This is a genomic window from Haloarcula sp. CBA1129, from assembly GCF_008729015.1.
Classification (GTDB): Archaea; Halobacteriota; Halobacteria; order Halobacteriales; family Haloarculaceae; genus Haloarcula.
The window spans coordinates 115343-173013 of the sequence record NZ_RKSM01000003.1 but is presented as its reverse complement, the minus strand read 5'-3'; the positions used below and the strand labels follow the sequence as shown (position 1 = coordinate 173013).

Genomic DNA, 57671 nt, shown 5'->3' with positions numbered 1-57671 from the left:
AGATCAGCGCGGACGAACCGGCCGAGACGCTGTTTACGACCATCGACGAACTGAACGCGGATCCGGCCGTCCACGGAATCCTCGTGCAGATGCCGGTCCCCGACCACGTGACCAAGCGCGACGTATTGGAGCGCATCGACCCGATGAAAGACGTCGACGGGTTCCATCCCGAGAACGTCGGTCGACTCGTCGCGGGGAACGCGCGATACAAGCCCTGCACGCCTCACGGAATCCAGAAGATCCTCGCCGAGACTGGTATCGAGACGGAGGGGAAAGACGCCGTCGTCGTCGGCCGGTCGGACATCGTCGGCAAACCGATGGCGAATCTACTCATCCAGTACGGGCCGGGCGGGAACGCGACGACGACCGTGTGTCACTCCCGAACTGAGGATCTCGCCGCAAAGACCCGCGACGCGGACATCGTGATCGCCGCCGCTGGGGTTCCAGAAGTGATAGACGGATCGATGCTTTCAGAGGGTACGACAGTCATCGATGTCGGTATCAACCGGGTCGACGCTGACACGGACAAAGGGTACAAACTCGTCGGGGACGTGGACTTCGAGAGTGCGAAGACGAAGGCGGACGCCATCACGCCGGTTCCGGGCGGCGTCGGCCCGCTCACCATCGCGATGCTGATGTACAACACTGTGAGAGCGGCCAGCCTGCAGTCCGGCGTCGGTATTACACTTCCGTAGGCTGGGGCTGCTGCCCGTTCGCAGGGCTACCTGCGCGCGTTGCTAGACGGCTTCGACTTCACCACATTCCGGGCAAGTAATCAGGAGCTCACCCGCTGAGCCCTGTCCCCCTTCTATGACGTTGTGTCCGCTGGCACACTGTTCGTGCATGTACACCTCGTGGCTGTCGTGCTCACGCAGCCAGATGTGACCCTCTTCAGGTGCGGAGACAATGCCGTGACAGAAGTAGCACTCGCCGTTCATACAGACTCGGTGACAGGCCAGTGTCAAATAGCTACCTTTCAGTGTGCGGTTCTGCCCGTTTCCGAGGCAGCAGTGCCAACAAGAACACAACACATAGCCGAAAATACAGTTGTTGTTTCAAGACTAAGGTCGTTCAGACCAACCATCCGATATGGACTACTGTTACACGGGCGACACACACGAGAACCTGTTCGAGGCGTACCGGGCCGACGAAGACCCGTTCCCGACCCAGACACAAATGGAGTTTCCGCGCCGGGAACACCGACGACCGGAAGTCGACATCCTCAAACGACTGTTCTTTCCGACCTGCTGGAACGCCGCCGAACTCGTTAGAGACGAACTCGCCGTTCTGGACCGTCTCGACACCCTTGGTGGCCTCTTTTTTGCTGGTATTAGACCGTACTCCGGATCGGATCCCGCCGAAACAGTCGACGCTGTCATCGACCAACTCCCAACGATCCGTACACGGCTCAAAAAGGACGTCGAGGCCGCGTTCAAGGGTGACCCGGCAGCAAAGACATATATGGAGATAATCCGGTCCTATCCGGGATTCATGGCGATACTCGTACAACGGGTCGCACACACACTTTATGATGCCGGGGCCTCCGAGTACGCCCGCGAACTCACCGAGTACGCCAAGACTGAGACTGGTATCGACATCCACCCCGGCGCTGAAATCGGCGACTACTTTTTCATCGATCACGGAACCGGTGTCGTCATCGGCGAAACTGCGACTGTCGGGGAGTGGGTTCGGCTCTATCAGGACGTGACGCTTGGCGCACTCCACTTCGAGGCCGACGAGAGCGACGAGCACAGATTGAAAAAGGGGTACAAACGCCACCCGGATATCGGCGACCACGTCGTCATCGGTGCGGGCACGAAAGTTCTGGGCGCTATCAGTGTCGGCGATCACGTCAGCATCGGTGCGAACTCTTGGGTCACCGACGACGTTCCGGACGATACGAAAGTGTACGTCACAGACCACCCGACACAGGAACGGAAACGAACTAAATAAACGGGAACTGGTACCGCTCGGCTTCTGAAACGCGATAGCTACTACTACCGCGCCGGGCGAGCGTCTCTGGCTGGTGTACCGAGACTGGTGGACGCCCACACTGTTATGAGAAGTACAGTCGCGAGCTGTGTTGCCTTTTTTATAGAGGGTGTCATAGAACTCTTCTCACACCGTGATGAGCGTACTTCCCGGATTGTCTCCGCGTTCGTAGTTGGTGATTGCGACGACGAGACGAAGACACAGGGCGAGAAACACCTGTGCTCGGGCGTGGACGCGGCCTCGGGCGTGCGTTCGCCCGAGGCCGCAGTCCTTGACTGATTCGTTGGTTCGTTCGACTCCAGTGCGGCGGTTGTACGTCTCGTCTAAGGTTGATTGCTTCAGCTGAACGTCCTTGCTGTGTTCCTCAATACGGTCTTCGACCCTGTACTCGATGTCTTTCGGATCGTCGGTGTTTCGCGCGTTGTACGGAGCGACTGGCACGACCCCTGCGGCCAGCAGGTGGTCGTGCCAGTCGAGCGTGTCGTAGGCGCTATCGCCAATCATCCATCTCGGCTTGGTGACGGCGAGCGCGTCACGCGTGACGCGCATCGCCGTCTCCTCTGGCGCTTGTTTGCTCTCGGTGAACTCGGCTGCAATTGGGATCTTTTGCCCGGTCGAGACGATCGTACAGCCGTAGCCGTAGTAGTACTCGTCGTCGGTGGGATCGTAGCACTTCGAAGCGTCTTGATCGGCAGGCATCGCTCTCACGTCGGTCGAATCAATGCAGTAGGTCAAGTCGAGCAGGCCGCGCCAGACGGCCTGCTCGACGAGGTGGTCGAAGACCTTGCCAACGACGTGTTCGAGATCGGTGAGAAAGCGATCGACCGCGTCTCTTGACGGCGGTCGATCGAAGCCACAGCTCAGCCAAACTACCGTGTTCTGAAGCTCCCGCTCAACCGGACGAATGCCGTAGATGTCCTTGTAGTAGCAATGGAGGAAGCCACGCATCAGCTCTGGTGGCTCGTGCTCTCGTGTTCGCCCCGTCTCCGCCGGGGCGAACACGTCGAACTCTGCGAGAAACTCGAAGGAGAGATGCTCAAGCAACGCTAACGTCTCCGTCTCCGCGACATTGAAGAACGACTCTACCGAAGGATCATCTTGCAGGGTCGCTGAGTCCATACCACCTCAGCATTCACCCTGCTCTTTGGTGTGGTAACCGTTCTATGACACCCTGGGTTAAAATAACAACTGTACCAGCATTAGTCTCTACAACTCACACACTTGATTTCCCGGCGTTGATACCCCTAGTCGTCACCGGGAACGAACTCGGCGGCTCCGCTCAGGTGCCGCGACCAGACTCCCTCATCGAGATCGAGTCCGTCGTTCCATTTCCCGACAACGGTCGAAACTGCGAGGTCGCCGGTGACGTTGTTCATCGTCGCAATCCGTCCGAGGATCGGGTCGACGCCGGCGACGAACCCTACGACCTCCAGCGGGAGGCCGACCTGCGTGAGAATTACAGTGAGCATGACGATACCCGCCCCCGGAACGCCGGCGGTGCCGATACTGATGAGGACAGCCACGATCAAGACGAAGACCTGTTCAGTAAGCACCAGTGGCTGTCCGACGACGTTCGCGGCGAACATCACGGTTACTGCCTGTCGGATGGCGGCCCCATCCATGTTCGCCGTTGCACCGACCGGGAGCGTAAACGAATACACCCGCTCGGCGATTCGCAGGTCTTCGTCCGCGTTGCGCATCGTGACAGGCAGCGTCCCGCTTGATGACCGAGTCGCGAACGCGGTCACCATCGCGTCTTTCGCCCCGCTGAGGAACGCAATCGGTGACACGTCGACAACCAAGCCCATCAAGAGAACGAGATAGGTGAAACCGATGTGAATGATGATTGCGATGGTGACTGCCAACACGAGCTCGCCCAGTGAGGAGAACAGCCCGATACCCTCAGTTCCGATACCGGAGGCCATCAACGCGAATACACCGAGCACACCGAACTCGAGGACGCCTCGAACGATGACAAACATCGCTTCAGCACCAACTTCGAAGGCCTCGAACACCGAATCGACGCTATCCGCGAGCGCGTCTTGCTGGGCGCGGACGTACGTCAGCGCGATGCCGAACACGATGACGAAGAAGACTGTCGCCAGCAGGTTCCCCTCTGCAAGTGCCGCGACGGGATTGTTCGGCACGATACCGAGAACCACGTCCAGCAACGACGGCGGCGCTTTCGATTGTGCCTCACCGCCGCTGAATTCGAGCCCGCGGCCGGGTTGGAGTACGTTTGCAACTGCGAGGCCGATGATGCCTGCGAGAGTCGTTGTCAGAGCGTAGAGTCCGACTGTCGCACCGCCGATTTTCCCTAGTTTCGCGGGCGAGAGCTGCCGAATACCGGTAAGCAGCGTGAAGACAATGATCGGGATGACCAGCATATTGAGCAGTCGAAGGAAGAGGTCGCCCAACGGTTTGACCACGGCCATCTGCTCCCCGAACGCGATACCGGCACCTGCTCCCAGTACGAAGGCGACAAAGATACGCCAAATGAGTGGGATGGATCGATACCGACTCCATAGCGTGCGAATGGGTTGTATCATACTACACAGCAACGGGTAGTCTTATAAAAACCCGTCAGCACCACCAGTATGTGCACGCGGCTATGATGGGCCTGTCGCTTACAAGATTTCGTTTACAGACGGGTTTGTCGGTAAACCGCAACCCATGCCGCTGATTCTCCGAAAAGATAGCGGAATGACGGCTAGAATTCGCTTGTTTCCAGAAGGGCGACGCCGCTATCACTCCTGTCTGTCGGCCATTCTTACCGTTTCTAGCTTGACTGCTCGCTTTCTTGGACTGGACAGGGCGGCCCGAGTTCAGTGACGGCCTGTTGCCTGTTTTCGGTCAGTCGGCTGGTGGACTGGGTTTCGGCTCGGCGACTCGACGCAGTTCTGCTCGTAACGTCCGCCATTTTGCCGCGAGGAAGCCCATCAGGATGCATCCGAATCCACCGATGGTAGCGAGCGTGACCGGTTGCCCGAGGACGAGCCAGCCGGCGAGTGCGGCGAACAGAGGGATGACGTACTCGATGAAGCTCATCTCGATAGGGCCCAACTGGTCGAGTAACCGGAAGTACAGCAGGAAGCCACCGATACCGGCAACGACGGCCAGATACAACAGCGCCGCAAACGCGGACGGCGTCCACGATGCGTCTGCAAACGACTGTCCGGGGAGCACGAGCACGGTGATGTGGAGGACAACCGCCCCAATAGCCATCAGCCACGCCTGTGTGGCCAGAAATGACATCGACGGGCTGGTGTCGTGCGTGACGACGGCCGGGATGGCAAACGCCAGCGCCGACGCGAACACGAGCGCGATTCCGATGGTGCTGCCGAGGAGATCCGCCGGGTCAGGGTTAGCAATCACGACGACGCCGGTGAACCCGAGTACTACGCCAACACCAGTGTTTGCAGTGAACGTGTCATCGCTGGATGCGAGTTTCGTGAGTGCGGGCGTCACGACTGGAACGAGACCGAGTAGCACGGCGGCGACGGCCCCGGTGACGTACTGTTGCCCGGTGAACAGGAATACGTGATGTATGCCGATCATAAGCGTCCCGCCAGCGAGGACGTACACGTAATCGTCGTGGGTCTGTGGCCGTTCTAAGGAACCTGTGACAGCTAACGCGGTAAACAGGAGAACGGAAGCGATGTCGAAGCGTGCGGCGGCGAACGGTACCGGCGGCAGGTCGGCGAGGCCGACATCTGTCGCCATGAATGCAGTACCCCAGATTGCAGCCAGAAGGAGAAAACAACCGGTCGTTCGATAGCGACTCATTCAGTTATTGATCACCACCCGACGGTAAAAGAGCCGTCGAAGCCCGTTGCAAATTGCTGGATGGTGCCACTGCACTGGCACATACCTGATGCAGTGCTGACGGGTATGCTGGATCTATCTGCGTGATTCCCAACCGGGACCAGTGCACCAGTACGTGATTTCGACAGCAGTCCAACTCACACCGGAAGCAAGGCTCGTCAAGAAGAGCACGTAAATATAATATGCAGTTTATGGAACGAAATTCGGCGTTTCTGGACCCATATACCACAAGAGATACTAAGAAAATGCGTAATTTGGGTATAGATATCTTCCTCGGGTGGTGCAAGACTAAATTGCCGGGAGGAGCGTTTGGACCTCCGCTATATCTTCACACTCTATGACTGTATCTGCTGCGTCGATTGCTGCTTCGGGAATCCGCTCGTCCGGGTCGAACAACACCGCGGTATCTGCCTCGATGAAGGCCTCGGTGTCAGTGTGCGAATCGCCAATATAGGTGATTGACGTAGGGCCCTGCTCGACTCGGATTTTTCGAAGTACTTTCCCCTTTTCATCCGGGCCAACATGGACATCGATGCCCGAAACCCGGTCATCCTCGAACTGAATCCAGTTTCCGTGAACAAACGCTGGATCGTATGGGTCGAATTGTGTGGCGAGGTTCGCAACGCCGGCACTGAGGATGCCGAATCGGATATCAGCTTGCTGGAGGTGTTCGAGGAGCTCGACCGCTCCCGCTTTCGGCTTGACAGCCCGGGTCGCACGAGTGATATCTGACCGGGTAACATCGTTCGCACGCCACACGTCGACCGCTCCTCGACACCACTCTGCAAACGTGATTTGACCCGCCTCGAACCGATCCATCAGCGTCTCGGCTTCCGGTGTCGTTCCGTAGAGGGTGTGCAACAGCTCGAACCCACCGCGCTGTCGAGTGAGCGTCCCGTCGAGGTCGAACACTACTAGATGCGACATACTATCGTTCCGCAATGACTTCTATCTCGACATCGATATCGACTGGCAATTTAACGACCTCTACAGCACTGCGTGCGGGATAGGGGGGTGACATGAGTTCACCGTACACCTCGTTCACCTCGTCGTAGTACCGCATATCCTTCACGAATACCGTCGCTTTCACGACATCGTCGAGCGAAGCGCCACCGGCCTCCAGAACGGCCGCGACGTTCCGGAGCGTGCGTCGAGTCTGTTCAGCGGGCGTCCCTTGGATTACCTCGCCGGAGTCCGGGTCGACTGGCCCCTGTCCGGAAACGTAAATCCGGTCGCCGCTTGCGATTCCCTGTGAGTACGGGCCGATACTATCCGGTGCGTCGTCAGTCGTTAGCTCTTTCATGGGTTGTGAGTCAATTGGTAGTCGGCTGGTCGTCCGCGTCGTAGACTTCGTTGATGAACGATGTCGGCAGGCTCGTCGTCAGCCCCCCATCGAGCACCAGATTCTCACCGGTAACGAAACTCGACAGCTCGGAGGCAAGGAACAGGGTCGTATCGGCGACTTCTCTCGGCGTGCCGAACCGACCGAGCGGGTACTGGTCGAGCCAGCGCTCTCGTGCGCTTGTCTCACCGGTCCGTTCTTCCGTGTTTTCCATCTCTGCCCGCCTGTTCGCCGTTTCGATGGTCGCCGCTGAAATAACGTTCGAGCGGATGCCGTGCTGCCCGTAGTGGGCGGCGATGTTCCGAGAGAGTGCCAGTAGTCCGCTTTTGGCCTCGGAGTAGCCGGAGAGCCCGATGCCGAACAGGCCGTTGACCGAGCCCATATGGATCATCGACCCGCCGCCAGCGGCGACCATCGCCGGCAGCACCTCTTTGCTCAGGAGGAACTGGCTTTTCAGGTTCAGGTCAAGCATCGACTCGAAGGTCTCCTCGTCACAGCGGTGTAACAGATTGGCGGACTCGTCCGCGCCACCAGCGTTGTTCACGAGCACCCGAATATCCCCGAATTCCTCGATGGTTGTGTCGACGAGGTCCTGCACTGCGTCCCGATCTGTCACGTCACATTCGACCGGGACAACACGACCGTCATGTGTGTCGGTCAGCTCCGTCGCAACTGCTTCAACGTCCTCGTAGGTGCGCGAGCAGACGACGACATCACCACCCGATTCGGCGAATCGGGCCGCGATCTCTCGCCCGATACCCCGCGACGCTCCAGTCACAATGGCTGGCCGGTCCGCTAATGATAGCTCTACCATGACACGAGCACCCACGTTAGCTGCCCTCTTGAAAGTTGCTCTTGTCCCCTCATGTGATTCGATACTCCTCGATAGCGGCCATGTCCACAGTGACACCGAGGCCGGGACCCTCCGGGGCCGGAAGGCAGCCGTCGCTGACCTCGAACGGCGTCTCGATGATGTCTGCCTCCCAGCCGTAATACGTCGAATCCGGGGGCAACGAAAAGCCCGGGATGCCGGTGAACGCATGAAGAATCGCAGCAGTCCGAACCCCAAGGTCGAACGCACAGTGGTGCGTGAAGGGAACCCCGGCGTCTTCGAGGATGGCGGCCTGCTGTCGAATACCACTGATGCCGCCGGCTGGAGTCAGATCGATAACGCCGACATCCATCGCGCCAGCTTCCACAAGCGATTGCAGATTATGCGAGATGTACGTATCCTCGTTCGGTGCGATTGGTTGGCGGAGTCGTTGCCGGAGTCGGGCTAGCGATCTGTGTGAATCGACTCGGATCGGTTGTTCCATGTACTGCAGGTAGATATTCTCGTCTTCGAGCATCGCGCCGACCCGAACTGCTTGGTCCAGCGTCCAGCCCTGATTCGGGTCGAGTCGGAACTCTAGCTGCCCGTCGACTTCGTCGTGCATGGCTTTGATCCGCTCGACATCCTGTCGCCAGTCCCGACCGGCCTTCGTCTTGAGGACAGTGAAGCCAGCTTCGAGCGCTTCTCGGGCCTTGAGACGGGACTCTTCGGGCGAGAGGATGCCAAGGCAGAACGCAACGGGGACAGCAGCAGGTGCAGCACTGTTGCCGTCGACGTTTTGCCGGTGTTGCTGAGTGCCCTGTGTCGGTGCCGTCCACCCGCCGAGAAGCTCGTACACCGGCTTGTCGAGGGCTTTGCCGACGATGTCCCAGCAGGCTGTTTCGACCGCCGCAAAGAACATATCGACGTTCGTGTACTCGACGAACACCTGTCGGCGGAGCCGCTCGATTTCGAACGGCGACTGGCCTTCAATCATCGGTCCAACGCCGTCTTCGATAATCGACTCAGTGGCCGCCGGTGACAGGAAGACACGCATCTCGCCCCAGCCGCTAATCCCCTCATCTGTGTCGACACGGACGAGGACGCGCTCCATCGAATGTAGCTTCCCGTGATTGGTCACGTACGGCCCGATTCCGAGATGCGCATCTAGGTCGGCCAACGGTACGTCTACAGTCACCGCTGACACGCCGGTTATCTCCATGCAAACCTGTCGTTCGTGAACCGATATCAAACTACCGCTTCCCCCTCTCAGCTCACCGAATCGATGGCGGTTCCGACCCACTCTAGTGACTGCTTCGGTAACAGTCCGTAGTTGTAAAACGAGAGCCGCGGCACGCCCTTCGAATCGAGGGTCCGCACGATATCGACCACGGTAGCTTCGTCGTTGATGGCTGGATGTCCCGGCAGGAGACCAACGTGCAGTGGCACGTCGTCGACCACCGTCTCGACGGCATTGTACGCTTCGATGACCGCTTCGCTCGTTGATTCGTAGGCCGGAAGGCAGTAGTAATCGACGTGGTCCGAGAGCGCTTGCAGGTCGGCCCCGACGATCCACTCGCGGCCGGGTTCCGGCGCGCCGACGTAGTAGCCAAGCGGCGTCGTTCCAGCGGCGTCAGCCAGTGTGGCGTACAGTGACGCCAGCGTCTGCTCTCGGACATCGACGTATGCGGCGACGGTCTCGTGCTCCCCGAGCCAGCCCTCCGGCGAACGGTCGTGTGCCACATCGCCGGCAACAATCTCGTCTAGCGTGTCAGCGACAGTCGAGCGCGCCCGTTCAGTGTCGACACCTGCGGCCGTCGCATTCTTACGACAGTGTGGACAGAAACACAACCCAAGCAAGAACTCGCCGAGTGTGCCTAACTGCGCGTGAATCTTCTGGTGGTGCCATCCAAAGCCCGTTCCGTAGAAGTAATCGAACGTCTCCAGTTCGATACGAGCGAACTCGTCGCGGGACGCCAGATCCGAAACGAGTGCCGAGAGATACGTCTGGACCGCTGGCTGGGACGGACACAGGCCGAAGATCAGGTCGTCACCGTGTGCCGATTCCAGCGTGTACTCGGGATTGGCCATCCCGAGCCGTGAGTTGTGGCAGCCGACTGTCCATGAATTGAGTGTCAGTTCCGATAGGCCGTCGGCGGCGTCTGCGATCCAGTCGCCGTCCATCCGCTCGTACGGCACTGGTTCGAGGTCGCCATACTCCGGGCCGGGCTGGAAATACGAACTCGCACGGGCAAACAGCGTCCGTCGCTCCGGATTGTGTGGCGTGAATGCCTGTACTGTATGATAGTTCGTTGCGAGGTTTAGCTCGTCAATACCGATGTCACGCAGTCGCGTTTCCACCTCTGTCGGACCTTCGTCCAGAAGGTCCCACGGGTACGCCCACATCGCAAATTCCATACGCGATCAACTATCGCGGCGGTAATAAAAGTAGAGGCGGTTACTCCTTGACCGCGCCGGCCGTCATCCCTGCGACGATATACTCCTCGAGGAAGGCGAACAGAATCAGGAGCGGGATAATCCCGATCACAGACACGGTGAGCATCATCCGCCAGTCGGTCTGCAACGCGCCGACCATCGAGAAGACTCCACGCGGGATATTGTACTTCGCACTGTCCGTGAGGAAGGTGAGCACGAACAGCAACCGATTCCACGCGTAGAGGAAGGTGTAGGTGATACTGGCGACCAGCGCCGGCTTCGTCAGCGGGAGCACGATCTTCGTCAGGATCTGCAGTTGGCTCGCGCCGTCGATACGCGCCGATTCTTCGAGCGCGACGGGTATTGTCTTGAAATACCCGTACAGCATCCAGACGTTGAACGGCAGCGTGAACGCCGCTGCCGGGACGATCACAGCGAGATAGGTGTTGAACAGCCCCATCTGGGTGATAACGTCGAAGAGGCCGACGATTAGCACGACCGGCGCGAACATCTGGACGACCAGCACGGAGAGGAGGAAGGTTCGTTTCCCCACGAAGTCGTTCCGGGCACACGAGTACGCGGCCGGTATCGCCAACAGAAGCGTCAGGACGACCGTCCCAACCGAGATGATGAAGCTGTTTCCGACCCAGAGCAACACGTCGGTCTGTGTCCAGACCTGCAGATACGCCTGAATGCTGGGGTCGCTGGGAACCAGTGTCGCCGGTGCAGCGAAAATCTCCGATTCCGGTTTGAGCGTGCTCGAGAACATCGCATAGAACGGCAACATCATGAGCCCGAGCAGCGCTATCAGCACGCCGTAGAGGCGGACTTTGCGGAGATTGCTCCGGTCGTGGCCTGCCATCGTCATAGCTCGTCACCCCCGCGCGTGTAGATGCGCAGGTAGATGATAGCGAAGACGAACAGGAACAGGAACCCGATGACGCTGTAGGCGGCTCCGCGTCCGAGGTTCCCGTTCTGGAGCCCTACCTGATAGATGTGGATGACGAGCGTCGCCGTCGAGCTGATCGGCCCGCCGCCGGTCATCGTCCAGATAACGTCGAAACTGACGAACGTCCATATCGTCGACAGTAGCGTGGCAATCAGGACGACGCTCTTCAGTTGCGGGAGCGTGATGTACCGGAACTGATGCCACTTCTCGGCACCGTCGATGGCGGCTGCCTCGTACAGCTCCTGCGGTATCGACTGCAGGCCGGCAAGGAAAATAATCGCCATGAACGGCGTTCCGATCCAGATATCGGCGACAACGACACCGAGCCATGCGATACTCGGGTTCCCGAGGATACCGACTCCCTGTTCGATGATGCCGAGTTTCAGCAAGATCGCGTTGAGGTAGCCAAACTGTGGGTGCTCTATCCAGCGGAACACGACCGCAGAGATAGCGTAGGGAATCCCCCACGGGATGAGAAACGCTGTCCGGAAGAACTTCCGACCGCGGATATCTCCCTTGAGGTGAACGGCTATCAGCAGTCCAAGCAGCGTCTTGCCCGCAACACCGGCGACGACCCAGCGACCGGTCTGCCAGAGCAGGCGGTAGAAGATGTCGCTGTCGAATATTTCGACGTAGTGTTGGAGTCCGACGAACGTCTCGATGTTTGAGTCGGCAGGTGACTGGTAGAGTGACAGCCGAAACGTCTCGATAATCGGATACCCGACGACGGCCAGCAGGAACACGGCTGCAGGTGCAATGAGGAGGTACGCCCGGCTGTTGCGCTGGACGTACGCCACCCCTCGTTCAAGATGTGAGTTATCGGACGCCTCGGTGTATTCCTCTGCTAAACTCATCCCTTGCTGTCACTCCATGGCATCTTCGAGATCACTCTGGGCATCATTGAGCGCTTTCTGCGGTGACTTCCGGTCTGCCAGTGCTTCCTGAATGGCTTGGACCATCCGGTCGTTGAACTCACTGAAGTTACTGAGCTTCGGCCGGGCACGAGCGTACTGCCCCGCCTCGACGAACGGTCCCCAGTTCTCCGAGTCAGAAAAGTACGAGCGCTCACCGACGGCTTCGACGACGGGGAGGAACCCTTTCTGCTTCGAGTACTGGAACCGCCGTTCCTCGTCGAAGTAGAACCGAATCAGGTCCCGTGCGAGGTCCTTGTGCTCGCTCTGGCTCAGGATGGCGAGTGTGTCGATAGTAAAGAGGCTGTACCGTCCCTCTGGTCCACGCGGTACCTGAACGATACCGTAGTCGAAGTCGACCTCATCGTTTTCTTTTGCGGCGGTGATATTGAGCCCCGTGTACACGTGCCCGATGACCATCCCGAGGTCACCGTTCTCGAACAGCTGTCGGATGTCCTGCCGAGTCGAGGAGAGCGGTGAGGACTGCGTGACATTGTGTTCGAGGTGGAGGTCGGTGTACAGCGAGAGGGCGTCAACAGCGCCACTGGAGTTCACGACTGGCATTCCTTCGTCATCGACAAGGTCTGCGCCATGTGACCAGTGGTAGTGGTAGTACTGCGACCCGGTCTCGATTGCGTCGGCCCCTGCAAGCCCCAGCGCTGGGACGCTCGCATCACTGTCGCGGATCTGCGTTGCGGCATCCAGCATATCCTGCCACGAATCGAGTGATGGGTCTTCGGGGTCGAGCCCCGCCGTCTCGAAGACGTCCTTGTTGTAGTACAGGCACTTGTTTGAGGCGGCCCACGGGACGCCGTAGTGCGAGCCGTTGTACACTGTTCCTTCGGCGACGCCGTCGTAGAACTGCTCGCCGAACTCACCGTCCATCATGTCGTCGAGGGGTTCGAGTGCGTCTTTGCCAACGAGCTGGGGAATCCAGCGGGCCGGCCACCGACTGACATCAGGTGCTTCACCGCCGTCGACACGGTTGTTTACGGTTTGCCGCGCGTTGTCCCACGTAACGCTGGTGAACTCCACGTCGACGTCGTGTTCGTCCTCGAAGGCCGCGTTGTTCTCCTCGAAGAACTGCTTGATATTGTCCCCAACGCCCATCGTGAGGAACTGCACGCTCTGCGTACCGCTGTCGCCGCTCCCACCGCCGCTTTCACTGTCGCCGTCACCACCGCTCTCACCGCCGCCGCTACACCCGGCGATGGCGATGGCGCCGCCTGCGCCGAGTGCTTGGAGAAGCCGTCGGCGGTCGATACTGTCCTCGCCAGACCTGTCGTTGTTATCGGGCTGCATCATTAATGTCACCTATTTCCATGTACATAGTTCTTTGTGTTGCGTGGCTCATTGGTCAGGCATTGGTCTCGTGAATCGCAACCATGAGGGCCGCGAGTTCGTCGCCGATGACCGATCGGATTCGTTCGCCTGTCTCCGCAGTCGCCTGCTTTGGCGAACCGATGGCACCGGACGAGGAATATTCGTCGAACGATCGATAGACCGCGACGTTGCCCCCGTCGAGCAAGTCCTGCCCGCCCCATCTGTAGTGTTCGTCCATTGGTTCGCCGTCGCGGACCGCCGGGTCACCCACGAGGTCTGGTCGGAGCGCAAGCATGAGGGATGTCTCGAACTCTCCGCCGTGGGCCATTCCCCCTGTATCGGTCGTTCGGAGTTCCTCGATTTGATCCGACGCCAGACGGAAGTACGTCGTTCCGAGTACTTCCGCCTCAGTGTCGACGCCAACGGTACTCACGACGGCGTCGATGAGCGCGCTGTTCCCGCCGTGACCATTGACGAACAGCACTGCATCGAAGCCGTTCTGGATGCCGGCGTGTGCGATATCCTCAAGTGTTGCTCGCAAGTGCGCGAACTCGAGTGACAGGGTCCCACCGAACGACAGATGGTGGGGTGAGAACCCGCTCCAGACCGGCGGTGTCATGACGACAGGAACGTCCTCCAGCCGCTCGATAGCAGTGTCGACCATCGCCTCGACTAGGAGTGTGTCGGTGACGACCGGGAGGTGGTTACCGTGCTGCTCGACGCTGCCAACCGGAATAACGAGGACAGAGCCCGACTCGTCGCCGATGTCTCGGATCTGACCCGAAGTCATCCCGGCCCACTCGCTCTCTTTCTGGCCGATAGTTTCGTACAACATGTTACGCTGATTCCGTCCGCTGTAGCTGGTTCAGCTCCACTCGTTCGCCATCAGGACCGAACAGATGCATGTCCTCCGTATGAAACCCTAGCGCGATTTCGTCGCCTCGCTCGGGGCGGTATTCGCTGTCGACCCGGGCGACGACCTCTTTCGACCCGCCAGCAGCCTCTAGATAGAGGAAGTTGTCAGACCCCATGGGCTCTACGACGTCTACAACCGTCTCGATGTACGCACCGGCGCTTTCGGCGACGAAATCCTCCGGTCGGACGCCCAGCGTGTACTCCCCATCCGGAATGTCGACGTCGAGTGTAAACTCGATATCTGCTGAGTGCAACGTCGTGCGCCCGCCCTTATTTGTCACACTCACTTCGAAGAAGTTCATCGATGGTGACCCGATAAACCCCGCGACAAATTTGTTGTTGGGCGTATCGTAGCAGTGTTCCGGTGGTGCAACCTGCTGAAGTTCACCTTGGTTGAGAATTACGATTCGGTCCGCCATCGTCATCGCTTCCGTCTGGTCGTGCGTTACGTAAATGGTCGTCACGTCTAATTCTTCTTGAATCCGCTGGATCTCCGTGCGCATCTGGGTCCGAAGCTTGGCGTCGAGATTCGACAGCGGTTCGTCCATGAGAAACACTTCCGGGTCGCGGACAATCGCCCGACCAAGTGCAACACGCTGTTGCTGACCACCCGAGAGCTGTTTCGGTAGGTCGTCCATGAGGTCCGAAATCTCCAGCAACTCGGCGGCCTCAGTCACGCGCTGCTCGATCTGGTCATCGTACTCGCCCGACAGCCGAAGCCCGAAGGACATGTTATCGCGCACGGTCATGTGCGGGTACAGGGCGTAAGACTGGAACACCATCGCAATGTTCCGGTCCTGTGGTCGGACGTCGTTGACTACGTCCCCGCCGATAGCAATCTCACCGTCGGTAACCGTTTCGAGCCCGGCAATCATCCGCAGTGTGGTCGACTTGCCACAGCCGGACGGACCGACAACGACGACAAACTCCCCGTCTTCGACGGCCAGAGAAAGGTCCTCGACCGCAAGGACGTCGTCGTCGTATACCTTGCTGACGTTTGATAGTGTAACTTCGCTCATACCGAGTAGAAGAAGCATCGCAATCATCAGTAATAAATGTTCGTAGTACTGGCACGGTCAGGCAAACCAATCACGTCAAAATCCGCGGAGCGCATGCGGAGCAACGTTCGGAATGACTGCGTAGCCGGCGGTTCTGTACCGGGATCAAAATATCACACCCCCAAGTACGACATCATACTGTGATACAGAATACGGAGCAGGGACCTATTACTTCGCAAAAAAATGGAATCAGAGCGTTCTCAGTTACTTTCAATGAGATTGAAAGCCACTTGTTGGGCCCGTGCAGAATATACGAATGTCACAAAACGATGCCAGAGTGGCTGTAACTGCTGAATTAGGGATAGAATATTGCGTCCCGTATGTTCATGTGGTATGTTGCCACTCTTCGTGAGTGGGAACGGCCCGCGAAATAACACATGTACTCTTGTTATGCAGGACAGTCTTAGGAGGTAGCGTCAGTTTCCACTATGGTTGGAAACATTTTGTCTCTCGGCGGAATCTATTTCACTCTGCAAGAAAAAGCCCATCTATGCCTCCGCAGAACAAAAAAACAATCAGTGCGGTTGAGACAACACTGGATATTCTCGCCGCGCTCGGAAAACTAGAACCGGTCGGTCTCTCCGATCTCGCGTCTCATCTAGATATCCCTACAAGCACTGTCTTCATTCATCTCAACACATTAGTCCAGCGGGACTACGTTGTCAAGGAATCCGGGCAGTATCGTCGCTCTTTCCGGTTTCTGGAGCTCGGTGGCAGTGTTCGGCAGCGGCTAGACATCGGCCGACTACTGCGCAATAAAGTTGAAGAACTCAGCAGAGAAACCGGTGAGATTGCTGGTGCCGGCATCGAGGAGAACGGTCAGCGGGTCATCCTCTACAGAAGTTCCGGCGGGAAAGCCGCGGGCGACGAAATTCCTATCGGGAATCACACGGAGATGCACTGGACGTCGCTGGGTAAAGTTATTCTGGCGCATCTTCCTGTTGAGAAACGAAACCAAATCGTTGCCGATCACGGGCTTCCAAAAGGGACTGATAACACGTTGTCATCCCGCTCTGATCTTGCAGCGGCGCTTGAGCGAATCCGCGAGCAGGGCTATGCGATAGACGATGAGGAGCATCTCAGGGGTGTTCGAGGTGTCGCTGTTCCGATATTCAACGACGAACAGGAAGTCATGGTGTCTCTCGGTATTACTGGACCCAGAGATAGATTCACCTCCAGATATATGGCAAACCTATTAGAAATACTCCGATATACGAAAAACGAAATCGAAGTTCGAAGTCAGTACTACGAATACAGTACTATAGACGGATAAGTGGCCTATATATCACTGAATCGCTAAATATTACAATTAAAATTCGAGAATAAGGGGCAGTCTAGAATTGCTTGCATGCATAACCCTTGCTATGTGGTTACTGGCCCTCTGTCGGTCCTGCATCCAATTTCCTTGTCTAGTTGGCAGATTCATCTCCTCGAACTAGTAAACGTCGGGTGGCGGTGACGACTCCAACGAACACGACGTTCCTGCCGAGGGTGTTGAAACGGTTACAGACGCTCTGACTGACTAATCAGTCGTGGTTAGTCTATTCCTAACAGGACTGCAAATCCATCTCTGCAGCGTTACTTGTTGTAACTGTCCGGAATCAACACGACACCGTGGAGATCAAGGAGGTCGGAAACGACCGATTCAATACGACCGAAATTCGGTGGGAGCGCGACTGCCGGCAGATAAAAATCGTCGTTCGAGAACTTGCTGTTCTCTACGGTCTTGTTCTGTGGGTTACTCATTTCAATATCATATACTGGCTATAGCAGCCTAATCTTATCGGTGGATAATTACAGGTATTTATTACAGCTAATTTTCAATGATTGTTAACACAGATAACCATTAGAACGTGTCCTTTTGGCCGAATTGAGTGAGCTATTGACATTCGGCTTTTGTACTGTTATCCGCTATTTTGTCCCTGAAATACACTCATGGCTCTGTTTTTATCAGTGAAAATGTGCGCTCCTTAGAGCCCTTCAGATTACAGACAGCTTTATATTTTTGCCCTCGTGTGTGTACCTGTGCATGTACACATTGACGTGGCGACTCGACAGATACACAGCAACTCACCGATGATGGTACTCAGATGTCTGGCTAGTCTTGATCTGTGATGCCTCGATAGCGTCCCCTTCCCACACAATGTCAATAACGACGAAGATACACATCGAACACGAACGCCTAGCTCTGGTTCCAACGTTACAGAACCTCGAAGACATCGCGATCCGTGTCATCACGCAGGGAAATACTGATCCGGGGTCCACTGTGTTTCCGTTCCTCATCGAATATCGTGACAGGGCACGACTCGAAGAGGCACTCGATACCGACCCGACAGTTCAGAGCTACGAACTCGTCGACTGGACCGATCAGACCGGGATCTACTACATCGAACATACCACCGCAACGAAACTCATCAGCTCTGTCGTTACTGATGTCAACGGATTTCTCGTCCATACAGAGACGAAGGGTAACGGGTGGCTCGTCCGGCTTTTGCTCCCAGACCGCGAGGCACTCAACACGATCTGGGAGTTTGCCAACGAGAACGACATTTCCCTCGATATCATCGAAATATACGGAAACACGGACACCGGCGGCGAGTCGTCATACGGGTTAACCGACGAACAGCGAACTGCGCTGATTACCGCATACGAAAACGGCTATTTCGGGGAGCCCAGAGATATCTCGTTGAACGAAGTCGCTGACGAAATCGGACTGTCCTCGACAGCAATGAGCGGCCGACTCCGGCGAGGAATGCGGAACCTCATTGCAGCAACGATAATTGACAGGGAGGAATGAGTTCCCAGATATAGACTCGAGAGCGCTCGGATAGCGTTCATCGTCACTGTCTCCGCTTCAAACTCAGTTCTATGTCGTCGAACCACGTCTGAATTCATGCTCTGTAGGTACAAGTCCAGAGAAAACGAGACAGTGGCCGCGATGAGACCCATCCAGCCGAGATAAACTACTCTGATCGCCCGTCTGAGTCCTTCTGACGGTAGACCGGCCGTAGCGCCGTCACGTCTTTGTTGTATCCCAACCACACGCTCAACGCTGTCGCGGCGAAGACCAGATACACGGGAAACAGCAGAATGAGTGTATATCCAGCAAACACCAGTGTCAGGACATCTAGCCAGTACAATGTCGCGATTCCAGCGAGCCCACCGACAGCACTCGCGATGATCCCCAGTCGAAACGCCTGCGCAGCGACGGGACCGGGCGACAGGTGAATCGTATCCATACGGGATTTTATATGGCTGACCCACATAAGTCGCGCGCGAGATACGCTATCAAGGTCCGGGCTAGCACTGGTGTTGCAATGTCGCACTGGTTCGGTCTCAACTCTTGGGAGTTCCGCTGTCGGAAGTGCCACCTGTTCCCCCGAGAACATCACTCCACAACTCAGGCAGAGAGAGGATGGATACGTAGGTTTTGAGCGGAGGCCCACACATCGGTTGGGACGAATTTATTACCACTAACCCGACAAAGGAAATGTATGAAACTCTCACTGATCGCCGCCGTCGCGGCAAACGGCGTAATCGGTGCTGGCGGCGACATACCGTGGCAGTATCCCGAAGACCTAACACATTTTAAACAGACGACTGTCAACCATCCGGTGATTATGGGGCGGCGGACCTTCGAAAGTATTCGGTGTGACCTCGGCGGTCCGCTTCCGGAGCGGCTGAACATTGTTCTAACCTCGACGCCGCAACGGCTTCCTGACTCTGTCACGGCCGTTACGTCGACCACGGCGGCATTAGCTGAAGCGGCCGACAGTGGTGCATCGACGACGTACGTCGTTGGCGGCGCTACCGTGTACGAGCAGTTTCTCCCAGCGGCCGACGAACTAATTCTGACCGAACTAACAGCAGCTTTCGACGGCGATACCGTCTTCCCGACAGTCGAGTGGTCGGACTGGACTGAGACGGATCGGACGACACACCCCGAGTTTGCGATTGTGAGATACACTCGAACCGGCAGCGACTCGGCATGACGGATTCCCGAGCAGTCTGGGCGGTTGCTCGGTCGTGTTCCGTGCCGGTCGTGTCGTACTACAGCAGCCAGTCTCAGCCACGTAACACGACACCGGATTCTGTGGAATATTCATGCTTACGGGCTGTTACACAGCGGTCCCAAGTGTAGTCACTGCCCGCAAAATCTCCCCCGTACATAAACCCCAGAAGTAAGTAACAATATCTTTTATTAGCATTTCACATCTCCTTTCACAGGCATGACCGGTTCCGAGGAACATCCTAACCATCCCAGTGTCGACCAGTCAGACCGGACCGTCCCCCGTAATCTCCGCCAGACTGGTGACCCCAACATCGAGATGTTGGTGTCGACGCGCGTTCGAAAATCCCCGTTCTTCCACAAGTCCTTCAACGAGGAGGGTGCGTGGCGGGCGACGGTCTACAACCGACTCTATCACCCGCGTGGCCTCATCGAACCAGAGGACGGTGGCGTGATGAAAGAGTATGATGCACTGACAAACACCGTCACCCTCTGGGATGTCGCCGTCGAGCGCCAGATCCGTGTCAAGGGCCCAGACGCCGAGGCGCTGACTAACTACGTCGTCACCCGTGACGTGACGAGCATGGACGCCATGGACGGGAAGTACGTCGTCCTCTGTAACGAGGACGGCGGCGTCCTCAACGATCCCGTCCTCCTGCGCCCGGAGGAAGACGAGTTTTGGTTCTCCATCTCGGACTCGACGCTGATGCAGTGGCTACAGGGCGTCAACGTCGACAACGACTTTGACGTCGAGATCGACGAAATCGACGTTGCACCGATGCAGATTCAGGGCCCGAGAGCGCTCGACGTAATGATCGACGTCGTCGGCGACAAGGTCAAAGATGTCCCGTACTACGGCTTGATGGACGCCGAAATCAACGGTTCCGACGTGCTCATCAGTCAGACAGGCTTCTCCGGTGAGGAAGGCTTCGAGATTTACGTCAAGGCCGCGATGGAAAACGCCGAACGGGTCTGGGACCCTGTCATGGCGTCGGTCAAGGACCACGACGGCCGCCAGATCGCACCCGGCCACCACCGCCGGATTGCCGCCGGCATCATGTCTTGGGGACAGGACCTCGACCACGAGACCTCCCCGTTCCAGGTCAACCTCGGATATCAGGTTCCTGACGACAAGGACGCCGACTACATCGGGAAGGAGACGCTCGAAGAGCAGAAAGAACAGATCGAGAACGGCAACTACCCGTTCGAACACAAGCTCATCGGCCTGAAGATCGCCGGCGAGCCGATCCGTGACTACGCTCCCGACTTCTGGCTCATCTCCGACCCGGACACGGGCGAGGAATGCGGCTACCTCACCTCCCCGTGGTGGAACCCGGACCTCGAGACGAACATCGGGATGGGCTTCGTCCCGGCCGAAAAGATTCAGGAAGTCACCGACACGCCGCTCAACGACGACATCTACGACGAGGAGCTGGATCTGGAGTTCGAAGTACACCTCCCCGAGGAGTACGCTGAAGAACCCGGCGAACCGGTGTTCGCGACCGCCGCGAAGGTGCCGTTCAAGGAGTCCGTCAACCCGAGCGCCCGAGAGCAGGCGAAGCTCAACGCCCGGAAAGAGGCTGAAAGCGACGACTAATCCCTACTCCGCCTGTCCCGGCAACCCTACTTACCCATCTGTTGCCTGACACGCTTTTCGGGCCAGATTGTGACGGTCACGAATAGGCTACTTGTAGCCGGAGTCTGAGTCTCTGCAGTACGAGTGGGCTCAGGTATCGAGACGGTTGCGCCGCCATTGCTCCGTATCGGGCGTCTGATTGAAGGTGTAGATGTGGATGCCGCGGATGTTGTACTCGTCGTCTCCGACGTATGGCGCGAGGCCGTCGATGAGTTCATCGGGTTCGTAGGTCCCCCGGGAGCCAACGAGTTGCTTGACGAATCCGAGAATGCCCGTCGTTTTCCTGAGGAACTTTATCGAGTCACCGACGCCGACTTTCTGGGAAATCTGCATTAACCGCTGGTAGTTCATCACACCCGGGATTCCCACCTCGACTGGGAGGTCGACACCGCGAGCACGGATGTCTCCGACCCACTCCAGCACCGTATCCGGGTCGTAACAGAGCTGGGTGACGATGTACGTCGCATGTGGCGCTTTCTGTGCCATCGACTCCGCCAGCGTCTCGTCGTCGATGAAGTCGTGGCCTTCGGGGTAGCCCGTGATGCCGACTTCCTCGAAGGCGTACTCGGTCTCTGCGAGCGCTTCGAGCAGGTCGAGCGCCGACTCGTACTCACCGGCCGGTTCCTCGCGGTCACCGCCCGGGACGAAGATGTCGGTGATGCCTGCCTGTGCCAGCCGCTCGGCGATCTCTTCGAGCTGTTCTCTATCCTCTACATATCGAGCCGCGATGTGTGGCACGACATCGTACCCCATCTCCGCGGCTTCCTCCGTCTTCTCGACGGTCTTCTCGATGCCGAGCTGTGGCGAGGTCGTGATCGCGATAGTGGCGTTGTCGGGGAGGTGGGTTATCTCCTCGTCGAAGCTCTCGAACGGCATCAGTTCGAACCGGGCGCTCGTCAGCAGCGTCCTGACACCCTGACTGTCTGCGACAGCGCGAGTTCCGAGGGCCATGATTTGCCAGAGATTAGGCGTACCCGTACTTTTCTCTATGGGTGGGGCATCGAACCCATTTATAACCAACGCGCCCAATCACGCGCTGTGTGGCGTACACTGTCGGATTCGACTCGCCACAGTCTCGTATGAGACGCCGTGTTCTGGCTCTTCTGCGAGCCGACACAGGACGAGATCCAACAGATTGAGTTCCTCCAGCAGGTCGCGGGTCTGGCCACGGTCGAGACGCAGACACCGCTGGACCTCATACACTGTGTCTGAATCGACGACTGCGACCGCGACGTCGTGCAACTGGACATCAGCCGGGAGTCCAATCCCGTCAGTGATCAGTTGCTCGTCGGGGAGTTCCCTGACCGACCCTTCGGCGGACCCGGCTGACTCGGCTGCGACGGGTTCGGCCGCACTGAACTGTCCGTCCTCGTCCATAGCCCCAGACTGGCTCGCACCCTCGTCCGAGGGCTCCGATTTGGTCGATGGTTCTTCCTCGTCGTCGCTGGCGGTGTCGTACGTGTTCGGGACGTGGATGTCCGCTTCTATCATGTACCGGCGGACAGTCTCAGAGGAGACATCCATCTGTATCTGCTCAGCGATTTCTCTGAAGTTGTCGCACTCGTCGTACAGGGCTTGCAGGTAGTCGGTGTCCTCGTACGGTGGCACGGAGTCGTCGCGGACAGCGGTGAACGGGTCGGATTCAGGGCCAGTCTCGCACCCAGATCGGGTATCCGCCGTAGCCGTGCCGTCCGACGTTGGGCTCTCTTCTGAGTTGTCTACGCCGCTGACAGACTCCGAATGAGAGACGTCCAAACCATCGGGCGATGCGCCACTGACGGTGTCGGTCGAACTCACTGCGCTGACTGTCGCTGCGTCAGCAGGACTGGCCTGTTCGGGCTCACAGTCGACGCTGGTCCCCTCGTCTGGCGCAGTTGCGGCGTCGATTGTCAGCTGTATCGTCAGGAGCAAGCCGTCGTCGGTGACCGTAGCCGAGGTGTCGCCTATCGACAGTGAGGCACCGGCAGTCGACGGGAGGTCAGTGGCCGACGGTGAGAACGTTACTTCGAGATCACCACTGGCGGTTAGCCTCGCCTTCTCCGGCGTGAGACCCTCATCAGCGCCGCCACCGGACCGAAGCGAGACCGGCATCGCAACCGTCACATCGAGGACTGCAGCACCGGCATCGGCCGGCGATGCTTCGACGGTCTCGATGGACCGACCGCGGGATTCGTACGCACCGATGACCTCCGCGAGCGCCGTGAACGCGGTGTGAAGTCCCATGTCATTGCGTGACTATGACACGTTATGCTGTAGAGATAGGTGTGGAATACCGAACCCATTTATAAACTCCCGCAAAACTGTGGCTACCAATACACACTCAAAACAGTGCCCGTCGGCAATTCACTGGATTCGCGCCGGTTACCGTGGTGTTGCGATACCGGCGAGACGCTCCCCTTTGACGACCACAGATTCCTTGGCAAGTGAGAATAGTACCCCTCGTTCTGTCGCTGAGACGATTTGTTGTTGCTCGAACGAGGAGGGCTCGTAGACCGTCCCCAGCCGTTCCCCGGCATCGACGGTGTCGCCGACGGCGATATCCGACCGACACTCGAACAGTCCCGACTCTGCTGCGGTGACCGCTTCTGCGTCGTTTCGAAGCACCGTCTGCTCAGTCCGGGCCTCGGGCTCTGCCGGAAGAACTGCCCGTTCGCGCAGGAGATTCCGTATCCCGTCGACACCAGCCGTAACCGCGTCCTGTGCTATCCGGCGACTGTTCGAGAGCTCCGCGGTGATAACCGGAATCCCGGCCGCCGAAGCCGCAGCGCGGAACGTCCCACCAGAGCCGTTGTCGCCGGCGTCCTCGTGTCCGTCGGTCAGCCTGTATGCAGTGCCGAACGCTTCGGCGAGGCGCTTGGCGGCGGGGTCGCCCGCCCGACACCTGACGTGCTCCAGCATGTCTGCTGTGCCGGTGTGGAGGTCGACCGCCGCGTCGGCGTCAGTTACGAGTTCCCACAGGCGAGCCGCGAACTGTTCCTGTAGGCTCCCGGCCGCGTCGCCCGGCCACACGCGGTTGAGGTTCGGGTTCATCACGTCGTACTCGCCGGGAGTCATGTACGACCGGTGGTCGAACGCGAGCTGGTTCACCACCGGAACGACGATGACTGTGCCAGCGATGGACGCGTCAGCAAGGTGGTCGTGGAGCCGCCGTAACGCGGCTGGGCCGTTGAGTTCGATACCGTGTTGTGCCGCCTGAATGTACACTGTCGGGCCGGGGCCGCCGACGTATCGGTGCACGGTCACGGACACGTCTCTCCCCGATGGCAACCGTCCGAGCTGTCGGTCAGATGTCGTGTGCGTGACGGACGTGTATTCCATACTACTGCCCGGCGGCGTACAGACAAAAAACACCGGGAGCCGAAACATTATTCGGTTGATTAGTCATGCTGTGATGTTCCCTCGACACAGAGGCACTGACGGATACAGCGTTCAACGACGTGACCAGTATTCCCACTCAATGGCAGCGTCTGGACCCCGTGTGGTGACTGGACCCTGTTCGGCTGGATTTGCCGGAACGAGACGGGGCACATCGACGTATTGATTGATAGTGAATTGGTAACATAGTACTCGATATGACAGATACCTAGCGTTGAGCGATACCACAGCCCCGTCCGGCAGCAACAATCGCCGCAAGAGACGTTGACTTATTAACAGTGGTACTCCTGTTATTTTGAAACACTAAGTGATACTTCGCTGTTATTTTGCAAAGGGGGTCGGGTTAGGCGGTAACTATATTGCCACGCCTTCGTACGTTTTACCCAGAGATATGGAGCCTACCGATAGCTTGCCGACCAAGGCCGACACCGTGATCGTCGGCGCTGGAATCGTCGGCTGCAACATCGCCTACCAGCTGACAGAGCTCGGTCGTGAAGATGTGGTCGTAGTTGATCAGGGGCCGATGCCCACCACCGGTGGATCGTCGACGCACGCCCCTGGAATCATGTTCCAGACCGCGGAACCGAAGGTCCTCAGCCAGTTCGCGGACTACAGCCGGCGGCTGTACTCGGATCTTGAAGGGGCCGATGGACATCAAGCATACAACGAAACAGGTGGCATCGAAGTCGCACGTAGCGAGGAGCGCATGGACTTCCTCCAGCGACGCGTCGAGTACGCCAAGGCATGGGGGATAGAGGACCCCCAGCTGCTCTCGCCCGAGGAAGTGACTGAACACCTCCCGCTTGTCGACGCCGACCAGATCAAGGGCGGCTACTACTCCCCGACGGACGGGCAGGTCTCCGGTGTCGTCGCGTGTGACGCGCTGGCCCGTGAAGCGATGGACCGGGGCGCGAAGTTCGTCCCGCACACGAGAACGGAAGACGTCGAAACCGAAAACGGCTCGGTACGGGCCGTTATCACGGAGAACGGCAGTATCGAGTGTAACGAGGTCGTCGTCGCGACGAACATCTGGGCCCGGCAACTCGGCGAGAAACTCGACGTAAACCTGCCAGTGACGCCGGTCGAGCACCAGTACACGATGACGGAGTCGCTTGAGGAACTGGCAGACAGTGCGGTCGACATCACCGACCACCCGCTGTTCGAGAACTACGAGAACGTCTCCGGGGAGAAAGCAAAGCGGCTGCTCGTCGGCCCGGACCGGCCGATTCTGCGCGATCAGGACAACGCGATGTACTACCGGAACCACGGGGATTCCTACGGTATCGGCTCGTACAACCACGAGCCAATCGTGCCCGACCCGCAGGAACTGGGCGGGAACGACCCGGACGGCGAGCAGGGGTCGGTCCACGACTTTACTGACTACCACATGGACAACGCGACCCATCCGGACCGGCCGGACAAGGCCCCGCGTCAGGCCAGCGACGAACTCCTCCCGGCAACGGCCGGCAAGGAGCTCGAACACAAGTACAACGGGATGTTCGCTGAATCACCCAACGGCCTTCCCGTGATGGGTCCTGTACAGGAGTACGACGGCCTCTGGACGGCGGCGGCCATCTGGGTCACTCACGCCGGCGGTGCCGGCAAAGCGCTCGCTGAGTGGATGGAGAACGGTAGTCCACGGCTCCCGTCCGGCCCGATTGATCTCGCCCACTGTGACGTGAACCGGTTCGACGAGCACGAGGGGAGCTGGGACTTCGCCCGGGACATCGGGGGCGAGGAGTACCGCATCGTCTACAACATCATGCACCCGAAATGGGTCTGGACCGACAAACAGCGGGACATCCGCCGGACCCCGATGTACCACACCCACAAGGAGTACGACGCCGAACTGTGGGCAGAGGCCGGCTGGGAAGCGCCACACTGGTTCGAATCGAATGCTGACCTGCTGGCGGAGTACGGCGACCGGATTCCCGACCGAGAGGGCTGGGAGGCGAAGTACTGGTCGCCGATCGAAGGTGCCGAGGCGCTGAACGTCCGCGAGAACGTGGGCCTCCACGACATGACCGCCTTCAACAAGATGGAAGTCATCGGGAGCGATGCTGGCGAGTTCATCCAGTACCTCTGTACGAACGACATGGACATCGACGTGGGCGACGTGAAGTACACGCTGATGTGCAACGAAGCCGGCGGGGTCCGGGCGGACATCACGGTCACGCGAACCGACGAGGACCGCTACCTCCTGCTGACGACCGGCCGTGAGGTCGGGAACAACCACGTCGCGTGGGTGCGCGAGCAGTCCCCAGACGACGTGGTCGTCAACGACGTGACCTCAAGTCTGGCGGCGATGGTCTGTACCGGGCCGAACGCCCGGAAAGTCCTGTCGAAGGTCACCGATGTCGACCTCTCGGACGACGCCTTCCCGTTCTTCACGAGCCAGCAGTTCTTCGTGAAGAACATTCCCGTGACCGCGCTGCGTGTCTCGTATGCGGGCGAACTCGGTTGGGAGTTCTACACGCCCTCGGAGTACGGCGAGCGCCTCTGGGAGCACATCATGGAGGCCGGCGAGGAGTACGGCATCCGCCCGTACGGCAACGGCGCGCTCGACTCGCTCCGAATCGAGAAAGGGTTCCGCCTCTGGGGGAAGGACCTCCACACGGAGCACAACCCCTACGAGGCCGGCCTGGGCTGGGCCGTCGACCTCGAAACCGACTTCATCGGCAAGGAGGCGGTCGCGGCGGCCGCCGACGGCGACAACATCGACCACAAGGTCGCCTGCCTGACCCTTGACGACGAGGAGGCTGTTGTGCTCGACAACAAGCCAGTCCTCGACGGCGACGAAACCATCGGCTATCTCCACAGCGCCGAGTACGGCTACACCGAAGGCGCGTGCGTCGCCTACACGTATCTGCCACCCGAGTACGCCGAACCCGGCACAAGCGTCGAAATCCGCTACGAGGGAGAGCGGTACGACGCGACTGTCCAAGAGGAGCCGCTCGTCTGACGGCGACTTGCCGCACTCGACTGGTCCTATCGCATAAATAACACGCTGTGGTTCGGACCTGACGGCTTCATTTCTGTCGGTTCGCTGGGCTTGCTGCTCTGACGAATACGCGATAGAATACCAATAGCGGCGTTCTATACTCGTTTTCTCTCACTGTCGGTCTCTTGTCACCGGTGTATTTAAGATTATGACAGAAACAGTCCCAAACGAGATACATGAGCACAGAGACTCCCCCGTCTCGGGCGGATACAGTCGTTATCGGTGCCGGGGCCGTCGGGTGTAGCGTCGCGTATCATCTGACCGAACTCGGCGCGGAGGATGTCGCGGTCATCGATCAGGGCCCGCTGCCCGTCACTGGCGGGTCGTCGGTCCACGCTCCCGGGATAATGTTCCAAACGTCGCCGTCCAAGATACAGACGAAGACAGCCTACTACACGAGTCGACTCCTTTCTGATGCCGGCGTCTACGACGAGGTCGGTGGCATCGAGGTTGCCCGGAGCGAAGAGCGGATGGACTACCTCCGTCGACGCGTCGAATGGGCGACTTCCTACGGGCTCCCGGAACCCCAACTGCTTTCGCCCGAAGAGGTCACCGAGCACCTCCCGATGGTCGACGAAGACGAGATTCTGGGCGGCTACTACTCGCCAACTGACGGGCGCGTCGACGGTATCGGCGCGCTCCAGTGGTACATGGAGAACTCCACGGCGTCGTTCTACGGGAACACAGAGGTCACGGATCTGGCTGTTTCCGGGGGAGAAATCAACGGCGTCGAGACGGATCAGGGCCGCATCGACTGCGAGCGAGCCGTCATCGCGACGAACAACTGGGGCTACCAGACGGGCCAGCTGGCCGGGCTCGATCTCCCAATTGCCCCGGTAGAGCACCAGTACGTCGTCACCGAACCGATGGAGGAGCTCGCCGACGCTGAATCCTCGGTTGGTGACAACACGACCGGGCTAGACGTACCCGGAGACCGTTCTATCGCGGAGTACATGAGCGAAGGGCCACACCAGCCCGTCGGCCGCGACCAAGACCACTCGCTGTACTTCCGGACCCACGGCGACGCGCTCGGGATGGGATCGTACAACCACGAGACGCTTTCGGTCGACCCCGAAGCGATGGGGAAAAACACCGAGGAGCGTCAGGCCTCAGTCAGAGGGTTCACGAAAGAGCACTGGGAGACGCCGACTCACCGCGGGCGGGACAAGTCCGCGAAGCAGGCCTTCGACGAACTCCTGCCGGCGACACAGGACGTGGAGTACGAGGCCACGGAGAACGGCATCTTCGTCTTCACGCCCGACGGGATGCCGGCCGTCGGCGAGACGGCGCAGGTCGACGGCCTCTGGACCGGGCTGGCTATCTGGTGGACCCACTCCGGCGGCTATGGCCGCATCCTCGCCGAGTGGATGGAGAACGGCGTCCCCCGACTGCCCTCGGGCCCAGTCGACACCGGCGGCATTCACGTCCGGCGGTTCGAACCGCACGCAGGCAAGAAAGACTACTTCGTCGACCGCGGGGCCAAGCGCTACGAGCAGGTCTACAGCATCGTCGAGCCGCGCTGGCAGCCCGACGACCACCGGAAACTCCGGACGAGCCCGTTCTATCACCAGCAGAAAGAACTCGGCGCGGAGTTCTACCAGAGCGGCGGTTGGGAGACGCCACAGTACTACGAATCTAACGCCGACTTGGTCGAAAAGTACGAAGACCGGATTCCCGACCAAGACGGCTGGCAGGGAATCAATCGCTCGAAAATCGAGGCTGCCGAACATCTCCACACCCGCGAGAAAGTGTCGATGTTCGACATGACGACGTTCAGCTCGATTATGGTCGAGGGCGAGGGGAGTCAGGCGTTCCTCCAGCGGGTCTGTAGCAACGACATGGACATCGAAACCGGGCAGGTCCGCTACTCGCTGCTGTTGAACGACGGTGGCGGCATTCTCGCGGACATCACTGTCGTCAAGCTCGACGACGAGGAGTTCATGGTCACGACCGGTGGCGGCAACTCACCGGGAATCCACGGCGGCCACCTCGAAGACGAGGCTCCGGAGACGGTGTCGGTCCACATCGAGGAAGGCGCGAAGTCGACAATCGGGCTCTGGGGGCCCAATGCCCGCCTCCTCCTCCAGCGCTGCACCGATGCGGACGTGACAAACGAAGGATTCCCGTACTTCAGTGCCAAGCAGATGTACGTCGGCGACGTGCCGGTCATCGCGCTCCGGGTCTCGTACGTGGGCGAACTCGGCTGGGAGCTGTGGGCGCCGACCGAGTACGGTCAGCGGCTCTGGGAGACGCTGCGGGACGCCGGCGACGACCTCAGCCTCCGACCGATGGGCGGCGGCGCGCTCAGTTCCATGCGATTGGAGAAAGGCTACCGCCTCTGGGGGACGGACATCGACACAGACTCGAACCCCTTCGAGGCCGGGCTGCCTTTCGCCGTCGATATGGATACTGAATTTATCGGCAAGGACACGCTGGAGACAGCCCGCGAGGAGGGCATCGACAGCAAAATCACGCCGCTGACCCTTGATAACTCGACGGACATCATGCTGAGCGGGCGGCCGGTGCTGAAAGACGGCGAGGCTATCGGCTACGTGCAGGCCGGGAACTACGGCTACAGTATCGGCGAATCAATCGCGTACACGTACGTTCCGACCGAACACGCCGAAGCCGGCACCTCGGTCCAGATACAGTGTGAGGGCGAGACCTACGATGCGACGGTGCGCGACGAGCCGCTGTTCGATCCGGCCCGGGAGCGTATCATCAAATGACAGGACAGCGCACTGACCCACCAACTTTGACATACGGCCCGTGACGATATGAACATATGACACAAACCGAATCGGACACGCTGCCTGTCACATACGCGGACATCGAACGCGCCCGCGAACGCTTAGACGACGACACGGTCGTCAAGAAGACCCCGGTCGAACGGAGCACGTCCCTCGGCGGGTTCGTCGACGCCGAGGTACACCTGAAGATGGAGCACCTCCAGTGGACAGGCTCGTTCAAGACCAGAGGCGCGTACAACAAGATCTCACAGGACGTTGCTGACGGCGTGGAGTCGTTCGTTGCTGCCAGCGCCGGTAACCACGCGCAGGGCGTCGCCCTCGCTGCGACAAAATGCGGGGCGGACTCGACGATTTTCATGCCGGAGAACGCGCCACAGGCCAAGATCGATGCCACGAGAGGCTATGGCGGGAGCGTCGAGCTGGTCGGTAACGACTTTCAGGAGACGATGTCACACGCCAAAGCCATCGTCGAGGAGACCGATGCCGAGTTCGTTCACGCTTACGATGATCTGGATATAATTGCCGGACAGGGGACCCTCGGGACGGAGATGTACCACGACTGCCCCGATGTCGACACAGTCGTCGTCCCCATCGGCGGCGGCGGGCTCATCAGCGGTGTCTCGACCGCAATCAAACACCTCTCGCCCGAGACGCGCGTCGTCGGTGTGCAGGCGACCGGCGCGGAGACAGTCCACGAAAGTCTCGACAAGGGGATTCCGGTCGTGCTCGACGAGGTCGACACCATCGCCGACGGTATCGCTACCGGCGGTATCTCGGAGACGACGCTCGACATCATCGAGGCGAACGTCGACGAGGTCGTGACGGTTACCGACACCGACATCGCACAGGCGATTCTCCTGTTGATGGAACGGGCCAAACAGGTCGTGGAAGGTGCCGGGGCCGCCTCCGTGGCTGCCATACTGAGCGACGACCTCGACGTGTCGGGCGAGACGGTGATGCCGCTGCTCTGTGGCGGCAACCTCGACATGACACAGATGCGTGAGGTTCTCATCCACGCACTCACGGAGCGCCAGCAACTCCTCCAGCTTCGGGTCCGTATCGACGACCAGCCGGGTGTGATGGAAGAGATCTCGGGTGTCATCGCCAGACAGGGGGCCAACATCCACGATGTCCGACACGAGCGGTCCGTCGAAAATCTCGAGATCGGAGAGGCGTATCTTGTCTTCAACGTCGAGACAAGCGGTGCCGAGCACGCAGGAGCCATCATCACAGCGATACGCGATGCGGGCTACCCTGTCGACAACGTCGCACGGAAGGCACAAAACGAGACACTGTAAGCCGGAACCAGCGTTCAGACAGGCGGACCGACGCCATGAGCGGGGAAACCTATAACAGGATTGTGGTGGAAGTACACATGAGTCAGGTACCATGTACGACCATATACTCGTCCCGTATGACGGCAGCGATGAGGCTCGGAGAGGGGCAGAACACGGCATCGAGCTCGCCGCTGCCCTCGGCGCGACAATCCATGCATTGTACGTAATCGATCTACCGGGGACGCCGCGCGCGCTCGCGCTCAGAGACGATGAGGAGGAGATGCGCGAGGAGTACCGGAACTACGGGGAAGAGGTCCTGTCGGAACTGGGCAGCGTCGCCGAGAGCCATGGAGTCGCCTACGAGACGCACTTCCGGTCCGGCGCACCCAGCGAGGAAATTGTCGAGTTCGCCGAGGATAGGGGCATGGACGCTATCGTCTTGGGCTCGGCGTTCCGGGGGAAACTCGGGAACCTGCTCGGCGGGACGACCGATAAGGTAGTCCGGACGTCAAGCGTTCCGGTCATCAGCCAGCGGATGAGCGTCAACGATATTTGACACCGCTACGCGTCTATCAGGCGCGTCTCGCGTATGTAGATCATCAGACTGGCGCTGAGGAAGCTGAATCCTGCGAGTCGAAAGTCGCCAACCGTCATCGCGATGAGGCCGATGCCCATCAGCAGCGCCGCCACTGCGGCCGCGCCCGTTGCCAGAAGTCGTCCCATACTGGCCGTAGACGGATGCCCGGAATAAATTTCCATCCTTCGGCGACCTCGGGGAACCTCAACCCATCAGATAATCTATATTTATATCGGGGAACGACGCTAAAACGCCTCAATCCGTCATATACTGGGGTTTAAGGTGAAGTTTTAATAGAGTTGCATTATTGGGTAAGTATGAGACTGTATAGCACATAAGCACGTCGACAACAACGACGTGGGCACGCCGTGCCCGCCGAAGCGTACAGTGAGCCAGACAGGATGTGACCGTTGCAGACGCGCTATGCCGGGTTGTCGCTGGCACGTCGGTAGCGACGGACCATGACAGACACGACCACGATAATGAGACACCACAGTTCAGGACCGCGTTCGAGAGGGGTAACGTATGTCAGACACTGACGACCAAGCCGGAGAAATGTCGGATGGGCTGCAGGTCGAACTGTTCCATCCGGAATCCGACCGGGAGCCCGGTGATACGAACATTCAGGCGGCGGGATTCGACATCCATCCGGTGGTCTTCCCAGTCGCGCTGGTGATTATTGCGCTGTTCATTGCGATCACGATACTGTTGGGTGACACGGCCTCCTCAGCGTACACATGGATGTTCAACACTATCGGGGACACTTTCGGCTGGTTCTACCTGCTGGCGGTGAACGTGTTCATCATCGTCTTGCTGTACTTCGCGTTCAGCAGGTACGGCAAAATCAGAATCGGCGGGGTCAAAGCCGAGAAAGAGTTCAGTGACTTCTCGTGGATGGCAATGCTGTTCAGCGCCGGCATGGGCATCGGGCTCATGTTCTTCAGCGTCTCGGAACCACTGTACTACTTCCAGAACCCACCCAGCTTCTTCGGAGCCGAGGCCGGAACCGGTGCGGCGGCGTCCGCTGCGATGGCACAGACGTTCTTCCACTGGGGCTTCCACCCGTGGGCGGTGTACGGTCTTGTGGGACTCGGTCTCGCGTTCTTCTCGTTCAACCGCGGGCTCCCGCTGACCTTCCGGTCGATATTCTGGCCCCTGTTGGGTGATCGGATCTACGGCTGGCCCGGTCACGTCATCGACCTCGTGACGGTGTTCGCGACGCTGTTCGGACTGTCAACCTCGCTGGGGCTCGGTGTTGCACAGGTCAACACAGGCCTCTCATACGTCGGTGGTGATATGCTCGGCGCGGTGAATGTTCCGACGGGAACATGGCCGCAGGTCGCGCTCATCGCTGGGATCACGCTCATTGCAACTCTCTCTGTTGCGGCGGGGCTCGACGGCGGTGTCAAGCGTCTGAGTACGCTCAACCTCTATCTGATGTTCACACTGCTCGGGTTCCTCGTTATCGTCGGCCCGACGGTGTACATCTTCGGGACGTGGACCGAAGGGCTCGGCGCGTACTTCGGTAACATCCTTGCGCTCGGGTTCTTTACCGGCACGCTCAACGAAGCGGCCAACGGGACGCCAACCGCTTGGACTGTGTTCTACTGGGGCTGGTGGATCGCGTGGTCGCCGTTCGTGGGGATGTTCATCGCGCGTATTTCGAAGGGCCGGTCCGTCCGGGAGTTCATCCTAGGTGTTCTGTTCCTTCCGTCGCTGTTCTCGACGCTCTGGTTGTCGGTGTTCGGCGGTAGCGCCATGTTCAACTCGATAAATGGGAACGGACAGGCGCTCGCGACCTACAACGAGGTTGGCCAGACCGTCGCGATGTTCGCGCTGCTGGAGCAGTTCCCGCTGGGAATCATCAGCGGGCTGCTCGCAACCCTGCTGGTTGTCACGTTCTTCGTCACGTCGTCAGACTCCGGTTCACTGGTCATCGACCACCTGACTTCGGGCGGTAAGCACGACGTCCCGCGAACGCAGCGGATCTTCTGGGCTCTTACCGAAGGCCTCGTCGCGTCCATCCTGCTAATCGGTGGGGGCCTGACGGCGCTCCAGACGGCCGCTATCACCACAGGACTACCGTTCGCGCTCATCCTGTGCCTGATGTGCTATACGGTGTATCTGGGGCTCGACAACGAGTATCAGATACTCGAGTCTGAGGAGTTCGCAGAAACCATTCAGGACCTCTCCGAACGGGAGGACGTAGACGTCGTGACCGCTGGCGACGAGATGGTGACGGACATCTCCGACCGCGGTGACGACACGGCGACGGGTACCGACTGACGCACTCTCGTTTTAGCGTGCAGGCGAAAGTATCGACACGCACGAGCGACGCAGGTGGCGGGAATCCACGCTAGCGGGCCTCTATCTCTGTCTTGACCGTTCGCTCTGAGTGTATCCAGACCCGGACAGAGCCACCGATTCCGAACGCGGCGATGGCCAGACTGGCTACCACACTGCCTGTGGGTGAGAACAAGAGCCACGTAACGGCACTGAGAGACGCCCCGATGAGGAGCCCGTACGCTGGGCGGCGGCTGTCGAAGATGTCGGTCAGCAGCGTGCCGACCACGAGGAACCCAAAGCCGGTGAGTAACAGAGCAAACACCGTACTGATGATGACTCCCGTCCGGACGAGGATGCCGCCAGCGAGGCTGAGGCGAGCCAGCGTTGTTGCCCCGTAGAGGACGACGATACCGACTATCATGTATCCGGCCACCCCGTAGATGACGGACACCGCCGGGCTGTCCGAAATTGCATCGATCGCCTTGTTGACGTCGTTTCGTCGCAGTCGAAGGACCAATGCACCGGAAGCAAGCACGAGAACGAACGAGACGAGTCCCCGGAGTGGCCTCGATAGGTCGGTGGCAACGACTGGGTCCAGTTGTCCCACGACGGGATTCACAACGGGTGCCGCCAGTCCCGGGACGGTCGGCGCGACGCTGACAACTGCGTCAACACTCATACGACACATACCGTGGGTCGCCGTGAAAACCTATCGACCGCTCAGCACCGGATCAGCGTCGGCAGGCCCGGAAATTTAAGCCATCAGAAGACGTACCATACCACAGTGTCTGGATGGCTCGCAGTTCTGCTCTCGAAGCTTGTTTCGGCTGGCAAGCGGGTCGCCGCACCACTCCGGCGGAGTGGCGGGCCGAACAAGTTCAGACTGTCGAGCATGGACACGGCAACGACGACGTACGACGGCGATATTGGGTGGGCGAGTCGACCGCCGGCCACGGTCGAATGTCCGCGCTGTGCAGCAGAAATCTTCCAGCATAACGCGCGTGACAGTATCGACTGTCCGCGGTGTGTCGGCGAGTACAGTCACGAGGAGTTCGCCGACATGACGCTCCTGTATCTCACCTGCCCGGTCTGTCGGAGCCGGATGGAACACGGGCAGCGCCACCCCGAGCGGTTCGACATCCCCGAGTGGGCGACCTGCACGGACTGTCGGTACCACTGGGAGTTCAAACACTCCTACGACCGCAGTACCGATTGAGACGGCGGATACACCGCCGATTGCTGCCATGCGGTGCTCTGTGACGGCTCCGACACCACCACCGGGGCGCTATTCAGTTACAGCAAGCAGATGTGGTTCCGTCCTCAGTAGTACTTCCAGTCGTCCTCACGGCTTCCTTGGACGACGCCGTCGTCATCGTCAGGGTCCGTTTCGTCACGCTCGTCGGGCCAGCGGATACCGTCGCCGACGAGGCTCTTGTACGCGAAGGCACCCAGACCGACGAGTATCAGCAGGAGGACGACGGTTCCAGCGGCTGCCGCTATCTGCCCGACAGATTCGAGTAGGCCCGAACCAAGCTGAACCGGAAACTGTACCATACATACTGTTCGGGCTGCAGCGGTATCACTGTTGTCGAAGCTGTGATGGTCGAGACGCCGTCGCCGAGACCGTCTTGAGCACGGCGTAGTTCTCGGGGACGTCGTGGACTCTGACGGCGTCAGCCCCGCGTTCAGCGGCCATCGTTGTCGTGGCCAGTGTCGGCGGCAGCCTGTCCGCACTTGCGTCGCTCACGTCGGCGAACATCGACTTCCGGGAGTGTCCGACCAGCACCGGACCGTCAAGCGCGTGGAACTCATGGAGCCGGTCGACGAGTTCGAACGATTCGGCAGCGTTCTTCCCGAAACCACAGCCGGGGTCGACGATAACCTGCTCGCGGTCGATACCGGCTTGCTCGGCGAGCAGTATCTGCTCCGTGAGGTCCCGAAGCACGTCCTCAACGACATCGTCGTAAGTCACCGACCGGCCCGGGTCCACCGGGGCTGAAAGGCTGTGCATCAGGATAATAGATGCGTCGTGGTCGGAAACCACGAACCGCATCTCCGGGTCCGATAGTCCCGACACGTCGTTGACAATGTCGGCCCCGGCGTCCAGCGCCGCGTCAGCGACGGCGGCCTTTCGGGTATCTACGGAGACAGTCGTGCCGAGCGAGGACACGGCCTCGATAACGGGCACTACGCGGTCAATCTCTGTTTCGACGGCCACCGGGTCTGCTCCGGGACGCGTGCTTTCGCCGCCGATGTCGACGATATCCGCCCCGGATTCGATCATCTGTTCTGCGTGGCTGATCGCAAGGTCGCGACGGTCGTACTCGCCGCCGTCGTAGAAACTGTCGGGCGTGACGTTGAGAATACCCATCACGGCCGCCGCTTCACTATCGAACGGCGGCGGAAACGACCTGTCGGACAGCGTGGCTTCGAGCTGCGTGGCGAGTCGACCGAGCCCCAAGCCCGCCGAAGCCAGCCGGTCGGTGAGCCTGTGAAACTGCCGCAGCGTTCCCGACAGCGTCATGTCGACGAGCTTCTCCGGCATCCCGGCGGAGGACCGGGCACAGGTGCCGCCGCAGTCCTCGAACACCTGTGTTACCACGCCCGCCTGATCACGTCGCAGCGTGACCGATACTACCTTCTCTCGGATCTCCGGTTCACTTCCGGCTCTGACAGTCTCTCCCGTCGCCGTCTGTTGCAGGTTCTCCTTTGGAACGACCAGCCGACTCCAGCGGTCCCGGGCCTCGGCGACTGCGTAGAGCGACCCGGCCACGAGCACGAAGTCGTCCGCGTCGGCGGCCGCTATTGCACGTTCGGTGGCCTCGGGGACGGACTCGACCTGCTGTACCCGGGCTGCCTGCCCCTCGAACGCCGCAGCGAGCGACTTGGTGCTCGCCGCTCGGTCGAGCCCCGGTCGCGTGGCGAACGCCGTCTCGATGGCCGGAAGAGTCTCGATCATCTGCTCGTACTCCTTGTCCCGCATCGCGGCGAAGACTACGTGGAGGTCGTCGTACTCGTACCGCTCGATAAGTGTTGTCAGCGTCTCCATCGCACCGGGGTTGTGGGATCCGTCAAGGACTACCATCGGGTCGGTCGACCGAATTTCGAACCGGCCCGGCAAGGTCGCGGCCCGCAGCCCTTCCGATACGGTCTCCGTGTCAACGTCGGTGAGTTGTCGGGCCAGCGTCGCGGCGATGCCGGCGTTTTCGGCCTGATGCTGTCCGAGTAATTTGAGATTCGATTCGAGCGCCCAGTCCGGCCCCGTGAGTGAGATGCGGTTCTCGACGGCCGAGCGCATGCCGTTCTCCACGGCAGTTATGTCGGCTGACTCGCCGCCGACGGTGACGGTGTCGGTACTCTCTTCGATCGCATCGAGGGCAGCGCCGGCTGCCCCCGTCACGAGCGGGGCGTCTCGGGGTGCGACCTGTGCTTTGTCGCGAGCGATTTCTTCGATTGTGTCGCCGAGCAGGTCGGTGTGTTCTAAACTGATGCTCGTGACCGCGCTTGCAACGGGGGCAACTGCACTTGTAGCGTCGTACCGGCCACCGATACCGACTTCTAGAACTGCCACATCGACATCCTCGACATCAAAATGAGAGAGCGCAAGCGCGGTGAGTACCTCAAAATGCGTCGGCTTGTCGTCTTCAGCGGCTAGCTGGTCGATACAGGGCTCGATCTGCTCGACGAACTCCGTGACCCGCTCTTTCGGTATCCGTCCGCCGTTGACCGTGATTTGCTCCCGGAAGCCGTTCAACCCCGGCGAGGTGAACAGACCAACGTCCAGTCCTGCGGCTCTGAGCACACTCTCGGTCATGCGGGCAGTGCTGCCCTTTCCGTTCGACCCGGCGATCTGTACGCTGTCGAAGCTGTCGTCCGGGTCCCCGAGGTGCGCGAGCATTCGCGCCGTCGTATCGGTCCCCAACTTGGGCCGACGACGCTGTAGCGACTGCAGGTAGTCCGCCGACTCGTGGTACTTCATACCATAATTGGTCGCCGGCGGCCTGATTAATTTATCGCCCGGCGTTCTGCGTCGATAGCACGTACCGAAGTGAAGCGGCCTCACCAAGCCGAAATCCGCGGGAAACGCCTCAGTGGCAGCGCGGAGACAGTGGTCGAATGATCCCGTTGCTCCCGACGTCGCTGCCGCTGCTGTCCAGTCCAATGTCGGGCCACGGAACCAATCTCGTAAGACGAGATACATGATGTGGCTTACGCGGTCTGCAACGGCGTCTCGAACACATCCTATCCCAATAGTATCAGCTTCACTAACATTATTACGACGGTGTAGGGAAGGGCTAGTCGAGATGTCTTCACAGGATGAGCAATCCGCGAGCGAAGAGACACAGGAGCCGATCCCGACGGACTACGACATCGCCCAGTCGACCGACATGGAGCCGATCTGGGAACTGGTCGAGCCGTGGGGACTCGGCCTCGACGACCTCCAGTACTTCGGCGAATACACCGCGAAAGTCAAACACCACGCCATCGAACGCCTCCGTGAACAGGCCAAAGACAAGGAGCAGAACCTCGTTCTGGTAACCGGGATGACGCCGACGCCGAAAGGCGAGGGCAAGACGGTAACGACTGTCGGTCTCGGGCAGACGCTCAACCACGTCGGCGAGGAAGCGATGATCGCCATCCGAGAACCCTCTCTCGGCCCAGTATTCGGGGTCAAAGGCGGTGCGGCAGGCGGCGGCCGGTCACAGGTCCTTCCGATGGAGGATATCAACCTCCACTTTACCGGCGACCTCCACGCTCTCACCTCCGCGCACAACCTCATCGCGGCGATGCTCGATGCGAAAATCTCGCAGGGTGACGAGCTGGATATCGACATCAACAACGTCTCGTGGCCACGGGCTATCGACATGAACGACCGTGCGCTCCGAGAAACCGTCGTCGGTCTCGGCGGCAAAACCGGTGGGACGCCGCGGGAGAACAGCTTCCTCCTTACCGCCGCCTCAGAACTGATGGCCGTGCTGTGTCTGGCGAGCGACTTGGGAGACCTCAAGGAGCGAGTCAGTCGCATCATCGTCGCCTACGACGAGGACGGCGACCCGGTCACGGTCGACGATATCGAGGCAACTGGCCCGGCCACGATGTTGCTCCGTGACGCCATCAAGCCGAACGTCGTCCAGACCATCGAGGGGACGCCGGCGCTGGTCCACGGCGGGCCGTTCGCGAACATCGCCCACGGGACGAACTCACTCGTCGCTGACAAGACCGCCTTCGGCATGGGCGACTACCTCGTCACCGAGGCCGGCTTCGGCTCTGATCTCGGGGCCGAGAAGTTCATGGACGTGGTCTGTCGCAAAGGCGAGATGACGCCGAACGCCGTCGTGCTGGTAGCGTCGGTCCGTGCACTCAAATACCACGGACTGGACCAGTGGCCGGTCGACTACGATGAAATCGACGCGGCAGGGGTCGAAGCTGTCGAAGCAGGCTTCTCGAACCTCGACAAGCACGCGACGAACCTCCAGAAGTTCGGTGTCCCGGTCGTCGTCTCCGTCAACCGCTTCCCGGACGACTCCGATGAGGAAATTCAGGCAGTGCTGGACCACTGCCGAGAGGATCTCGGCGTTCGTGCCGCGGAGTCGAACGTGTTCTCGGACGGCAGCGAGGGCGGCGTCGATCTCGCGGAGAACGTCATCGAGGCGACCGAGGAGAGCGACGAGGCGGACTTCAGGATGCTGTACGATGACGACGACAGTATCAAAGAGAAGATCCGCACCGTCGCGACCGAGATTTACGGCGCTGACGACGTGAAATACACCGGTGGCGCGCTCGACGACATCGAGCAGATGAACGAACTCGACTTCGACGACTACCCCGTCGTCATGTCCAAGACGTTCCACTCGCTGAGCGACGACGCGAGCCAGAAGGGTGCGCCGGAGGGCTGGGAACTCGAAATCAGTGAGGTATACCCGTCCGCCGGCGCGGGCTTCCTCGTCGCTCTCACGGCCGACGCGCTAACTATGCCCGGTCTGCCGGCCCGACCGGCCGCCGCCGACATGGACATCGACGAAGACGGCAACATTTCGGGACTGTTCTGACGAACCGGCCTCGTGCCCCGTCTCTCGCGTGTGGTCATCTCACGTTTCAGTCGACACCGCTCAGTGGTTAACGAGCGGACGACGCTCACTGCTCAGCGTTTACCACCGCCTCCTCGAGCGCCGCTTCGCCGGCCGCTTCTGCCTCGTCTACCCGCTGTTTCATCGCTGCCGCGAACGAGTCGTGGTTTATCATGTCGAGATTGGCACGAACAGTTGCGGCAGACGCCTGTAGTGCTGCTGCCGCGATCAGCGCGCCGACGACCGCATCCGGGACAGCGACCGGCGTCCCCTTCGCAGTCACTGTACAGGCGTGTTTGACGACGCCGAGGCAGACCTCAGCCGTCTCCAGTGGGACCTCCGTCGAGCGTTTCGAGGCCGCCTGAATCCGGTCGTCGTCCCCGTGTTCGAATGCAGCCCCGACGGCGTCGACTGCGGCCGCGTCCTCGTCAGCGAGGGTAAGCAGCTGTTCCCGACAGTCGGCCAGAGCGTCACCGACTTCCCGTAGCTCATCAGCCGCTGGCTCGGACCCGTTCGGGCCGACTGTGTGGATGCAGACCATCTCACAGAGCGCCGCGCCCATCGCGCCGCCGATGGCTGCGACCGCACCCCCACTCGGCGTCACCTGTCCTGACGCGACAGCAGCAAGGAACTCGTCGATTGACTGGTCCGCGAACGTCATCTGCTGGACACAGCAGTTGCCGGCAGCAGTGGTTGAGTAGCCATACTTCGATTGTCTCGACGTGCTCGCCTAATTGTTTCCCCGGCAGTATTCGGCTCCGATATCTGGCCGCCCATCATAGACCCGTTCGTGGGCTGTGCCCGGAGCTCAGACGGCGTTTCTGGACGCCCTCGTTACGCCCGGTCGGGTCCCGACGGAGCAGTTCAACGCCTGCGAGACTGAGCTCCCGGGGCCTACGGACCTGCCTGATTAGATGTAAGTGAATCACGTAGTATAACATATCTACTGTGATGAGTTTCGCGCTGTCCACTGGCGAAGAACGGTCATGTGACAACAAGCCACTGCGACGACTGGATCACTCGGTTCGTAACCCCTGTCTGCGGGATGCAATCGCGGGCACTCAGTGACCGTTTGGCCCGGCGGCGTGCCGTCGAATCGACTCCCTGAACTGCGTGCGGTCCGCTTCGTCGATGGTTCCGACGTGCTCGCGGGTTGTCGTTTCAGTCTCCGTCTCGATGCCCCGCATTACTTCACACATATGCGTTGCGGTCACCTCGACGACGACTCCGTGTGCATCAAGTTCATCGGCCAGACCGACTGCGATATTCCGGGTGAGTGTCTCCTGTGTCGTCAACTGGCGTGACTGCCACCGAACGTACCGGATGAGCTTTGACAGTCCCACCATCTCTTCTCCGGGCCGATACGCCACATGGGCAACGCCTTCAAAGGGGAGCATATGATGTTCGCACATACTCTGAAGCGGGATTCCGGTCTTGACGATGAGACCATCCGTCTCCGCGTCGAAGGTACGCATGGCCGGTTTCGATTCGGACCGAGCGCCTTCCGTCAGCGTCTCGAACATGTCCGGGACACGTCGGCTCCACGTCTCGGATAGTCCTGCCGAATTGGGATCACGGCCAGCGGCTTCAAGCAGGAGGCGAGCGCCACGTCGCGCCTTCTCTTCGTCGAAGCCGTCTGTCGGTTGGGTCGCAGTATCGTGCTGGTGTGCAGGCTCCTGTTCCCGAGAATCCATTACAGCCTAACAGGAGGACTCGACGTACAAAGCCTCTGTCCCCACCGCGTCGGTAATCAGATACCAGTGGTGATATCCTGATTTCCACCACATTCTGTCAATAGGTACTCATTTTGTGCAGTGCAGCCGCTGATTACAATGCAGGGGCAGGTCAGGGCTGGTGTGTGCACCCAACGGGACTGCTCGGTCACCAGTGTGCTGATATCACTCACAATACGGGGGCTGTAGGGTACTTCAGCACCGATTCCGAGGAGATGGCCCAGCTGAAGGGTCGCGGCGAAGCCGTTCAAGATGCTCGCGGTCGATAGGGATGGCGAGAATAACAATCGTACCAACATTAGCCCGCAGGACCTGTCAGATGTAAGTCACTATTGCAAAGAAGGAGCCGCATAACAGTACTGACGGCGCTTCACGAGCCAGCACTCCGGTTCCGTGGCACGACCGTCGTTCGAAGGTTGTTCGCGCTTCCGTTTCAATCGGACTGCAGCGCCTGAACGGTCTGTTGGGTCGCTGCCGATGCCGAACGGGCGAGCGCTGTCGCGTGCCAGTAGTCCGCAACGCTTCTATCGAGCGTGGATGCCGCGATCTCGCCCCGGTGATGCGTCAACTGACGGTCAGCGGCCATGACCTTGTGGCCGGCGTCGACGAGAGCCGTCCGAACCAGTTCCGACTGCGAACTCGATTCGAGGGCCGCGGTGAGTGCATCGTACGCAGTCTGCCTAATGTCGCGAACGGCTGTCCCATCTGATGGCCGAGCGAGTTCGTCCGCCTCTCGGCGTGCCTGCATACGGTCGAGCGCTCGGAACCGGGCGAGTCGGCTATTCGCGTCGACAACAGCGCGCGCCGGTCCGATGGCATCCGCGAGACGGCTAACACCGCTCTCGGCCTCCCAGCGGAGATCGTCCACAACCATCTGCCCCGGCGAACGGTCGGCAGCGGCCGTCTCCGGTGGCAGGTCCGCCTGTCTGTCGCGGATGTCCGAAAGCAGTGCTTCCGCCGCGGTGGTCAGTTTTGACCTGACTGTCCCGGCATCGGCTGGGAGTGAGGAAGCGAACTGCGCCCGTATATGGCGAGCGTCGCTGAGATACGCCTGTGCCGACTCGGCCGTCTCACCCCATTCGGCGACAGACAGCAGCGCTGACTCCTCCCTTGGCGTGACATCCGTGTCGGTGGCCCGCGCAAGTCCCGCTTCAATGCGGGCGTGGACCAGCGCCGCGCGCACCGGGTCAGCCCCGACGTATTCGTGCTCCTGCCGGGTTTCGCGGGCTGCAGACACAGTCTGGTCGTATTCATCCCGGAGCGGAGCAGCGGTACGGCCACTCTTGGCAACACCCCACCCCGCAGCAGCGTAGCGGGCGTTTTCGCGAGCCCAACGCAACGACCGGAGTGCCATCAGCTCGGTTCGGGCCGTCCGCGCATCGTCGAGGCCGTCTGAGGCGTCACTGGCGGCCCCTGTCAGGTGCTGGCGGATGTGGCCGTTCGGAATCTCCGCTGGACCGAGCGGCGTAGGAAGCGTCGCCAGAAGCGAGCGAACCCGCTCCCGCGCGGCGTCGAAATGGCCCGTTGCGATGTCGACCGGGACCGAGGGGGGTACCGGGGATTCTCGCTCTTCGTCGCGCGGGATATCGGGCAGATTGTAGGCATCGATAGTTGCCTCGTCTCCCCCACCCATACTGTCGATACTACTACAGCCAGCGATAGCGCTGGCCCCAGCTAGGGCGAGCACACCACGGCGAGTCATCCGAGCGGATTCCCCGGTCTCAGACAGCTCGTCGGTCATGCCTGCTCACCACTGGTCCCGGTGTGGCGGTCAGTACTCGGTGCTGAGTCGCCCCCGCTTCCCCCCTCGACACCGACTCGCTGTCTCTCGCAGCTGTTGCCTCCAATAGAAGAGGAGTAACTGGAGATGTCGTCGGCCTTTACTGTGTCGGGAATCCGGATGAACCAAACCGCATACACCTTATTGCCCGCTGCGCAGGGTTCGTCGTAGGGTCGGCTCACCCGACCGTAGTCGGTCGAGATGTTGTCCGTCGTCCAGCTGATCTGGCAGAGCGTTAGTCGGAAACACTCCTCGATCATCACGTTCTGGAGGTAGACGGTTTCCGTGTCGAAGTCAGTCTCGTCGAGAAAGGTTCTGATTGGCGACCAGTCCACGTCTTCGGCGACAGTGACCCGGTCAGCCTTGGCTGCTGTATCGATAATATCTGACTCCAGTCGACGGGAGTGTGTGCTTTCAGTCGGCCGACTGTCACCATCAGCAAGCCAGACAGGCTGACGATCGGCCTCCACGCGTGTAACAACTGCCTCCGGGTCAGATACCGATCCAACTCCGGAGGTACCCGAACCACTGTTTTCGGAAGCAGTGCGTGTTGAGTCGTTGCTGCCCTCGAACATTCCGCTACAGCCGGCTAGCATTGTCGCCAGCCCGCCTGCGCTGTGGAGGAGGGTACGTCGGGTTGAGGGGACCATCGTGTAATTTCCCGCTTGTAATGTCAGGTATAAAATTCTCGTGGTTGCCCAGAGCGCACCAGATTACTCGAAGTAGCTTCAGAAACGACTGCTTCCTACGGCCAATATTCATACACGCACGAATAGAGATGTTATGACACCATATCTGGCTTTGCTAGTCTATATTCTGCATATCTGGCTGAGGATATGCTTTCGAGAGAGTCATGGCCCAATCAATAGATGTATCTGCGGAATGGTGGCGAGAGACGGAGAGATTGCAACAAAACGGCTAAACCGGACCGACGCGTTCTGGTGACAATGGGGTCAGCGCAGTCGAAAGTCGCACAGTTGCTCGAAACGTATGGACTGACGTCGATGGGTACGGAACTGGAGCACGCGTGGCTCGGGAAGAACGGGGAACGACAGAGCCTCCGTGACCTCGCTGATCGGTTCAACCAAGCTCTGCTTGTGGCTGCAATCCGCAATTCGAGCATGGATGTAATCGACGGCGAACCGGCGAATTTCTATCGACTCCTGACCCATGACGATGTCAGTGCCGGCAAACGGATCGAAGCGCGGAACCGGCTCGAACGGGCTGGCATCGACGTCGATACGCTGGAAAACCAGTTTGTCACGTATCAGGCGATTCGCTACTACCTGACAGAGGTTCGTGGGGTGAGCTACGAACCAGAATCCGAAACTGAACAGATCAAGCAGGAACGCGGAACTATCGACCGACTTCGCAGTCGCGTCGAGACAATTGTCCGGGATACAGTCGACCGGCTGAACACCGCAGACAAACTCACTATCGGCGAGTATCGAGTGTTCGTGCACATCGATATTCGCTGTCAGGACTGCGGGACGCGCTACAGCATCAGTGACCTCCTCGACCGTGGTGGCTGTGACTGTGAGTGAACGCTCAGTCGCTCCGGTCTCTGGGGAGAGCCACAACGAGGTCAGATATCAGTAATTCGGTTGTAGCTCTCCGGGAGCGCCTGCGCATCCTCGGGGAGCAACGCAACGACGAGATGTGAGGGGTACTCCGCGAAGTATTCGACGAGTGAGGCGATGCGTTCCGAGTCGATAGCTTCGAGCGAGTCAAGCAGCATGAACGGTACCTCTTCGTGTACGTCGTGGACGAGGTAGCCGGCGAGTGCGAACACGAGCCCGGTCACTTCGCGCTCACTCTCGCTCAGATGGCCGACTGTATCCTCGTAGACCGTTCCACCGTCGGTACTCCTGACCACGTGGAGGGTGAACGTCGACCCTGTGACGCTGTCGTCGCTGTTATGGACCGGGTCTTTGGGTGTGTCAGTCCGTTCGATCCAGATCCGTTCAATGTTGCCATAGCCCAAAATGTCGAGGAGGTCGTCCATCCTCTCGTTGAACTGGTCGGTCGCCTCGGCTTCGAGACGGTCGATACGCGACCGGAGGTCGATCAGTTCGTCAACCACGTCTTCCCGCTGGGTGGCCAGTTCGTCGTTCCGACGGATCGCCGACTCGATGTCGGCGATCTCTTCGCTTACCTCGTCTCGTTCAGATTCGAGCCGGTCCAGTTCCAGTTCCAGTTCGTTCGCTTTTGTATGGAGGTCAAGCACCTCGTCGAACTCTTCGGTCCGGAGCGCCGTGACTCGTTCCTCAAGCTCCTCGACGTGGGTGGAGAGATTGTCTCGTCGCTCGCGCAGGTCGCTGACAGTCGACTGGCGGCGCTCGATCTCAGCGTCGACATCCTCAATCGTTGCTGTGAGTTCCTGCGCTCGCGTGCGTGTCTCCTCAATATCGTCACGTTGGTCCGTCAGTTCGTCGAGTTTGTCTTCGATATCGTTGATCTCCGTGACCGTCTCCTGAAGATGGTCACGCATGCTCTGGAGCGTCGATTCGATACGCGCCGGCTTCACTCGCGAGCCACAGGTCCAGCAGGTCGTCTTTGACCCCTTATAGAGCTGCTCCGTGATGTCACCAACGCTCTCGGGTTTTGCATCGATAGCATCGGTTATCTCCCGGTGCTCGCCGGATAGCAGCTCTTCGTTGAACCCGATGACGTTCTGCAGTCGGGTGGTGTACTCTGAGAGCTCCCGCTTGCGCTCTCGGAGCCGTTCGATGTCCGATTCGAGCGCTTCGAGTCGTTCGTCCGGCGATTCCGGGAGACCAGATCGTTCGACTGCGAGGCGACCCCGTTCGTCGCGCAACGCCGAAATACTCTCTTGCTCTGACTGAATATCATCGCGAACGCGTTTCAGTTCGGACCGAGTCGCTTGGAGTTCATCGAGGGCGGTTTCGAGTTCGTCCCTGTTTTTTTGGGTCGTCCGGAAATCTACATCCCGCTCGTCGATCCGTTCCTCCACGCGCTGGAGTTCGTCTCTGGTCTCAGCGATCTCGTCGCGCAGAGCTGCCTGTTGCTGTTCGAGATCAGGGAGGTCGCGCTTGAGTGACGCGATACGGTCGAGTTCCTCGTCGATCTCTTCCTTGCGCTGTTCGGCTGTCCGTATCTGTCGGTGGATAGACGCCACATCGACGGGCCGCATAATGATCTCTCGAAGGTCCTCACCCCGCTCGACGGCTCGTCTGGCTTCGTTGTCTTCGAGCAGGAACGCAAACAGGTCCGCAACAGTCGAGTCGGAAAGCAGGCCGAGACCCGACCCAGCAACCCCGTCGGCGGTTCTGGTCAGTGTTCGGGTGTACGTCTCCGCCCCCAGTGAGAGTTCGACGTGCCCTTGGTCGGCGTCACCTTTGACGCTCGCCCACTCGCTCCCGTGAGCGGCCATCACCGCCTGAAGAAACGATGTCCGATTAGTCGCGTTTCGGCCTCGGAGCACTGTCACCCCTGCTGGGACCTCAACTGTCGTCTCGTCGATCCCCCCGATCTTCTCGACGGTGACAGTCGCCACCTCCCCGGATACCGAGAATGAATCCATATTCCGGTGTGGGCGAGTGACGGGCATAAGTACTATGACGCGCACGGCACCGCCCATTCGGATTTTCATCCCAATAGGTGCCGGCGGATAACAAGCATATGTCTGTTATTCCATCGAATCTGTGGACCTAGTTCCATGCAGAAACAATCGCCCAAATCCAGATAGCAAACAATTCCAATAAATAACACACTCAAACGTGTACCTTTATATCACACAATGGGCGTAGCTGTCGGTGTCGTTGACCATGACAGATCAAAACCGGGCCGAGAGTGCGCTTCGCTCTCACGTAACCTCCGTCAAGGAGGACCTGATGACGGGCGTATCGTTCATGATCCCCTTCGTGACCATCGGCGGCATCTTCCTCGCCGTCGCGTACCTGGTCGGGGATACACAGACAGTGTTCGACAACACCGGCTCAGCAGGCTGGTTCCTCGCACAGGTTGGCACCGCCGGGCTGACGATTATGGTGCCCATCCTCGGTGGCTACATCGCGTACGCCATCGCTGACCGACCGGGACTCGCGCCGGGGTTCCTGCTGGCGTACATCCTCCAGCAGGGCAACGTCGTCGCTGAGGCGGCGACAGTTATCGGCATTTCTGGCGGTGAGGCTGGGGCCGGCTACCTCGGAGCCATCGTCGCTGGCCTACTGGCCGGGTACGTCGCGCGTTTCTTCAAGAACCTCGACGTCCCTGAGTTCATCCAGCCGATGATGCCAGTGTTGCTCATCCCTGTCGCGACAATGGCCGTCCTGACGCCCATCATGCTGTTCGTGCTGGGTGTTCCCGTCGCACTCGCCAACGAGGCCTTGACCTCCTTCCTGCAGTCGATGCAGGGCGGTCAGGCTATCGTCGTCGGCCTCATCCTCGGTGGGATGATGGCCTTTGACATGGGCGGTCCGGTCAATAAGGTCGCCTACGTGTTCGCGACCGGACTCATCACCGAGGGGATATACGCGCCGATGGCCGCGGTGATGATCGGCGGCATGATCCCGCCGATCGGCCTCGCACTTTCGAATTTCATCGCCCCGCACAAGTACGCGGCCGAGATGTACGAGAACGGAAAAAGCGGTATCTTGCTCGGCCTGTCGTTCATCACTGAGGGTGCGATTCCGTACGGGGCCGCGGACCCGCTCCGTGTCATCCCGGCTATCGTCGCCGGCAGCGCCGTCGGCGGTGCGACCTCGATGGCTCTTGGTGTCACGATGCCCGCCCCTCACGGCGGTATCTTCGTTGTCCTGCTGTCGAACCGGCCACTCGCGTTCCTCGGCAGTATCCTGCTGGGATCGCTCGTGACGGCCGTCATCGCGACGGTTATCAAACCGGACTTCGAGGACCGTGTCGACACCGGGGCAGAGACGAGCAGCGCGCAACCGACGAACGACTAACTAAACTGACGACAATGACAGACGCAATCTCAGCGGACGACATCGACGAGCTGATTCCGGCGAACCACATCTCGCTGTCCGAGCCGCCCGCACAAAAGGAAGCGTGCATCGAATATCTGCTTGACCTGCTGGTCGAAGGCGACAGGGTCGAGAACCGAGAGCAAGCACTCGAAGCGCTTCTAGAGCGTGAATCGGAGACCACAACGGGAGTCGGTATGGGTATCGGTATCCCACACGCGAAAACTGACGCTGTGAGCCGCCCGTCGCTTGCCTTCGCTCGCTCCGAGAAAGGCGTGGACTTCGGCTCCATGGACGGTGAGCCAGCAACGCTCATCTTCATGATTCTCGTCCCGGAATCCGGCGGCGAGGAGCACCTCAGCATCCTCAGCTCCCTCTCTCGTGCCCTGATGCACGACGACGTCCGGGACCGACTCCACGAGGCGGCGGACGAAGCGACCGTACAGGATGCACTCCGGGAGGCTATCGCATGACGGTCGAGCGCACTGTAACGATTGTCCCGGAAGCGGGTCTGCACGCCCGGCCGGCGTCGGCGTTCGTTCAGGCCGTCAACGACCACGAGGCCGATGTTTCGGCCGGTCGTCCGGATGGAGACCTCGTTCAGGCGGCGAGTATGATTGCTGTCACCAGCCTCGGCGTCGGACAGGGCGACGACATCAAACTGGTCGCCGACGGTTCCGATGCAGAGGCCGTGCTCGATGAGCTGGAACGGATACTGACGACACCGGAGGACGAATTGGACACCGACGATGGCTGAACACACGCTTCATGGAACCGGCGCGACGCCGCGCGCAGGTGTCGGCTCGGTCGTCTGGTACGGCCGAGACATCACGCTCCCAGAGCCGGACGACGTGGACATCGATCCTGAGACGGAGGTCGAGCGGTTTGCCGACGCCGTCGATACCGCCCGTGCCGAACTGGAGTCTGAACGCGAGGCGACCGCCGAACGCGTCGGGGAAGACGAGGCTGCCGTATTCGATGCCCATATCCAGTTCCTCGAAGACCCGACCATCGAGGACGCCGTCGAGACGATGATCGGCGATGGGCTCCCCGCACCGAACGCCGTCGACGCCGCGTTCGGCGAACACATCGAGCAGTTCGAGGGGATGGACGGCCGAATGTCCGAACGCGCGGACGACCTTCGTGACGTGCGTGACCGCCTCCTCCGTCTATTGACCGACGGTGAGCGGGTCGACCTTGGTGACCTGCCCGAGGGAACCGTCGTTCTCGCCGAGCGGTTGACTCCGAGCGACACGGCGCAACTCGACCCCGAACGCGTCGCCGGCTTCGCCACGGTCACTGGTGGCCGGACATCTCACGCGGCGATTTTCGCCCGTTCGCTGGCGCTACCAGCCGTCGTCGGTGTCGGCGAAGATCTAGAAACCGTCGAGGGCGGCGATGAAGTCGTGGTCGACGGCGACAACGGAACGGTGCTGGTCGGTCCTGCCGATGCCGAGTGGGCGGCTGCAGCGTCCGATTCGGGGGCAGCCATCGTCGACGAGTCCGTCGAGACCACTGACGGACGGCACGTCGAGGTCGCAGCGAACGTTGGTCGGCCGGCGGAACTGGACCCCGCTGCGGAGCGGGGGGCCGACGGCGTCGGCCTCTACCGGACCGAGTTCCTCTTTCTCAACCGGGAGACGCCGCCGTCGGAAGACGAACAGTACGAGGCCGTTCGCGAAGCCCTCGATACGTTCCCGGACGGCCGCGTCGTCGTCCGGACGCTGGATATCGGGGGCGACAAGCGCATCCCCTATCTCGACCTGCCCGAGGAGGAAAACCCCTTCCTCGGGGAGCGAGGAATCCGGCGCTCGCTCGACCCCGATTCGGACCTGTTCGCCACACAGCTCCGTGCGCTCCTGCGCGCTGGTGCGGACGGGGCTGGCGACCTCGCTATCATGTTCCCGCTGGTCGCCACGGTCGAGGAACTCGACGCCGCGCTCGACGCGCTAGACGCAGCGGCGGCCGCTCTCGAAAGTCGTGAAGCCGAGGCCGCAGATCCCGAAGTCGGTGTCATGATAGAGACGCCAAGCGCCGTCTTCATGGCCGACGAACTCGCCGCACGCATCGATTTCCTCTCTATCGGGACGAACGACCTCACCCAGTACGTCATGGCCGCTGACCGCGAGAACGAACGCGTCGGCGACCTGCACGACCCGACGCATCCGGGCGTCCTCCGTGCGATCCACCGGACGGTCACGGCGGCCCACGCGGAAGACACTTGGGTCGGGATGTGCGGTGAGATGGCCGGCGACCCCGAGCTGACGAACCTGCTCGTTGGGCTCGGCTTGGACGAACTCAGCATGAGTGCCGTGACGATCCCCGAAGTCAAGACAGCCATCAGCGAAACCGAGTACAGCTCTGCGAGCGAGCGCGCGGACCGCGCCCGACTCGCCGCAACACGTAGCGAAGTCCACACCACCATAGACACATGAAACTCGTCGCAGTCACGTCCTGCCCGACTGGGATCGCACACAGTCAGATGGCAGCCGAGAACCTCGAACAGACAGCCGAAGAACTAGGACACGACATCAAAGTGGAAGTCCAAGGCGCGATGGGGGCGGAGAACGAACTCTCCGCGGCGGACATCGAAGCCGCTGACGCCGCCATCATCGCCTCGGATACGTCAGTTAGTCAGGACCGGTTCAGCGGTGTCCCGCTGCTCAAAGGAACCGTCAAAGACGCCGTTAACGACGCCGAAGGGATGATCGCCGACGCTATTGAGGCGGCCGACGGCGACGCGCCGGACACTGAGGGTGAATCCGGTGGGAACGACACTACGGATTCCGGGTCCGACCAGCAGCGCCGCCGCGGCGGTGACCGTTCGAAGAGCCTCCTTGCCCGGCTGAAGCGCCTGTTCAGCTGAGCTCCGATCAGTTTCTCCACGGGTTTCTCGTCTAGCCGCTTTCACCGTCTACGGCACTGAACAGGCGGTGACCGGTCCGGGCCGATGCCGAATTGAACGCGACCGGAGTCGCCGAAGTGGCTGTCTCAGGTCGGTAGCGATTTCGGCTAGCTAGTGATTGTTACCTGTCATCGTTTGGGTGGCCGGACAGTCCCTTTCCTCTGGTCGCCGGGACGAGAAGGTACCCGAAGGCCGTCGTTCCCGGTTCGGGGTCCGCCTGCAGTTCCACTGTCTGCCGCTCTTTGGCGATGCCGAACTCGGGGAAGTACTCGGTCGTCGTCGTTCGAACGTCACTGACGCCGAGCGGATGGACGTGGAGTAGGGCCGAGTCGTCGTCACTGGCTGCTCGGGACGATGCCCGTACCGTCCCGGATTCATCGACCGTGACGTCGATACCCGGATGGAAATGGAGTCGGGAGACGCTCGGATCGGTCTCCGTGTCGGGTCCTCGGAGTTCGTCCCGGACCAGCCACCAGTCGTCGCTTGCGAGAATCGTCCTGTCGTGCCGGTACGACGCTGGTGCGACGGCGGCTGTCTCGTACCCGCCTCTGAACAGGGCCGGGTCCGCTCCCTGATAATCGACTGTCGGTTCCGTCCGCGCCCCCATCAGGTACTTGCCACCGATTTCGATAGGCTCCGTCTCGCCGACTTGAACGGTGTTGTGTCCGGCGACGCTTCTGGCGTACTGCCGCCGCTCGTTGTTAGCATAATCGTATACTCCGGTGTCGGTGAGTACACGTTGCCCGTCGACCCAGACCAGAACGCTCAGCATGTCGTTGTGGGAGTGCCCGGGCAGATGGGATGGCCCGACCGGGCCACCGTCTACCAGTAGCCGTCCGTGGTCGGTGTCGAGCCAGTAGTACCCTGTCTCGCCGCCCATCGGACTGTGTGACGGGACCGGCCGGTCTTCGGCCGTAAACCCGAGGGCCCCAGCGTATCTTAGGCAGTCCGCAAGGGGGAGTGACTGGCCGAACACGGCGTCGTTGTAGAGCGGAAGCCGCCCGTCCGGTGGAGAGATGTATCTTAGGTACGCCACGGCCTGTTTCGTCATCGCCGTTAGCCAAGTTGGGGCCGTCCGCTCACTGGCCGCCAGTAGCGAGCACGCTGTCACGTACCGCGTCGTTACAATCGAGTGATACATCGGCGACCGCTCGTAGTGTCCGCCATCGGGGAGGAACTGCTTGGCCCCGGTGCGAGCGAGTATCGAGCGCCCTGTGGAAAACCAAGGCTCGTCGGTGCCCGGGAAGAGCAACCCGGCCATGAGCAGTGCGAGCCCGTTCTCGACGAGGTGGTTCCCGCCGACGTCACCCTCCACGTGGTTCGCGAGGAAGAGCGAATTCCGATATATTTCTCCGGCGAGCGCTTCGGTGAGTCCCTCCGGGACGCCTTCTTGCGAGCCGCCGGTTCGCCACGCCAGATACCGCGCGAGCGTCTGAATCCGGAGCGACACTGCCCACGGCGTCCACGCGGTTCGAAGGTAGCCGGGTCGGCCGATGTCGACGCTGTCGGTCCAGTCCCGTACCCACTGGTCGAATACCTCGACGACCGCGTCGGGTGCCGCCTGTGGGTCCTCGAACCCCAGTACCGCCCACCGGAGCGGTTCAAACGCGTACAGTTTCAGTGACCAGAGCAGCGGATAGCCGTCAGCCCGATGGTCGTACCAGTCCGGGCGGGCCGGCGAATCGAGCTGGACCGTCCTATTGAGAAACGTCAGTTCGCCGTCGGCCGCAAGACGGCTCCGCCGCTGGAACGACCGGACAGTCGACTCGGAGAGTGCCGCCCGGAGCACGTCGAGGTCCGCTTCGACCGGACCGGTTGCAACCGAGAGGTGCTCGGGGACCGCTTCGTCGTACCGCCCGTCGAAGTCGACCGGGAGTCGAGCGAACACAGCGTTACGCGCGGTTCGTTCGGCCATCCCGAGAACTTGGGCCGGCTCCAACTGTGTAAGCGTGTGCCCGTACAGCCTAGCTGCTGCCGGGAGCGCCCGAATCGGCTCAGTCATCGTTGGGGCTCGGGGTTGTGTGTGGCACCTGTTGTTCGCTCGCTGTCACTTCCCTGAGTTCTTCACCGAGTCGGGCCGCGATAGCCTGTCGGTCGTATTCGTCGACTACGAGCTGGTGTCCGTCCTGACCCATTGTCGTCCGCTGATCGGGGTTTTCGAGGAGGGTATCGATTGCCGCCGCGATACGTTCCGGGTCGGGTTCTGTGTGTCTGCCCGCCGTGGTATCTGTGACAAACCGTTTGATTTCCCCTCTTCCGGTGACCACGACCGGCAGCGAGCACGCCAGATACTCGTAGAGTTTCGTGGGCATCGCGTAATCGAGCTCGGCGCTGTCTTTTATCGGGGCCAGTCCGACAGTCGCGTCGTTGAGAATCTCCGGGACTCGCTCACGGTCGACCAGTCCGACGAACTTCACACTGTCTTCGAGGCCAAGGCGGTCTGTAACCGTTTCGAGTCGGGACACTTCGTCCCCATCGCCGACCAGTCGGAGTTCGGCGTTGTCGCTCGAAACGTGTTGCATCGCCCGGATACATGGTTCGAGTGCCTGCGCACTCCCGATGTTCCCCGTGTACACGATTCGGTCACCCTCGTCGTCAGCCCCAGCTTTCGGTGTGAACCGGTCGGTGTCGACGCCGTTCGGGATGACACGAACCCGATTCCTGAGTTCGCTGCCGTACGTGTCGGCGACGGCATCGCCGAGTGTCTCGGTCGTCACGGTAATGCGATCCGCAGTGTGTAACGCGACCGATTGGAACGCACGTCCGGCTTTCACCAGCAGGCTGTCACCTGAGATGTACCCCAACGCGATTGAGTTCTCGATCCACAGGTCGCGCACGTCGATCACCCACGGTTTCCCGATGGCGACAGCCACAAGTCCGGGCAGGCCGGTGGTAATCGGCGGCGTCGATGTCATGACAACGTCGTACCGACGGAAATTCACCACCAGCCAGAACGCCGCATGGATTGCGAAGAGGAGATAGTACGGGAGTCGCCGGAGCAGAGAAGGGTTTTCTTTCTTTGGCTGCCATGTCCAGAGACGGTGGACGACCACCCCGCCGTCGTGTTCCGTCCGCCTGCGCTTCCACGTCCTCTCGAAGTTTCCTGGCGGGTAACACGGCGACGGTGCGAGGACTGTTACGTCGATATCGTCGTCGAGGTTGACGGCTGTGTCGTGGATTCTTGACGCATTGCCGCCTTTTTCAGGTGGGTATCGCTGAGAGACAATGACGCAGTTAGTCGTCATCGGAGCGAAATATGTGCCGCAACTGTCCCACTTGCAAATAATTCTCGTACGACGGTGACACTGTGTCTGTTGGCCTGTCGCTATTCATTGGACCATTGCACCGTATCCATGAGAAGAATATTAGTATGCGTCTGATACTCCCGTGGCGGTCTACAGTCGAGCAGGTTATGCGATCTCTTGACCCCCATCTGTATTTGATGCCGATGTGTGGCCCCCGTGTGTGATTTTTCTGACCATCAAGATGGTTCGCAATCTAACCCGTCTCAGCTTGGTCTGGATACCCTGAGTTCCCTATTTGTGTCGGCTATTGAATGCTTACTATATCATATTTGATTGTCTTACGTAGCAAGCCTGCATCCAGAAGAGATTATCTGGTGACTATTATATTCATATAAGTAATCGACCACCATCTAATCCGCTGATACAGTGTAAGAACGGCTAATTAGCATATACCTACTGCAAATACATGTATGCTCGATAAGCACAGGCCGGCTGACAGCGATCACAACAAATCTAGCCGTTCAGATACTCTAACTTCAAACGAACGGGGTAAAGCACATCTTAACAGGCGGAGTTTCTTCCAGTTCGGACTGGCAGTGGTAACCGCGGCCGCCGGTGTCGGAAGTCTGGGTGCGAGTATTTCCGGGAAAGAGACCAACACCCATATGACGGATTTCAGCGAGTACGTGTAGCGGGTACTGGTATCTGGTTCGGACTGGCAGTCAGGACTAAGATAGATTAACTCCTCGTTGGGAAGTCGGGGTTCACGAGTGTCGTTGAAACTGAGGGGAAACGTTCGAGAGGAGCGGGAGACTGAATTGTATCTGGAACCGATATTCAAAGCCAATTACAGTTGATGTGCACGGTAAATGCGAACTGTTCTGGCCTAACCTATACCTGAGATCTGAGCTGGTGGAACGGTACGTCCTTGAAATCGGGATGACAGATATTGAGCAATCGGTTTTCCCGCCTGAGGAAGGGTACGACGGGACGAATCCGGGAACTCTGTTCGAGGTTCTCTGTAAGAAGCCTATACTAATGTTCCGAGCATCTCAGTTTGAGACGATAGACATGATTCCCTCCATCCGTCGACGGTACCACGTTATCCGATCTAACACACGGGACAGCACGACCTGTACATCGCTGTCATGACCGCTGGCTCTGGGGTGCTCAGCCGTCGGAAACTTATCGCTCTCGTCGGCAGTATCGTGACCGTTGTTTCGGGCGTCCTCTACGGGTGGCTCCCGGGTATCGACACGGGTGATAGCAACCCTCCCAACGGGACTACCGGCTCGGCAGGAGTGTCAGTCCGGGCAACCGCGACGCCCACAGAATCAACCGAAGAGCCAGACATGCCGCGTAACGCTGAGAGCATCAGCGACTACGGCTCGAAGCCGAACCCGAACGACCATAGTTTGGCTGCGGCGAGGCGGAACCTCGACGCCATCATCAAGGCTGCGGAGGCCGCGGGCAAGGGGGGAACAATATACGTTCCAGAGGGCGAGTACTACTTTGGTAGCGACGATACAGGCTTTAGTCCGTACGTGGCGTTTGGGAAGACCGGACCACCGGGTATCTCTATTGTCGGTGAGGGAGCCAACAAATCCACGCTGGCGATTACCAGACACGCTTCTGCCGAAAACCGGCCGAATCAGAGCGGGTTCATCTGGTACGACGGGTACGACCACGGGTCTGTCGAGATCAGAGACATCAAACTGGACGGTAACTACGAAAACGTCGCTGGGCTCGCCGAGAACGGCGGTGGTTCTTGGGGGCTGCAGATGTCGAAGACCGGGAACTTCCATCTCAAACGAGCATGGATACGAGGATGGCATTTGGCGGGCGTTCGCGGCCGCGCCGTCCTCAGGTCGGTCAAAAACTGCACGTTCCAAGACAACGGTATCGGGCGACACAACGAAACCAATGGGCGATCGACTTCTCATCACATCTCGGTCCGACCGCAAGCGGGCGACGAATTACTCGTCGAGAACAGTTGCTTCCTTGACTGTGCCGGGAACGCGCTCAATATCCGGTTCGGCGACGGGGTCACGAAACTGCACAACTGCTATGTCAGTGGTACAGGATCCGGATTGTGCAAAATGTCCGCCGGGAAAATCATAGAACTGAAGAATATCTACCACAGAGCGAACACTCCTTCGCTTGAACGGAAGGTCGACAAACGAGACATCGGTCCCAACTTCCATGGCCGGTTTTTCATCAACAACCTCGGGAACCGAGGAACAACCCCGACCACCGTGATTATGGAAAACGTACTTTCCAGAGATATGGCCGACTACGCGTTCCAAGCACAGAGTGTGATCGGGGACGGACCAATGAACGTAATCTGGAAAGGGGATGTAATCGAGATCTACAACACCAACCGTGCTCGGGATGATGCGGTCATTCGAGACCACGGCACCGGGCGATTCTCGACTATCGATATTTCCCGACTGTCAATACACAATTCGGCTGCCAAAGTGTTCATGTTGGAGAATTCTCAGGGAACCATAGAGACGTTCAG

Annotated in this window: 50 protein-coding genes (2 of these 50 running past the window's edge); 20 read left to right on the top strand and 30 right to left on the bottom strand. The window is 59.8% G+C overall.

Translation table 11 applies throughout. The annotated features are described in order from the left end of the window. Window positions 1-695 carry the 3' portion of a bifunctional methylenetetrahydrofolate dehydrogenase/methenyltetrahydrofolate cyclohydrolase gene (locus tag Har1129_RS18595; protein ID WP_151102324.1) on the top strand. The gene continues 199 nt to the left of window position 1, outside the view, so only the last 695 of its 894 coding nucleotides appear in the window; its start codon lies off the left edge, out of view; the stop codon is at window positions 693-695. Window positions 696-737: 42 nt separating this feature from the next. Here the strand turns inward: Har1129_RS18595 and Har1129_RS18590 are convergent, their stop codons facing one another. Beyond that, window positions 738-938, bottom strand: coding sequence for a hypothetical protein (locus Har1129_RS18590; protein WP_151102323.1), 201 nt, complete (start codon window positions 936-938; stop codon window positions 738-740). 151 nt (window positions 939-1089) lie between these two features. Here Har1129_RS18590 and epsC point away from each other — a divergent pair, with 151 nt between their 5' ends. After that, window positions 1090-1953: a serine O-acetyltransferase EpsC gene (epsC, locus tag Har1129_RS18585; protein ID WP_151102322.1), complete on the top strand. Its 864-nt coding sequence runs from the start codon at window positions 1090-1092 to the stop codon at window positions 1951-1953. A gap of 165 nt (window positions 1954-2118) precedes the next feature. Here the strand turns inward: epsC and Har1129_RS18580 are convergent, their stop codons facing one another. From Har1129_RS18580 to Har1129_RS18520, 13 genes are all read right to left on the bottom strand, one after another. Continuing rightward, window positions 2119-3111, bottom strand: a complete 993-nt coding sequence (locus tag Har1129_RS18580; protein WP_151098853.1) for a transposase — start codon at window positions 3109-3111, stop codon at window positions 2119-2121. Between the two features lie 125 nt (window positions 3112-3236). Continuing rightward, window positions 3237-4541 (bottom strand): dicarboxylate/amino acid:cation symporter, encoded by a 1305-nt coding sequence (locus Har1129_RS18575; protein WP_151102321.1) that lies wholly within the window; start codon window positions 4539-4541, stop codon window positions 3237-3239. 304 nt (window positions 4542-4845) lie between these two features. Next, window positions 4846-5778: a DMT family transporter gene (locus Har1129_RS18570; protein WP_151102320.1), complete on the bottom strand. Its 933-nt coding sequence runs from the start codon at window positions 5776-5778 to the stop codon at window positions 4846-4848. Between the two features lie 327 nt (window positions 5779-6105). Then, the gene (locus Har1129_RS18565; protein WP_151102319.1) at window positions 6106-6744 is read right to left on the bottom strand and encodes an HAD family phosphatase; all 639 of its coding nucleotides are present in this window, start codon (window positions 6742-6744) and stop codon (window positions 6106-6108) included. 1 nt (window position 6745) lies between these two features. Further along, window positions 6746-7120, bottom strand: coding sequence for a Rid family detoxifying hydrolase (locus Har1129_RS18560; RefSeq protein WP_151102318.1), 375 nt, complete (start codon window positions 7118-7120; stop codon window positions 6746-6748). Between the two features lie 10 nt (window positions 7121-7130). Further along, window positions 7131-7973, bottom strand: coding sequence for an SDR family NAD(P)-dependent oxidoreductase (locus Har1129_RS18555; protein WP_151102317.1), 843 nt, complete (start codon window positions 7971-7973; stop codon window positions 7131-7133). A 49-nt stretch (window positions 7974-8022) separates the two neighbouring features. Next, complete coding sequence (locus Har1129_RS18550) at window positions 8023-9192, bottom strand: mandelate racemase/muconate lactonizing enzyme family protein (RefSeq protein WP_151102316.1); 1170 nt, start codon at window positions 9190-9192, stop codon at window positions 8023-8025. 47 nt (window positions 9193-9239) lie between these two features. Then, window positions 9240-10388 (bottom strand): hypothetical protein, encoded by a 1149-nt coding sequence (locus Har1129_RS18545; protein WP_151102315.1) that lies wholly within the window; start codon window positions 10386-10388, stop codon window positions 9240-9242. 40 nt (window positions 10389-10428) lie between these two features. Continuing rightward, on the bottom strand, window positions 10429-11274 hold the full coding sequence (locus Har1129_RS18540) for a carbohydrate ABC transporter permease (RefSeq protein WP_151102314.1): 846 nt from the start codon (window positions 11272-11274) through the stop codon (window positions 10429-10431). After that, window positions 11271-12209: a carbohydrate ABC transporter permease gene (locus Har1129_RS18535; protein ID WP_151102313.1), complete on the bottom strand. Its 939-nt coding sequence runs from the start codon at window positions 12207-12209 to the stop codon at window positions 11271-11273. Before Har1129_RS18535 ends, Har1129_RS18540 begins: the two co-directional genes overlap by 4 nt. A gap of 9 nt (window positions 12210-12218) precedes the next feature. After that, window positions 12219-13568, bottom strand: a complete 1350-nt coding sequence (locus Har1129_RS18530) for a sugar ABC transporter substrate-binding protein (protein WP_151102312.1) — start codon at window positions 13566-13568, stop codon at window positions 12219-12221. A 55-nt stretch (window positions 13569-13623) separates the two neighbouring features. Then, a complete protein-coding gene (locus Har1129_RS18525) occupies window positions 13624-14424 on the bottom strand; it encodes a creatininase family protein (protein WP_151102311.1) in 801 nt (266 codons plus the stop codon). A 1-nt stretch (window position 14425) separates the two neighbouring features. After that, on the bottom strand, window positions 14426-15523 hold the full coding sequence (locus Har1129_RS18520; RefSeq protein WP_151102310.1) for an ABC transporter ATP-binding protein: 1098 nt from the start codon (window positions 15521-15523) through the stop codon (window positions 14426-14428). Window positions 15524-16052: 529 nt separating this feature from the next. Here Har1129_RS18520 and Har1129_RS18515 point away from each other — a divergent pair. Then, window positions 16053-16835, top strand: coding sequence for an IclR family transcriptional regulator (locus tag Har1129_RS18515; RefSeq protein ID WP_151102309.1), 783 nt, complete (start codon window positions 16053-16055; stop codon window positions 16833-16835). Window positions 16836-17140: 305 nt separating this feature from the next. Here Har1129_RS18515 and Har1129_RS20785 read toward each other — a convergent pair whose 3' ends face one another. Then, window positions 17141-17308: a hypothetical protein gene (locus Har1129_RS20785; protein WP_191906203.1), complete on the bottom strand. Its 168-nt coding sequence runs from the start codon at window positions 17306-17308 to the stop codon at window positions 17141-17143. 397 nt (window positions 17309-17705) lie between these two features. Between Har1129_RS20785 and Har1129_RS18510 the strand changes: the two genes are divergently transcribed. Further along, window positions 17706-18359 carry a helix-turn-helix domain-containing protein gene (locus Har1129_RS18510; RefSeq protein WP_151102308.1) on the top strand — a complete coding sequence of 218 codons (654 nt, stop codon included), beginning with the start codon at window positions 17706-17708 and terminating at the stop codon, window positions 18357-18359. Between the two features lie 166 nt (window positions 18360-18525). On the opposite strand, the gene Har1129_RS18505 is transcribed toward Har1129_RS18510, so the two are convergent. Beyond that, complete coding sequence (locus tag Har1129_RS18505; RefSeq protein WP_151102307.1) at window positions 18526-18801, bottom strand: hypothetical protein; 276 nt, start codon at window positions 18799-18801, stop codon at window positions 18526-18528. 255 nt (window positions 18802-19056) lie between these two features. Between Har1129_RS18505 and Har1129_RS18500 the strand changes: the two genes are divergently transcribed. Both Har1129_RS18500 and Har1129_RS18495 read left to right on the top strand, forming a co-directional pair. Then, window positions 19057-19554, top strand: a complete 498-nt coding sequence (locus Har1129_RS18500; protein WP_151102306.1) for a dihydrofolate reductase — start codon at window positions 19057-19059, stop codon at window positions 19552-19554. 237 nt (window positions 19555-19791) lie between these two features. Beyond that, entirely contained in the window at window positions 19792-21168 is a 1377-nt protein-coding gene (locus Har1129_RS18495) for an aminomethyl transferase family protein (protein ID WP_151102305.1), read from the top strand. Window positions 21169-21297: 129 nt separating this feature from the next. Here Har1129_RS18495 and Har1129_RS18490 read toward each other — a convergent pair whose 3' ends face one another. The 3 genes from Har1129_RS18490 to Har1129_RS18480 all read right to left on the bottom strand — a co-directional run bounded on the left by Har1129_RS18490 (window position 21298) and on the right by Har1129_RS18480 (window position 24525). Further along, on the bottom strand, window positions 21298-22158 hold the full coding sequence (locus tag Har1129_RS18490) for a methylenetetrahydrofolate reductase (protein ID WP_151102304.1): 861 nt from the start codon (window positions 22156-22158) through the stop codon (window positions 21298-21300). A 78-nt stretch (window positions 22159-22236) separates the two neighbouring features. Then, the gene (locus tag Har1129_RS18485; RefSeq protein WP_151102303.1) at window positions 22237-23430 is read right to left on the bottom strand and encodes a hypothetical protein; all 1194 of its coding nucleotides are present in this window, start codon (window positions 23428-23430) and stop codon (window positions 22237-22239) included. A gap of 138 nt (window positions 23431-23568) precedes the next feature. Next, the gene (locus Har1129_RS18480) at window positions 23569-24525 is read right to left on the bottom strand and encodes a succinylglutamate desuccinylase/aspartoacylase family protein (RefSeq protein WP_151102302.1); all 957 of its coding nucleotides are present in this window, start codon (window positions 24523-24525) and stop codon (window positions 23569-23571) included. Between the two features lie 448 nt (window positions 24526-24973). On the opposite strand from Har1129_RS18480, the gene Har1129_RS18475 reads away from it, so the two are divergent. From Har1129_RS18475 to Har1129_RS18460, 4 genes are all read left to right on the top strand, one after another. Next, window positions 24974-27544, top strand: coding sequence for an FAD-dependent oxidoreductase (locus Har1129_RS18475; RefSeq protein WP_151102301.1), 2571 nt, complete (start codon window positions 24974-24976; stop codon window positions 27542-27544). Between the two features lie 215 nt (window positions 27545-27759). Further along, window positions 27760-30312, top strand: a complete 2553-nt coding sequence (locus tag Har1129_RS18470; RefSeq protein WP_151102300.1) for an FAD-dependent oxidoreductase — start codon at window positions 27760-27762, stop codon at window positions 30310-30312. Between the two features lie 56 nt (window positions 30313-30368). Continuing rightward, a complete protein-coding gene (gene ilvA, locus Har1129_RS18465) occupies window positions 30369-31631 on the top strand; it encodes a threonine ammonia-lyase (protein WP_151102299.1) in 1263 nt (420 codons plus the stop codon). Between the two features lie 91 nt (window positions 31632-31722). Further along, window positions 31723-32166 carry a universal stress protein gene (locus Har1129_RS18460; RefSeq protein WP_151102298.1) on the top strand — a complete coding sequence of 148 codons (444 nt, stop codon included), beginning with the start codon at window positions 31723-31725 and terminating at the stop codon, window positions 32164-32166. A gap of 5 nt (window positions 32167-32171) precedes the next feature. Here Har1129_RS18460 and Har1129_RS20780 read toward each other — a convergent pair whose 3' ends face one another. After that, entirely contained in the window at window positions 32172-32333 is a 162-nt protein-coding gene (locus Har1129_RS20780) for a hypothetical protein (RefSeq protein WP_191906204.1), read from the bottom strand. A 379-nt stretch (window positions 32334-32712) separates the two neighbouring features. Here Har1129_RS20780 and Har1129_RS18455 point away from each other — a divergent pair, with 379 nt between their 5' ends. Further along, window positions 32713-34473 carry a BCCT family transporter gene (locus tag Har1129_RS18455; protein WP_151102297.1) on the top strand — a complete coding sequence of 587 codons (1761 nt, stop codon included), beginning with the start codon at window positions 32713-32715 and terminating at the stop codon, window positions 34471-34473. 70 nt (window positions 34474-34543) lie between these two features. Here the strand turns inward: Har1129_RS18455 and Har1129_RS18450 are convergent, their stop codons facing one another. Then, window positions 34544-35152, bottom strand: coding sequence for a hypothetical protein (locus Har1129_RS18450; protein ID WP_151102296.1), 609 nt, complete (start codon window positions 35150-35152; stop codon window positions 34544-34546). Between the two features lie 105 nt (window positions 35153-35257). On the opposite strand from Har1129_RS18450, the gene Har1129_RS18445 reads away from it, so the two are divergent. Next, a complete protein-coding gene (locus Har1129_RS18445) occupies window positions 35258-35689 on the top strand; it encodes a hypothetical protein (protein WP_225307857.1) in 432 nt (143 codons plus the stop codon). Window positions 35690-35793: 104 nt separating this feature from the next. On the opposite strand, the gene Har1129_RS18440 is transcribed toward Har1129_RS18445, so the two are convergent. Further along, complete coding sequence (locus Har1129_RS18440; protein WP_151102295.1) at window positions 35794-36027, bottom strand: hypothetical protein; 234 nt, start codon at window positions 36025-36027, stop codon at window positions 35794-35796. A 25-nt stretch (window positions 36028-36052) separates the two neighbouring features. After that, on the bottom strand, window positions 36053-38452 hold the full coding sequence (folP, locus tag Har1129_RS18435; RefSeq protein WP_151102294.1) for a dihydropteroate synthase: 2400 nt from the start codon (window positions 38450-38452) through the stop codon (window positions 36053-36055). Window positions 38453-38777: 325 nt separating this feature from the next. On the opposite strand from folP, the gene Har1129_RS18430 reads away from it, so the two are divergent. Then, window positions 38778-40523, top strand: a complete 1746-nt coding sequence (locus Har1129_RS18430) for a formate--tetrahydrofolate ligase (protein ID WP_151102293.1) — start codon at window positions 38778-38780, stop codon at window positions 40521-40523. Window positions 40524-40608: 85 nt separating this feature from the next. Here Har1129_RS18430 and Har1129_RS18425 read toward each other — a convergent pair whose 3' ends face one another. The 4 genes from Har1129_RS18425 to Har1129_RS18410 all read right to left on the bottom strand — a co-directional run bounded on the left by Har1129_RS18425 (window position 40609) and on the right by Har1129_RS18410 (window position 44524). Beyond that, the gene (locus Har1129_RS18425) at window positions 40609-41202 is read right to left on the bottom strand and encodes a cyclodeaminase/cyclohydrolase family protein (protein ID WP_151102292.1); all 594 of its coding nucleotides are present in this window, start codon (window positions 41200-41202) and stop codon (window positions 40609-40611) included. A 400-nt stretch (window positions 41203-41602) separates the two neighbouring features. Then, window positions 41603-42235 (bottom strand): GTP cyclohydrolase I, encoded by a 633-nt coding sequence (gene folE, locus Har1129_RS18420; protein WP_151102291.1) that lies wholly within the window; start codon window positions 42233-42235, stop codon window positions 41603-41605. Between the two features lie 472 nt (window positions 42236-42707). Beyond that, window positions 42708-44015, bottom strand: coding sequence for a hypothetical protein (locus Har1129_RS18415; RefSeq protein ID WP_191906205.1), 1308 nt, complete (start codon window positions 44013-44015; stop codon window positions 42708-42710). Further along, window positions 44012-44524 carry a hypothetical protein gene (locus tag Har1129_RS18410; RefSeq protein WP_151102290.1) on the bottom strand — a complete coding sequence of 171 codons (513 nt, stop codon included), beginning with the start codon at window positions 44522-44524 and terminating at the stop codon, window positions 44012-44014. The genes Har1129_RS18415 and Har1129_RS18410 overlap by 4 nt, the downstream gene beginning before the upstream one ends. 477 nt (window positions 44525-45001) lie before the next feature. On the opposite strand from Har1129_RS18410, the gene rdfA reads away from it, so the two are divergent. Further along, window positions 45002-45598, top strand: a complete 597-nt coding sequence (rdfA, locus tag Har1129_RS18405) for a rod-determining factor RdfA (RefSeq protein WP_151102289.1) — start codon at window positions 45002-45004, stop codon at window positions 45596-45598. 41 nt (window positions 45599-45639) lie between these two features. On the opposite strand, the gene Har1129_RS18400 is transcribed toward rdfA, so the two are convergent. Beyond that, the gene (locus Har1129_RS18400; protein WP_151102288.1) at window positions 45640-47598 is read right to left on the bottom strand and encodes an archaea-specific SMC-related protein; all 1959 of its coding nucleotides are present in this window, start codon (window positions 47596-47598) and stop codon (window positions 45640-45642) included. A 244-nt stretch (window positions 47599-47842) separates the two neighbouring features. Here Har1129_RS18400 and Har1129_RS18395 point away from each other — a divergent pair, with 244 nt between their 5' ends. The 5 genes from Har1129_RS18395 to Har1129_RS18375 are packed head-to-tail and all read left to right on the top strand — an operon-like array spanning window position 47843 to window position 51866. Next, entirely contained in the window at window positions 47843-48982 is a 1140-nt protein-coding gene (locus Har1129_RS18395) for a PTS fructose transporter subunit IIC (RefSeq protein ID WP_151102287.1), read from the top strand. A 14-nt stretch (window positions 48983-48996) separates the two neighbouring features. Further along, on the top strand, window positions 48997-49473 hold the full coding sequence (locus Har1129_RS18390; RefSeq protein ID WP_151102286.1) for a PTS sugar transporter subunit IIA: 477 nt from the start codon (window positions 48997-48999) through the stop codon (window positions 49471-49473). Then, window positions 49470-49757, top strand: a complete 288-nt coding sequence (locus Har1129_RS18385) for an HPr family phosphocarrier protein (RefSeq protein WP_151102285.1) — start codon at window positions 49470-49472, stop codon at window positions 49755-49757. The genes Har1129_RS18390 and Har1129_RS18385 overlap by 4 nt, the downstream gene beginning before the upstream one ends. Further along, window positions 49750-51435 carry a phosphoenolpyruvate--protein phosphotransferase gene (gene ptsP, locus Har1129_RS18380; protein ID WP_151102284.1) on the top strand — a complete coding sequence of 562 codons (1686 nt, stop codon included), beginning with the start codon at window positions 49750-49752 and terminating at the stop codon, window positions 51433-51435. The genes Har1129_RS18385 and ptsP overlap by 8 nt, the downstream gene beginning before the upstream one ends. Then, entirely contained in the window at window positions 51432-51866 is a 435-nt protein-coding gene (locus Har1129_RS18375; RefSeq protein ID WP_151102283.1) for a PTS fructose transporter subunit IIB, read from the top strand. Before ptsP ends, Har1129_RS18375 begins: the two co-directional genes overlap by 4 nt. Before the next feature lie 160 nt (window positions 51867-52026). Here the strand turns inward: Har1129_RS18375 and Har1129_RS18370 are convergent, their stop codons facing one another. Both Har1129_RS18370 and Har1129_RS18365 read right to left on the bottom strand, forming a co-directional pair. Further along, on the bottom strand, window positions 52027-53907 hold the full coding sequence (locus Har1129_RS18370; RefSeq protein ID WP_151102282.1) for a heparinase II/III family protein: 1881 nt from the start codon (window positions 53905-53907) through the stop codon (window positions 52027-52029). Beyond that, on the bottom strand, window positions 53900-55150 hold the full coding sequence (locus Har1129_RS18365; protein ID WP_151102281.1) for a glycosyltransferase family 4 protein: 1251 nt from the start codon (window positions 55148-55150) through the stop codon (window positions 53900-53902). Before Har1129_RS18365 ends, Har1129_RS18370 begins: the two co-directional genes overlap by 8 nt. Before the next feature lie 1148 nt (window positions 55151-56298). Here Har1129_RS18365 and Har1129_RS18355 point away from each other — a divergent pair. Further along, window positions 56299-57671, top strand: the 5' portion of a protein-coding gene (locus tag Har1129_RS18355) for a chitin-binding protein (protein WP_151102279.1). The gene runs 163 nt beyond the window's last position; the window shows 1373 of its 1536 coding nt (coding positions 1-1373); its start codon is at window positions 56299-56301; its stop codon lies off the right edge, out of view.

Coding starts and splice junctions, on each gene's coding strand:
- Har1129_RS18590 (WP_151102323.1), bottom strand. CDS start 938: ATGAACGGCGAGTGCTACTTCTGTCACGGCATTGTCTCCGCACCTGAA.
- epsC (WP_151102322.1), top strand. CDS start 1,090: ATGGACTACTGTTACACGGGCGACACACACGAGAACCTGTTCGAGGCG.
- Har1129_RS18580 (WP_151098853.1), bottom strand. CDS start 3,111: ATGGACTCAGCGACCCTGCAAGATGATCCTTCGGTAGAGTCGTTCTTC.
- Har1129_RS18575 (WP_151102321.1), bottom strand. CDS start 4,541: ATGATACAACCCATTCGCACGCTATGGAGTCGGTATCGATCCATCCCA.
- Har1129_RS18570 (WP_151102320.1), bottom strand. CDS start 5,778: ATGAGTCGCTATCGAACGACCGGTTGTTTTCTCCTTCTGGCTGCAATC.
- Har1129_RS18565 (WP_151102319.1), bottom strand. CDS start 6,744: ATGTCGCATCTAGTAGTGTTCGACCTCGACGGGACGCTCACTCGACAG.
- Har1129_RS18560 (WP_151102318.1), bottom strand. CDS start 7,120: ATGAAAGAGCTAACGACTGACGACGCACCGGATAGTATCGGCCCGTAC.
- Har1129_RS18555 (WP_151102317.1), bottom strand. CDS start 7,973: ATGGTAGAGCTATCATTAGCGGACCGGCCAGCCATTGTGACTGGAGCG.
- Har1129_RS18550 (WP_151102316.1), bottom strand. CDS start 9,192: ATGGAGATAACCGGCGTGTCAGCGGTGACTGTAGACGTACCGTTGGCC.
- Har1129_RS18545 (WP_151102315.1), bottom strand. CDS start 10,388: ATGGAATTTGCGATGTGGGCGTACCCGTGGGACCTTCTGGACGAAGGT.
- Har1129_RS18540 (WP_151102314.1), bottom strand. CDS start 11,274: ATGACGATGGCAGGCCACGACCGGAGCAATCTCCGCAAAGTCCGCCTC.
- Har1129_RS18535 (WP_151102313.1), bottom strand. CDS start 12,209: ATGAGTTTAGCAGAGGAATACACCGAGGCGTCCGATAACTCACATCTT.
- Har1129_RS18530 (WP_151102312.1), bottom strand. CDS start 13,568: ATGCAGCCCGATAACAACGACAGGTCTGGCGAGGACAGTATCGACCGC.
- Har1129_RS18525 (WP_151102311.1), bottom strand. CDS start 14,424: ATGTTGTACGAAACTATCGGCCAGAAAGAGAGCGAGTGGGCCGGGATG.
- Har1129_RS18520 (WP_151102310.1), bottom strand. CDS start 15,523: ATGAGCGAAGTTACACTATCAAACGTCAGCAAGGTATACGACGACGAC.
- Har1129_RS18515 (WP_151102309.1), top strand. CDS start 16,053: ATGCCTCCGCAGAACAAAAAAACAATCAGTGCGGTTGAGACAACACTG.
- Har1129_RS20785 (WP_191906203.1), bottom strand. CDS start 17,308: ATGAGTAACCCACAGAACAAGACCGTAGAGAACAGCAAGTTCTCGAAC.
- Har1129_RS18510 (WP_151102308.1), top strand. CDS start 17,706: ATGTCAATAACGACGAAGATACACATCGAACACGAACGCCTAGCTCTG.
- Har1129_RS18505 (WP_151102307.1), bottom strand. CDS start 18,801: ATGGATACGATTCACCTGTCGCCCGGTCCCGTCGCTGCGCAGGCGTTT.
- Har1129_RS18500 (WP_151102306.1), top strand. CDS start 19,057: ATGAAACTCTCACTGATCGCCGCCGTCGCGGCAAACGGCGTAATCGGT.
- Har1129_RS18495 (WP_151102305.1), top strand. CDS start 19,792: ATGACCGGTTCCGAGGAACATCCTAACCATCCCAGTGTCGACCAGTCA.
- Har1129_RS18490 (WP_151102304.1), bottom strand. CDS start 22,158: ATGGCCCTCGGAACTCGCGCTGTCGCAGACAGTCAGGGTGTCAGGACG.
- Har1129_RS18485 (WP_151102303.1), bottom strand. CDS start 23,430: ATGGGACTTCACACCGCGTTCACGGCGCTCGCGGAGGTCATCGGTGCG.
- Har1129_RS18480 (WP_151102302.1), bottom strand. CDS start 24,525: ATGGAATACACGTCCGTCACGCACACGACATCTGACCGACAGCTCGGA.
- Har1129_RS18475 (WP_151102301.1), top strand. CDS start 24,974: ATGGAGCCTACCGATAGCTTGCCGACCAAGGCCGACACCGTGATCGTC.
- Har1129_RS18470 (WP_151102300.1), top strand. CDS start 27,760: ATGAGCACAGAGACTCCCCCGTCTCGGGCGGATACAGTCGTTATCGGT.
- ilvA (WP_151102299.1), top strand. CDS start 30,369: ATGACACAAACCGAATCGGACACGCTGCCTGTCACATACGCGGACATC.
- Har1129_RS18460 (WP_151102298.1), top strand. CDS start 31,723: ATGTACGACCATATACTCGTCCCGTATGACGGCAGCGATGAGGCTCGG.
- Har1129_RS20780 (WP_191906204.1), bottom strand. CDS start 32,333: ATGGGACGACTTCTGGCAACGGGCGCGGCCGCAGTGGCGGCGCTGCTG.
- Har1129_RS18455 (WP_151102297.1), top strand. CDS start 32,713: ATGTCAGACACTGACGACCAAGCCGGAGAAATGTCGGATGGGCTGCAG.
- Har1129_RS18450 (WP_151102296.1), bottom strand. CDS start 35,152: ATGAGTGTTGACGCAGTTGTCAGCGTCGCGCCGACCGTCCCGGGACTG.
- Har1129_RS18440 (WP_151102295.1), bottom strand. CDS start 36,027: ATGGTACAGTTTCCGGTTCAGCTTGGTTCGGGCCTACTCGAATCTGTC.
- folP (WP_151102294.1), bottom strand. CDS start 38,452: ATGAAGTACCACGAGTCGGCGGACTACCTGCAGTCGCTACAGCGTCGT.
- Har1129_RS18430 (WP_151102293.1), top strand. CDS start 38,778: ATGTCTTCACAGGATGAGCAATCCGCGAGCGAAGAGACACAGGAGCCG.
- Har1129_RS18425 (WP_151102292.1), bottom strand. CDS start 41,202: ATGACGTTCGCGGACCAGTCAATCGACGAGTTCCTTGCTGCTGTCGCG.
- folE (WP_151102291.1), bottom strand. CDS start 42,235: ATGGATTCTCGGGAACAGGAGCCTGCACACCAGCACGATACTGCGACC.
- Har1129_RS18415 (WP_191906205.1), bottom strand. CDS start 44,015: ATGACCGACGAGCTGTCTGAGACCGGGGAATCCGCTCGGATGACTCGC.
- rdfA (WP_151102289.1), top strand. CDS start 45,002: ATGGGGTCAGCGCAGTCGAAAGTCGCACAGTTGCTCGAAACGTATGGA.
- Har1129_RS18400 (WP_151102288.1), bottom strand. CDS start 47,598: ATGGATTCATTCTCGGTATCCGGGGAGGTGGCGACTGTCACCGTCGAG.
- Har1129_RS18395 (WP_151102287.1), top strand. CDS start 47,843: ATGACAGATCAAAACCGGGCCGAGAGTGCGCTTCGCTCTCACGTAACC.
- Har1129_RS18390 (WP_151102286.1), top strand. CDS start 48,997: ATGACAGACGCAATCTCAGCGGACGACATCGACGAGCTGATTCCGGCG.
- Har1129_RS18385 (WP_151102285.1), top strand. CDS start 49,470: ATGACGGTCGAGCGCACTGTAACGATTGTCCCGGAAGCGGGTCTGCAC.
- ptsP (WP_151102284.1), top strand. CDS start 49,750: ATGGCTGAACACACGCTTCATGGAACCGGCGCGACGCCGCGCGCAGGT.
- Har1129_RS18375 (WP_151102283.1), top strand. CDS start 51,432: ATGAAACTCGTCGCAGTCACGTCCTGCCCGACTGGGATCGCACACAGT.
- Har1129_RS18370 (WP_151102282.1), bottom strand. CDS start 53,907: ATGACTGAGCCGATTCGGGCGCTCCCGGCAGCAGCTAGGCTGTACGGG.
- Har1129_RS18365 (WP_151102281.1), bottom strand. CDS start 55,150: ATGACGACTAACTGCGTCATTGTCTCTCAGCGATACCCACCTGAAAAA.